Source organism: Myroides sp. TSA_177.3 (assembly GCF_052691955.1).
Window position 1 is genome coordinate 57,672 of the sequence record NZ_JBQZGD010000010.1, and the last position, 57,671, is coordinate 115,342.

43 protein-coding genes (2 of these 43 cut by a window edge) are annotated in these 57,671 nt (G+C 37.2%); 17 read left to right on the forward strand and 26 right to left on the reverse strand.

Features of this window, described 5'->3' with window-relative positions; translation table 11 throughout:
• From ACUTSE_RS11070 to ACUTSE_RS11085, 4 genes are all read right to left on the reverse strand, one after another.
• Nucleotides 1-246: the 5' end (the start) of a succinate dehydrogenase/fumarate reductase iron-sulfur subunit gene (locus ACUTSE_RS11070; protein ID WP_002988095.1), read on the reverse strand. Its footprint begins 495 nt before the window's first position; 246 of the gene's 741 nt are visible here — the first part of the coding sequence; it begins with the start codon at nt 244-246; its stop codon lies beyond the left edge, outside the window.
• Between the two features lie 51 nt (nt 247-297).
• Nucleotides 298-2,298 (reverse strand): fumarate reductase/succinate dehydrogenase flavoprotein subunit, encoded by a 2,001-nt coding sequence (locus ACUTSE_RS11075; protein ID WP_060874277.1) that lies wholly within the window; start codon nt 2,296-2,298, stop codon nt 298-300.
• A gap of 17 nt (nt 2,299-2,315) precedes the next feature.
• Nucleotides 2,316-3,143 (reverse strand): succinate dehydrogenase cytochrome b subunit, encoded by an 828-nt coding sequence (locus ACUTSE_RS11080; RefSeq protein ID WP_060874278.1) that lies wholly within the window; start codon nt 3,141-3,143, stop codon nt 2,316-2,318.
• 182 nt (nt 3,144-3,325) lie between these two features.
• Complete coding sequence (locus ACUTSE_RS11085) at nt 3,326-4,180, reverse strand: ChaN family lipoprotein (protein WP_445640270.1); 855 nt, start codon at nt 4,178-4,180, stop codon at nt 3,326-3,328.
• Nucleotides 4,181-4,336: 156 nt separating this feature from the next.
• On the opposite strand from ACUTSE_RS11085, the gene ACUTSE_RS11090 reads away from it, so the two are divergent.
• Nucleotides 4,337-5,119 carry an alpha/beta fold hydrolase gene (locus ACUTSE_RS11090; RefSeq protein WP_445640271.1) on the forward strand — a complete coding sequence of 261 codons (783 nt, stop codon included), beginning with the start codon at nt 4,337-4,339 and terminating at the stop codon, nt 5,117-5,119.
• 53 nt (nt 5,120-5,172) lie between these two features.
• Here the strand turns inward: ACUTSE_RS11090 and ACUTSE_RS11095 are convergent, their stop codons facing one another.
• The 4 genes from ACUTSE_RS11095 to ACUTSE_RS11110 all read right to left on the reverse strand — a co-directional run bounded on the left by ACUTSE_RS11095 (nt 5,173) and on the right by ACUTSE_RS11110 (nt 13,881).
• Nucleotides 5,173-7,932 (reverse strand): PD-(D/E)XK nuclease family protein, encoded by a 2,760-nt coding sequence (locus ACUTSE_RS11095; RefSeq protein WP_445640272.1) that lies wholly within the window; start codon nt 7,930-7,932, stop codon nt 5,173-5,175.
• Nucleotides 7,933-8,001: 69 nt separating this feature from the next.
• Nucleotides 8,002-9,393, reverse strand: coding sequence for a thrombospondin type 3 repeat-containing protein (locus tag ACUTSE_RS11100; RefSeq protein WP_445640273.1), 1,392 nt, complete (start codon nt 9,391-9,393; stop codon nt 8,002-8,004).
• A 109-nt stretch (nt 9,394-9,502) separates the two neighbouring features.
• A complete protein-coding gene (gene kbl / locus ACUTSE_RS11105; protein WP_002988113.1) occupies nt 9,503-10,696 on the reverse strand; it encodes a glycine C-acetyltransferase in 1,194 nt (397 codons plus the stop codon).
• Between the two features lie 32 nt (nt 10,697-10,728).
• Nucleotides 10,729-13,881 (reverse strand): UvrD-helicase domain-containing protein, encoded by a 3,153-nt coding sequence (locus ACUTSE_RS11110; RefSeq protein WP_445640274.1) that lies wholly within the window; start codon nt 13,879-13,881, stop codon nt 10,729-10,731.
• 103 nt (nt 13,882-13,984) lie between these two features.
• Between ACUTSE_RS11110 and ACUTSE_RS11115 the strand changes: the two genes are divergently transcribed.
• Nucleotides 13,985-14,590 carry a superoxide dismutase gene (locus ACUTSE_RS11115; protein ID WP_002988118.1) on the forward strand — a complete coding sequence of 202 codons (606 nt, stop codon included), beginning with the start codon at nt 13,985-13,987 and terminating at the stop codon, nt 14,588-14,590.
• A 175-nt stretch (nt 14,591-14,765) separates the two neighbouring features.
• Complete coding sequence (locus ACUTSE_RS11120; protein ID WP_445640275.1) at nt 14,766-16,166, forward strand: SLC13 family permease; 1,401 nt, start codon at nt 14,766-14,768, stop codon at nt 16,164-16,166.
• Nucleotides 16,167-16,308: 142 nt separating this feature from the next.
• Here the strand turns inward: ACUTSE_RS11120 and ACUTSE_RS11125 are convergent, their stop codons facing one another.
• The 5 genes from ACUTSE_RS11125 to purN all read right to left on the reverse strand — a co-directional run bounded on the left by ACUTSE_RS11125 (nt 16,309) and on the right by purN (nt 21,734).
• Complete coding sequence (locus tag ACUTSE_RS11125) at nt 16,309-17,058, reverse strand: energy transducer TonB (RefSeq protein ID WP_445640276.1); 750 nt, start codon at nt 17,056-17,058, stop codon at nt 16,309-16,311.
• Between the two features lie 75 nt (nt 17,059-17,133).
• Nucleotides 17,134-19,032: an amidophosphoribosyltransferase gene (locus ACUTSE_RS11130; RefSeq protein WP_002988134.1), complete on the reverse strand. Its 1,899-nt coding sequence runs from the start codon at nt 19,030-19,032 to the stop codon at nt 17,134-17,136.
• Nucleotides 19,033-19,096: 64 nt separating this feature from the next.
• Nucleotides 19,097-20,023 carry a PfkB family carbohydrate kinase gene (locus ACUTSE_RS11135; RefSeq protein WP_002988137.1) on the reverse strand — a complete coding sequence of 309 codons (927 nt, stop codon included), beginning with the start codon at nt 20,021-20,023 and terminating at the stop codon, nt 19,097-19,099.
• Between the two features lie 664 nt (nt 20,024-20,687).
• Nucleotides 20,688-21,164, reverse strand: coding sequence for a ribonuclease HI (gene rnhA, locus ACUTSE_RS11140; protein WP_115091957.1), 477 nt, complete (start codon nt 21,162-21,164; stop codon nt 20,688-20,690).
• A gap of 3 nt (nt 21,165-21,167) precedes the next feature.
• Nucleotides 21,168-21,734, reverse strand: coding sequence for a phosphoribosylglycinamide formyltransferase (gene purN, locus ACUTSE_RS11145; protein ID WP_445640277.1), 567 nt, complete (start codon nt 21,732-21,734; stop codon nt 21,168-21,170).
• Nucleotides 21,735-21,932: 198 nt separating this feature from the next.
• Here purN and ACUTSE_RS11150 point away from each other — a divergent pair, with 198 nt between their 5' ends.
• The 5 genes from ACUTSE_RS11150 to pyk all read left to right on the forward strand — a co-directional run bounded on the left by ACUTSE_RS11150 (nt 21,933) and on the right by pyk (nt 26,400).
• Nucleotides 21,933-22,169 carry an acyl carrier protein gene (locus ACUTSE_RS11150; protein ID WP_002988156.1) on the forward strand — a complete coding sequence of 79 codons (237 nt, stop codon included), beginning with the start codon at nt 21,933-21,935 and terminating at the stop codon, nt 22,167-22,169.
• A 195-nt stretch (nt 22,170-22,364) separates the two neighbouring features.
• Nucleotides 22,365-23,618, forward strand: a complete 1,254-nt coding sequence (gene fabF / locus ACUTSE_RS11155; protein WP_060874291.1) for a beta-ketoacyl-ACP synthase II — start codon at nt 22,365-22,367, stop codon at nt 23,616-23,618.
• 13 nt (nt 23,619-23,631) lie between these two features.
• A complete protein-coding gene (rnc, locus tag ACUTSE_RS11160) occupies nt 23,632-24,378 on the forward strand; it encodes a ribonuclease III (protein WP_002988163.1) in 747 nt (248 codons plus the stop codon).
• Nucleotides 24,379-24,476: 98 nt separating this feature from the next.
• A complete protein-coding gene (locus tag ACUTSE_RS11165; protein WP_002988166.1) occupies nt 24,477-24,965 on the forward strand; it encodes an IPExxxVDY family protein in 489 nt (162 codons plus the stop codon).
• Nucleotides 24,966-24,969: 4 nt separating this feature from the next.
• Nucleotides 24,970-26,400, forward strand: coding sequence for a pyruvate kinase (gene pyk / locus ACUTSE_RS11170; RefSeq protein ID WP_002988169.1), 1,431 nt, complete (start codon nt 24,970-24,972; stop codon nt 26,398-26,400).
• Between the two features lie 141 nt (nt 26,401-26,541).
• Here pyk and ACUTSE_RS11175 read toward each other — a convergent pair whose 3' ends face one another.
• The 9 genes from ACUTSE_RS11175 to dinB all read right to left on the reverse strand — a co-directional run bounded on the left by ACUTSE_RS11175 (nt 26,542) and on the right by dinB (nt 35,803).
• The gene (locus ACUTSE_RS11175; RefSeq protein WP_353103124.1) at nt 26,542-27,192 is read right to left on the reverse strand and encodes an HD domain-containing protein; all 651 of its coding nucleotides are present in this window, start codon (nt 27,190-27,192) and stop codon (nt 26,542-26,544) included.
• 5 nt (nt 27,193-27,197) lie between these two features.
• Nucleotides 27,198-28,196, reverse strand: coding sequence for an acyl-ACP desaturase (locus ACUTSE_RS11180; RefSeq protein ID WP_445640278.1), 999 nt, complete (start codon nt 28,194-28,196; stop codon nt 27,198-27,200).
• 77 nt (nt 28,197-28,273) lie between these two features.
• Nucleotides 28,274-29,005 (reverse strand): lysophospholipid acyltransferase family protein, encoded by a 732-nt coding sequence (locus tag ACUTSE_RS11185; RefSeq protein ID WP_002988176.1) that lies wholly within the window; start codon nt 29,003-29,005, stop codon nt 28,274-28,276.
• 69 nt (nt 29,006-29,074) lie between these two features.
• On the reverse strand, nt 29,075-29,485 hold the full coding sequence (locus ACUTSE_RS11190) for a BrxA/BrxB family bacilliredoxin (RefSeq protein ID WP_002988179.1): 411 nt from the start codon (nt 29,483-29,485) through the stop codon (nt 29,075-29,077).
• Nucleotides 29,486-29,576: 91 nt separating this feature from the next.
• The gene (locus ACUTSE_RS11195) at nt 29,577-30,728 is read right to left on the reverse strand and encodes a PepSY-associated TM helix domain-containing protein (protein WP_445640279.1); all 1,152 of its coding nucleotides are present in this window, start codon (nt 30,726-30,728) and stop codon (nt 29,577-29,579) included.
• Between the two features lie 98 nt (nt 30,729-30,826).
• Nucleotides 30,827-33,265: a TonB-dependent siderophore receptor gene (locus tag ACUTSE_RS11200; protein ID WP_445640280.1), complete on the reverse strand. Its 2,439-nt coding sequence runs from the start codon at nt 33,263-33,265 to the stop codon at nt 30,827-30,829.
• A 175-nt stretch (nt 33,266-33,440) separates the two neighbouring features.
• On the reverse strand, nt 33,441-33,800 hold the full coding sequence (locus ACUTSE_RS11205) for a YraN family protein (RefSeq protein WP_002988187.1): 360 nt from the start codon (nt 33,798-33,800) through the stop codon (nt 33,441-33,443).
• A gap of 9 nt (nt 33,801-33,809) precedes the next feature.
• The gene (locus tag ACUTSE_RS11210) at nt 33,810-34,712 is read right to left on the reverse strand and encodes a S66 peptidase family protein (RefSeq protein ID WP_445640281.1); all 903 of its coding nucleotides are present in this window, start codon (nt 34,710-34,712) and stop codon (nt 33,810-33,812) included.
• A 17-nt stretch (nt 34,713-34,729) separates the two neighbouring features.
• On the reverse strand, nt 34,730-35,803 hold the full coding sequence (dinB, locus tag ACUTSE_RS11215) for a DNA polymerase IV (RefSeq protein ID WP_115091967.1): 1,074 nt from the start codon (nt 35,801-35,803) through the stop codon (nt 34,730-34,732).
• 213 nt (nt 35,804-36,016) lie between these two features.
• Here dinB and ACUTSE_RS11220 point away from each other — a divergent pair, with 213 nt between their 5' ends.
• Nucleotides 36,017-37,882, forward strand: a complete 1,866-nt coding sequence (locus ACUTSE_RS11220; protein WP_259189299.1) for a monovalent cation:proton antiporter-2 (CPA2) family protein — start codon at nt 36,017-36,019, stop codon at nt 37,880-37,882.
• A 53-nt stretch (nt 37,883-37,935) separates the two neighbouring features.
• Here the strand turns inward: ACUTSE_RS11220 and ACUTSE_RS11225 are convergent, their stop codons facing one another.
• Nucleotides 37,936-40,008 carry a site-specific recombinase gene (locus tag ACUTSE_RS11225; protein WP_445640282.1) on the reverse strand — a complete coding sequence of 691 codons (2,073 nt, stop codon included), beginning with the start codon at nt 40,006-40,008 and terminating at the stop codon, nt 37,936-37,938.
• Between the two features lie 80 nt (nt 40,009-40,088).
• Here ACUTSE_RS11225 and ACUTSE_RS11230 point away from each other — a divergent pair, with 80 nt between their 5' ends.
• Complete coding sequence (locus tag ACUTSE_RS11230) at nt 40,089-40,559, forward strand: CYTH domain-containing protein (RefSeq protein ID WP_445640283.1); 471 nt, start codon at nt 40,089-40,091, stop codon at nt 40,557-40,559.
• Between the two features lie 117 nt (nt 40,560-40,676).
• Here ACUTSE_RS11230 and ACUTSE_RS11235 read toward each other — a convergent pair whose 3' ends face one another.
• The 3 genes from ACUTSE_RS11235 to ACUTSE_RS11245 all read right to left on the reverse strand — a co-directional run bounded on the left by ACUTSE_RS11235 (nt 40,677) and on the right by ACUTSE_RS11245 (nt 50,600).
• Nucleotides 40,677-48,857 (reverse strand): fibronectin type III domain-containing protein, encoded by an 8,181-nt coding sequence (locus tag ACUTSE_RS11235; RefSeq protein ID WP_445640284.1) that lies wholly within the window; start codon nt 48,855-48,857, stop codon nt 40,677-40,679.
• A gap of 708 nt (nt 48,858-49,565) precedes the next feature.
• Entirely contained in the window at nt 49,566-50,075 is a 510-nt protein-coding gene (locus tag ACUTSE_RS11240) for a septal ring lytic transglycosylase RlpA family protein (RefSeq protein WP_445640285.1), read from the reverse strand.
• A 99-nt stretch (nt 50,076-50,174) separates the two neighbouring features.
• The gene (locus ACUTSE_RS11245; protein ID WP_002988209.1) at nt 50,175-50,600 is read right to left on the reverse strand and encodes a hypothetical protein; all 426 of its coding nucleotides are present in this window, start codon (nt 50,598-50,600) and stop codon (nt 50,175-50,177) included.
• A gap of 516 nt (nt 50,601-51,116) precedes the next feature.
• Here ACUTSE_RS11245 and ACUTSE_RS11250 point away from each other — a divergent pair.
• The 7 genes from ACUTSE_RS11250 to ACUTSE_RS11280 all read left to right on the forward strand — a co-directional run.
• Nucleotides 51,117-51,707, forward strand: coding sequence for an ATP-binding cassette domain-containing protein (locus tag ACUTSE_RS11250; protein ID WP_445640286.1), 591 nt, complete (start codon nt 51,117-51,119; stop codon nt 51,705-51,707).
• Nucleotides 51,708-51,998: 291 nt separating this feature from the next.
• Nucleotides 51,999-52,748, forward strand: a complete 750-nt coding sequence (locus ACUTSE_RS11255; protein WP_445640287.1) for a hypothetical protein — start codon at nt 51,999-52,001, stop codon at nt 52,746-52,748.
• A 26-nt stretch (nt 52,749-52,774) separates the two neighbouring features.
• The gene (locus ACUTSE_RS11260) at nt 52,775-52,924 is read left to right on the forward strand and encodes a hypothetical protein (protein ID WP_445640288.1); all 150 of its coding nucleotides are present in this window, start codon (nt 52,775-52,777) and stop codon (nt 52,922-52,924) included.
• Between the two features lie 178 nt (nt 52,925-53,102).
• Entirely contained in the window at nt 53,103-53,279 is a 177-nt protein-coding gene (locus ACUTSE_RS11265) for a hypothetical protein (RefSeq protein WP_155522594.1), read from the forward strand.
• A 55-nt stretch (nt 53,280-53,334) separates the two neighbouring features.
• Nucleotides 53,335-54,126 (forward strand): GLPGLI family protein, encoded by a 792-nt coding sequence (locus tag ACUTSE_RS11270; RefSeq protein ID WP_445640289.1) that lies wholly within the window; start codon nt 53,335-53,337, stop codon nt 54,124-54,126.
• A gap of 450 nt (nt 54,127-54,576) precedes the next feature.
• A complete protein-coding gene (locus tag ACUTSE_RS11275) occupies nt 54,577-55,368 on the forward strand; it encodes a GLPGLI family protein (RefSeq protein ID WP_445640290.1) in 792 nt (263 codons plus the stop codon).
• 63 nt (nt 55,369-55,431) lie between these two features.
• Nucleotides 55,432-57,671: the 5' portion of a carboxypeptidase-like regulatory domain-containing protein gene (locus ACUTSE_RS11280; RefSeq protein ID WP_445640291.1), read on the forward strand. The gene runs 442 nt beyond the window's last position; only the first 2,240 of its 2,682 coding nucleotides appear in the window; its start codon is at nt 55,432-55,434; the stop codon falls past the right edge of the window.

Consider the following 57,671-nt stretch of genomic DNA (forward strand, 5'->3'; position numbering starts at 1 on the left):
AGTAACTCCTCTATCTGGTCCGTGTGCTTGTCCATTAATAAATAACGAACACATTCCACAAATACCTTCACGACAGTCGTGGTCAAATGCTACGGGATCATCCCCTTTCTCAATTAGCTCGTTGTTTAAAACATCAAGCATTTCTAAGAAAGACATATCAGGAGAAACATCATTGATTTTATATTCAACTATTTTTCCTTGTTCTTTAGCGTTTTTTTGACGCCATATTTTTAATGTAAGATTCATCTGCATCGAATTTTTACAACAAGATATGATTCAAGAATCAATACCTCAATATTATTTATAACTACGAGTTACCAACTTAATATTTTCATACACCAAGTCTTCTTTGTGTAGAACAGCGTCTCTAGGATTTCCTTTGTACTCCCATGCAGCAGCATAAGCAAAGTTCGCATCATCACGTTGTGCTTCTCCATCTTCTGTTTGGTGTTCTTCGCGGAAGTGACCTCCACAAGATTCTTCACGGTGTAAAGCATCTTTCGCGAATAATTCTCCTAACTCTAAGAAGTCAGCAACTCTAAGCGCTTTTTCTAGTTCTTGGTTAAAGCTATCTGCAGTTCCAGATACTTTCACGTCTTTGTAGAATTCCTCTCTTAACACAGCAATTTCGTCCATTGCTTCATTTAGACCTTGTGCATTACGAGCCATACCTACTTTATCCCACATGATTTTACCTAATTTTTTGTGGAAGTAATCTACTGAATGTGATCCTTTATTGTTCATTAAGTGATCAATCATGTCTTGTACATTTTTCTCCGCAGCATCAAATTCTGGTAAATCTGTTGGAATCGCACCTGTACGAATATCATCAGCTAAGTAATCACCGATTGTATAAGGTAATACGAAATATCCGTCTGCTAATCCTTGCATCAACGCAGAAGCCCCTAAACGGTTCGCTCCGTGATCAGAGAAGTTCGCTTCACCAATTACATAACATCCTTCGATTGTTGACATTAAGTTGTAATCAACCCAAACTCCACCCATTGTATAGTGAACAGCAGGGTAAATCATCATTGGTGTAGTGTATGGATCCTCATCAACGATTTTCTCATACATTTGGAATAAGTTTCCGTATTTATTCTCTACAACGTCTCTACCTAATTTGTAAACCAATTTAGCATCGTTTTCATCTAAGTGGTGAATACGCGCTTGTTCTTTACCGTAACGCTCAATAGCAGAAGCGAAGTCTAAGTAAACTGCCTCACCTGTTGCGTTAACACCATATCCAGCATCACATCTTTCTTTAGCAGCACGAGAAGCAACGTCACGTGGTACTAAGTTTCCGAATGATGGGTATCTTCTTTCTAAGTAGTAATCTCTATCTTCTTCTGCAATTTGTGTTGGTTTTAATTTACCTTCTCTAATTGCAACAGCATCTTCTATTTTCTTTGGAACCCAAATACGTCCGTCATTACGTAAAGACTCAGACATCAAAGTTAATTTTGATTGGTGGTCTCCAGTAACTGGAATACAAGTTGGGTGAATTTGTGTAAAACAAGGGTTAGCGAAGAATGCTCCACGTTTATGTGCTTTCCAAGCAGCAGTAACGTTTGAACCCATTGCATTTGTAGATAAGAAGAATACGTTTCCGTAACCACCTGTAGCAATAACTACTGCGTGTCCAGAATGACGCTCAATCTCACCATTAATCAAGTTACGAGCGATAATACCTCTTGCTTTTCCATCAACTAGTACTAAGTCAAGCATTTCATGACGGTTGTACATTTTGATTTTACCACGACCGATTTGACGGTTCATTGCAGAGTATGCTCCTAACAATAATTGTTGACCTGTTTGTCCTTTTGCGTAGAAAGTACGAGAAACTTGCGTTCCCCCGAAAGAACGGTTATCTAATAAACCACCGTACTCACGTGCTAATGGCACACCTTGAGCCACACATTGGTCAATAATATTCGCTGAAACTTCCGACAAACGGTGAACGTTTGCTTCACGTGCACGGTAATCTCCCCCTTTTACAGTATCATAGAATAATCTGTAGATTGAGTCACCATCCCCTTGGTAGTTTTTAGCAGCGTTAATCCCTCCTTGTGCAGCAATTGAGTGCGCACGACGAGGTGAATCTTGATAACAAAATGCTTTTACATTATAACCAAGCTCTGCTAAAGTTGCAGCAGCTGATCCACCAGCTAATCCTGTTCCTACAACGATAACATCAATGTTACGTTTATTTGCAGGGTTAACTAATTTAATGTGGTTTTTATAATCAGACCATTTCTTATCGATTGGTCCTTGAGGTATCTTTGAATCTAATTTCATAATCAATTTCTTTAGGACTATTTAATAAAGTGAATGTATAATGGAATGATCGCAAATAAAGCTGGTACTAAGTATGCAAATGCATAACCTAAACCTTTAATCAAACAGTTATACTTTGGATTATTTATCCCTAAAGATTGGAATGCACTTGCAAAACCATGAGATAAATGGAATCCAAGAACAATCATTGCGATTACATATAAAATTGTGCTAATCAATCCTGTAGAAGGATCTTTGAAGAACTCAATTGTAATTTTATGTAAATCTTTGTAACCATCTGCAATTTTTAAGTCCATGCCTTTTTGATAAAAAGCAGTTCCTTTAATTTCCAATTGTCCCATTTCAACCGCTCTAACATCGATTGGCTGCTCTTGAACAGTTTTGTAAATTGTAATCGGTTCCTCTTGACCTTCAACTTTAACTTCTATTGTTTGCAAAGGCATAGCCGTAAAGTGCATTTTCGCCCAGAAGTTAACCATGTGCGTCACAATAAAAACTAATAATAAAGTTCCTAAAACCGCCATATTACGAGAAGCCCATTTACTGTTTGCGCCAGCATTGTTCTTCGCGTATCCGATAGGACGAGCTTTTTTGTTTTGAACCGTAAGAACTATACCATCAATCGCGTGGAAAAGGATTGAGATATACGTAACATAAGATAATACTTTTACAGCTGGATTAGTTGTCATGAATAAGGCATACTCATTGAATTTTGACGCATCCCCAAAAATCAACTGAAGATTCCCTATCAAGTGACCAACTAAAAACAAGCATAAAAATAACCCAGTAAGAGACATCCAATATTTCTTTGCAATGGATGACTTTAAAAGTGCAGATTTTGCCATAATGTAATTTTAATTGTTTTTCTTGAAAAAATCTCTCAAAAATACACCTAATTAACGTTATCCACAATGCGTGAGCGTTTATTTATATTGAATATAAACAAAGTTTTTTACCTTATTTTACTTAAAAATAAATTAGAATGAAACTAGATTTAAGACCAAATAGTATATTTTCCTAAAAGATTCTAAAACGACTTTAAAATATTCGCATCTATAACAAGAATAAAGTCGGCTAAACCTAGATTGAGTTTTTCGAAATTCCCTACTTGATCGGCTTCAACCATAGTAATTGTAGCGACTTTCAGCTGTGGGGCATAATTTTTTAAATACCAAAAAATGCCTTCATAGTTGTTACTATGGTATGACCCATTATAGTGTACAAACAACTTGTTTGGCACTATATTAGACTGAATAAAGTGTGCCATTGTTGCGTCTTTAATTGCCTGTGCTTTAGGTAAATTTTCATTCACATGATCCGCATCAAACATGGTCAACATCTCTTTATATCCAGGTAATTCAGGATCATAAGGGAAAGGAAGTGGTGCAATCCATGCTTTTTCTTCTACTTTTAAAGTATCTAAAGCTTCCATTCCACCTTTAAACAACAAACTAGCATAACGACGTGGTACATTGGTCGCGATAAAAGGAGCCTGATGTTGCTTCGCATATTCAACCAACGGTCGATAATCCCCTTTATAGTTATTCCATAAACGCACCTCTTTTGCGAAATCCTCTTCAGTGATCTTTCCTTCCACATAGTTAGACAAGCCTTCTTGATTGTCTGCTTCAAACATCTCAGCCCCTAACACAAGTTCTTGTTTTGCACCTAAACTTTCTGTTACCTTCAATTGTAACCAGTGCCCCAAAGAATTATTGTGATATTCTCCAAATAACACCACATCCGATTTCCCCAATGTTTTGATCATTTGTTTATAGGTCACTTTCTTTCCTTTTGCATTGTAAATTTGGTAGGGTTGCCCTTCACTTGCAAAAACGGTTCCAACTAATAGAGCGAATAATACGCTATAGATATATTTCATGTTTACGCTGTTTTATAAGTCCCAAAGATAATTCTATTTGAATAATTTAGAATAAATAAAAATAAAAATACATGTTAAGAGAAAGCAATTCTAGGGTAGAAAGTTTTTTTTTCGTTTTGCAACCTTTACTTTTGCTTGCTCAACAAAACACATCTAATGATTCCAAAATCGTTACTATATAAGAATATCCAGATCAATTACTACGATAGTGGTAAAGGTAATGCGTTAATTTTCCTTCATGGTTTTTTAGAAAATGCCAAAATGTGGGAAGATTATATGACGTATTTCTCAACTAAACACCGCGTGATTAGCATTGACTTATTGGGTCATGGTGATACGGGTTGCTTAGGTTATATCCACAGCATGGAAGATATGGCCGATGCTGTTCATGCTGTAGTTACCCATTTGAAACTAAAGAGAGTCACTTTAATCGGGCACTCTATGGGCGGTTATGTTTCTTTGGCATTTGCAGAACTCTATCCTGATTATGTCAAAAACATCGTCTTAATTAATTCTACGGCACGTGCAGATAGTCCTGAACGCGTACAAAACAGAGATCGAGCAATTGAACTCATCAAGAAAAATGCTCCCATGTTTATTACGATGGCAATCAACAACTTATTTACTGATGCCGTTAGACCACTACATGAAGCAGAAATCAACTATACTCGAGAAGAAGCACTAAAAACATCTACCCAAGGCGTTATTGCAGCTTTAGAGGGAATGAAAACGCGAATTGACAGAGAAGTACTGCTGCACTTTGCTCCTTACCCCATTGCCTTTATTCTAGGGAAAGACGATCCTGTCATGCCTTATCAAGAGACCTTCGATCAAACCTTGGGAACCAAAGCTACTGTGACAACACTTGAAGGGGGACATATGCTTCCTATTGAACAAAAAGAAACGCTCAAACAACAACTCAATGAGCTAGTAAAATAGTTGATCCACGATACAGCAATAAAAAAGCGAGAATAATTATATTCTCGCTTTTTTTATAGGGTCTCCACAAAAGGAGTTTCTCCATCTAATATAACCAAAATAAGCTTAATCAATTCTTCTTTGAAAGCCGCTAAAACGACAGGAGTAATATCGTGATCCACGGTTCTTCCTTCGCGAACTCCAAAAAACAAGAAGCCTTCTCTGCGATTTTTAAAGGAATAAATCCCTGCTTCTAAAGAAGCTAAACCTCCTTTTTCCGCATACATTAACGCATAACACAACAGCTGAATAATCTTATCGTTCTTCAAGTGTTCGGTCAAGCCTTCCCATTGGGATAATTTGACTTGGTTCGACTCTACTTTTCCTGTCTTATAATCAATAACGCGAATTTTTCCATTTCGGTTTTCAATGCGATCCACAAATCCGAATAGCTTAATGGGATAAGGTAAACGAGGGTCTTCTAGTACATGTTCCAAACGCGTTTCTAACGCCAATAGTTCCACGTCATCCCCTTGTTCTAATCCCTTCAGTTCTTCCCGCAAGAAATGATACACATTTCGCTTAGCGACTTCGAAAGCCAGTAGGTTTTTTCCCATTTTTTCCTTATCGCTATTGTAAATTTCCTCAAACTGCTTCTGAACCTCCTCATCTGCCTTGAGCTGTATCTCTTTAATCATCGAAACGGTTAATACCTTTCCAACATAAGGCTGATAGAGGTTTTCTAACGCATTGTGAATAATAGTACCCAAGGTATTCAAGGCTACACTCTCTTCAACCTCATCCACTTCTCGAATACGCAATACTTGTTGAATATAAAACTGCAAAGGATTGCGCAAATAAGCCGTTAAAGCAGAAGGTGAAAACCCTTTAATTGTCGCGATATCTTTGAGCTTTGCCATCAATTCCGCTGACTTTTCAATGGCAACAGGAGCATAAGCTTTATCAGGCAAATAGGCTGAATAGGTAACATTTGCCAAGTGATGTTTCGGCTGTGTTTCCATCTCCAATTGCGCTAAAAATCGACTCTTCTCACCTGCATCCATGCCCTCCGCTTGGGAGTTATAAATCAAATACACCTGTTTGGCACGCAACAGCAAATGGTAAAAGTGAAAGCTATAAATTGCATCCTTTTCTTTATACGTCGGTAAACCCAATTCTCTTTTTACATCATACGGAATAAAGGAATTCTGACTTTTTCCCGATGGAAACTTTCCTTCATTCACTGAAGTAAGAATCACCGTTTCGAAATCCAATACCCTACTTTCTAAGATTCCCATGATTTGGAGTCCCTCCAACGGATCTCCTTCAAAAGACACCTCACTCATATCCATGATTTGCTTATACAACACCTGAAGCAAGTCAATGGAGTGAATAAACGGGTATTTCTCACAATAGGACAACAAGCGGTTCAACAAGTTATAGGTTGTAAACAAAAAGGTCTTCATCAGGCGATTTTGTTGACTATCCGTCGCTAGTTTATTTTTAACCTGAATAATCAAGGCAATTAAACGCTTTAATATAGCCGCTGGTGTTTGGTCCTTCCATGGAGCAAAAACAAGTCGCTTCGTTTCTTCATCTGAAGCTGTAATCCACGATTCAAAGCGATCAAATGAGAAGAAAGTCAAGTTTTTCTTCTGTATTTCCGACACTACAGCCCCCACTTCAAACAACCCTTCCATCACAGGACTAGTCAATACTTCCAAAACATCGCGGTAATAGAATACATATTGTTTTCCACCACGGCGAACTGCTGCCAAATGCATTTTGAATATCTTATTCAAAAACAGCTGTACGGGGCTACTATTTCCGCTGTACCCCATCGTAATATTTAAACTCCCCACCGTACTAGGCAACCCATATAAGACAGGTTGTAGTAAGTTTTCATCTCCTAAAACAACAGCGATCTCATCCAGCGAGGTACCTTTTGCCAACTCTTTGTCAATAATAGAACCTACAATCTTTGCCTGCCCTACACTTTTAGGTGTTTGGATGATTTCGATATTTTTCTCTTCACTAAAAGAGGTCGTAATCCATTCAAAGGGATGATTTTGATAGTAAGGCCATTTCTGTTTGATTCTTCTCAAGAATAACCCCGCATCGTGATAGGCATCATGAAGGAATACCTCATCAATATCCCAAAAAACACGAGCTCTCCCTTCAATCAAAAAATGCTGAATAATCACCTCTTCTGCCGCATTTAATGCGTTAAATCCTGCAAAATAATACTGCTTATCATTCGCCTTTACAAAATCTTTATGTACGGCAACCGCTTCGCGATAGATCATTCCTTGGTAGCCGATTTTCTTTGCTTGGAGATGCTGATATAAAGCAGCATAATACCCCGGTATTTGCTCCCAAAACTGAAGGTAATTCTTTACGATATCCGTCTGTTGATTGACATCCACAGCCCAGTGATTGATATCTTCGATATCTTTTAAATAACTAAAAACATGTTGAGGATTCAACAAATAACGATCGACTTCATTAAAATCCTGAAGCAACATTCGCGCCCAGTTGACAAAATAGTCAAAATCCTCAGCTTTATCTTGTAATAGTTGTTTATAAACCAGATAAAATTCAAACAAGAGCTCAATCGAGTCAATTCCTCTTAATTGAGCAATATCCTGTACCAATTCTTCAACACTGATAATGGTTGGAGCAAAAACACTGCTATCGTAAAATGATTTCAGCTGTTCCAACAAGAAGACTTTCGCTCGTTTATTAGGTAATACGACCACTAAGTCGTCCATAGACGAAGGGAAATCCTTCTTTATTTCAGCACAGAATTGATTTAAAAAACGTTGTTGACTCATGTGAATAAAGGTAATAAAAAAAGGGCTTCGAATACTCGAAGCCCTTTTCTATCTTAGGATAGATCCTAATTATTTTTGTAATTGAATTTCAACACGTCTGTTCAACTCACGTCCTTTAACAGTTTTGTTAGAAGCGATTGGTTCAGCAGATCCGTAACCTTTAGAAGTTAAACGGCTAGCATCAACACCTTTCTCTACTAAGTAAACTTTTACAGCGTTAGCTCTGTTATCAGATAACGGAACGTTGATTTTGTCAGATCCAGTACTATCAGTATATCCAGCGATGTGGAATTTAGCAGTAGGGTATTCTTTCATGATTTTCACGATGTTATCTAAAACAGCGTAAGAAGCATCTTGGAATGTAAACTTACCTGTATGGAATAAGATTGTTTTTCCATAGTCGTTAAGTTGTTTTACTTGCTCTTCTTTGATTTCTGGACATCCTCTGTTTGAAGCAGGACCAGGAACATCTGGACACTCATCTAAATGATCAGGCACTCCGTCTCCATCTCTATCTGGCCAAGGACAACCTTTGTTTTCTTTTGGACCAGGTACTTCAGGACACTCATCTTTATGATCTGGCACACCGTCACCGTCTGTATCAGGACATCCGTTGAATTCTGGTAAACCAGGAACGTCTGGACACTCATCTAAATGATCTGGAATACCATCACCGTCTGTATCAGGACATCCGTTGAATTCTGGTAAACCTGGAACATCTGGACACTCATCTAAATGATCTGGAATACCATCACCGTCTGTATCAGGACATCCGTTGAATTCTGCTAAACCAGGAACATCTGGACACTCGTCATATTTGTCTAAGATTCCATCTCCATCTGTATCTTTTCCTCCAAATTGGAAACGAATCCCCATGAAGTGTTGCATGTGTGATGCTACATCTACGTCTGGAGTTCTTGTATCGTCAAATGAGTGTTTGTAAGTAGATTGAACTGTTAAAGCGATGTTTTGAGTAAACCAAAAGTTTAACCCTAAACCTCCATTCACAGTACCAGTACTTGCATCACCCATAAAAGTATAACCTCCACCTACTAATAAGAATGGGTCAACTACTTTAGTGTTTAATAATTCTTTGAAGCTATATTTAACTTCTGCGTCAATACCATAGTATGACAAATCACCAGGGTTGTACTTTAAGTATCCTTCAGATTCTTTAGAAATAAATTTTTCAATTTTATTCACAGATCCTACTACTCCTAATGAAAATCCATCACCTAGATATCTAGATACGTTCAAATAAGAGATTGATGGCAAAATATTCCAATCCGAAGTTTGGAAATAACCTCCCATTTTGTGTGAAAACCCTTTAGCCGAACTAACTTTAGTGTTTACAGCATTCGCACCAATAGTTACAGCCCACGGATGGTCGGCATCCTGTGCTTGAGTCGAAAGCCCCGCACATAGTATTGCCGCTGCAATTAATTTGTTGAGATGTTTCATAACTTTATTTTTCTATTTATTGTAATGTTAAAACAAAAATACAATTATATGTGTAGTTAACAAATTTTATTCTTAACAATTATTATGATTTACTAAAAAAACTTAATATTTAGATTACATTTAGTTCTTTTCCTACTTCAATAAAGGCTTGAATAGCTTTATCAAGGTGTTCTTGTGTATGTGCTGCGGATAATTGAACTCTAATTCTCGCTTTTCCTTGTGGCACAACTGGATAGAAGAATCCAATCACATAAACTCCTTTTGTCAATAGACGATCCGCCATCTCTTGCGATAATTTTGCATCGTATAACATCACTGGAACAATAGCAGAATCTCCATCGATAAAATCAAATCCAGCTTTTTTCATTCCCGCTTTGAAGTAATTGGTATTCCACTCTAATTGGTCGCGTAGTTTGGTGTCTTTTTTCAATAGTTCAAACACCTTCAATGATGCTCCTACAATCATTGGCGCCAATGAATTTGAAAATAAATAAGGACGAGAACGTTGTCTCAACAACTCGATAATTTCTTTTTTACCTGTTGTATAACCTCCCATTGCACCACCTAATGCTTTTCCTAAAGTACCCGTAATGATATCTACACGTCCCATTACGTTTTTCGCTTCCATCGTCCCTTTTCCTGTTGCTCCGATAAATCCAGCAGCATGGCACTCATCCACCATAACTAAAGCATCGTATTTATCTGCTAAGTCACAGATCTTATCTAATGGCGCTACTAATCCATCCATAGAGAATACACCATCCGTTACGATAATCTTGAAACGGTGCCCCGCTTCATTTGCTTTAATCAACTGTTGCTCTAAATCAGCCATATCGTTATTTTCATAACGGTAACGCGCTGCTTTACACAAGCGAACTCCATCAATAATAGACGCGTGGTTTAAACTATCTGAGATAATTGCATCTTCTGCTCCTAATAAAGGTTCGAAAACTCCACCATTCGCATCAAAAGCTGCTGCATATAAAATCGTGTCTTCTGTCCCGTAGAAATCAGCAATTGTTGCTTCTAATTGTTTGTGAATATCCTGTGTTCCACAGATGAAACGCACAGATGACATCCCAAAACCATGGGTATCCAAAGCATCTTTCGCTGCTTGTACAACCTCTGGATGTGAGGATAATCCTAAATAGTTATTCGCACAAAAATTCAATACTTTTTCTCCTGTAGAAACTGTAATCTCTGCTCCTTGTGGCGAAGTAATAATTCTTTCTCTTTTAAATAAACCATTGTCTTCAATCGACTTCAACTCTTGTTGTAAATGGTCTTTAATTTTTCCGTACATACTTACTCTTTTTAAGCGTTAACTATACTCTTTTACAAATGTATTATATTTAAATCATCCACTCCCATATATAAAATAACTTTTTTAGCCACTTCATACCCCATCTCTTGGAGTGATTCCTCGTATTTAGCCAATTGTTTGATATACTTTTCCTCTGGTTTTCCAGTTTTATAATCCAACAAATACGCTTTCTTGTCTCGAATTAATACGCGGTCGGGAATTAGATTGTTCTTTTGCTTCCCAATAATCATGCGCTCATTGTACACCATACCTTCCGAGAAGAATACCTGTAAATCAGGATGCGCAATAATTTGCTGAATGGCCTGCGTAAAACTCGCTCGATCACTTGTTACAATTAAGCCTTCTTCCAGTGCACGTTCAATCGCAGGTTCAATATCCTGCTCCGTCTGAATAAACGACATGATTTTATGGGTAATATTTCCGTAGGCAATCGCTTCTCCAACTTGGGTATCCCACATCAATGCTTCGCGTTCAGCAATTTTGATGTCATTAAAATTGAACAGCGACTCCACGCTTTGAATTAATTTGTTTTGATCTAAAGCTGTTTCACTTGCCTTCGACAACCGTTGAGGGTCTCCAAATGCATACTCATTTTCATCCTCTTGATACAGTCCTTGCTGACGTAAATAGTGAATAAAGAAACGCGACATATTGTTTTTGTATTCTCCATCCGTCTTCATATCTCGTGTAGTAATAATGTGCAGTTGTTCTTCTGCTCTAGTCAGCGCCACATACAACACATTAATATTATCTAACAATTCTTCTTGTTCTTTCTCTGCATAGAGCTTTTCAGCATAAGCGCCGTACTCCTTCACCTCTTTTTTTGCATCCACTAAGGCTTTTGGCAATTCAATTCCTTCATCTAGCTCATCAAATTCCACCCAAAGCTTATCTCGATTAGATCGATCATAATCCTCTTCCGCAAACGGAAAAATAACAATCGGAAATTCCAATCCCTTCGATTTGTGAATGGTCATCAGTTGCACAGCATCCTTCCCCTCTGGCGTAGGAATACTAAATTTATGGTTGTTATCCTCCCAATACAAAATGAAATCTCCAATTCCGTATTGGTTCTTGATGGTGCGCTCTAATACGATATCTAAGAAATACAACACATACGAACTCGTTGCTTTGGTTGGGAAAAAAGCACGTACAATAATCTCTACTGCTTCATAGAGCGATTTCTTTCTACATTGATCAAAGGAAATCACCACCTCTTTGCTTAACAACCACGCTTCAAACTCTGCATCAGCAGTAAAGGCCAATCCTTCTTCAATAAAATCGTGAACCGCTTCTTGCTGTCTTTTATTGGCGATATAATACAACATCATGGTTTTAGACTCCTTGTCTTCTTTATTGCGGATATAACGCAACACATCCATAATCAATCGCACTTCTGTCGCATGACTAATCAACAGGGAATCTGAAGATAAAATCGGTATCTCTTGTTCAGTCAAATAATTCGCTAATGCAATACCATGGGCGCGTTTTCGCGTCAAGACCACCATATCACTATATTGAAATCCTTGTTCCTTACAACGGTGAATAGTTGCCAAAGTCGCTTGTAAATACAGCTGTTCTTTGTCAATTTCATTTTCTTTATCCACTAAGCTCTCATCGAGAAATTGCAAGTTGACATAACCTCCAACCTTGCTGTTGATCTCTTGATAACTTTGATGTTCATAAATATGTTTGTAATCCTCTTGCGTAAAAAAGGAAGAAACTCCATTAAAAAAGGTATTATTAAACTGAATAACTTCCGAATAACTGCGGTAATTCTTTCCTAAAACCACAACTTCCTTATCGGGATTCGAAAAGGGATTATCCTCTTTACTCAATGCAATAAACTGCTCTGCTTTTCCTCCGCGCCAACGGTAAATCGATTGTTTGGGGTCTCCTACTAACATTAAGGTTCCCTTTACACCAAAATCTTCTCCCGCCAGAGCGTTGTCAATCAGAGGAACAAGGTTGTCCCATTGCATCACAGAAGTATCTTGGAATTCATCAATAAAGAAATGGCGGTAGCGTTCTCCTAGTCGTTCATAAATAAAAGGAGCCGGTTGGTGCTGAATCTCATTGTGAATAATCGCATTAAACTGGCTAATAGACAGCATATTTTTTTCGTCCTGAATATGTTGCATTTCAATACCTAAAATATTCAAGAGCGATAGAGGCGTAATATTTTTTAAAAACGCTTGGTAAAATAAACGCTTGGCAAATAATTGATAAATCACAGCCAGCTGTCGAAGTACCTCTGGCAAAAGCGCCTCAATCGTATCTCGATCTTTGGCAGCCTTTAATAGTGTCACCTCTTCAAATTCTACATATTTGCGTTGGGTACTTTTGTCTGTATCGTTGATAATGGCCAACAGGTGATTGGGAAACGTTCCTCTAGAAAAGGATTTCATATCTACCCCTTTGTCGATTAGCAAATCCCAAATTGCTTGTCCTTTTTGCTTCGTTTCGTTGGTGATCTCCTCGATTTTTTTGCGCAAATAGTCGCGGGTTACAACGAAATCTTTCAGGGTTTTCTCATCGAATAACGCAATTTCCTCTCGGTTGTTCTCATTCAACAACAGCGCACCCATTTCTTTCAATTCACGGGTAATATCCCAACTCTTATCATTGTCTGCTTTGTCAATGGAGAAATCAATCAATACTTTCGTCAGCTCTTCATCTGTTCCCGCTTTGGCAATTACTGAATCTACCGCTTCTTGTAGTAATTCATCCGAATCCAAGGACACTTCAAAACTCATTGGCAGATTTAAATCAAAGGCAAAGGAGCGAATAACCTTATGGGTGAATTTATCAATCGTCGAAATATCAAAAGAAGCATAGTTGTGAATGATATGCTTCATAATGCGTTCTGACTTTTTCTTGATTTCCTCTTCTTTCAGTCCAGTTTCTTCTACAAGCTGATCGAGCATCGACTGAAATTTGTTTCCCGTTTCCTTTTGTGAGAAAGCATATAGGCAGGATAGAATTCGATTTTTCATCTCCGCTACTGCTTTATTGGTAAAGGTAATGGCCAGAATTTTTCGATACGCATCATCTGATCGATCGACCAAGACAATTTTTAAATATTCTTTTACTAACGTATGTGTTTTTCCTGAACCTGCAGAGGCATTATATACTGAAAATGAGGCTTTTTCCGCTCTAACCATTGAATTATCCCTTAACTTTTATTAACCCTTAAGATTTTTTATATTCCATAGAAAATCCCTAAATTTGAATAAAAATAACACTAATCTTTAAATAATACGAATTATGGCTTTCGAATTACCACAATTACCTTATGCGTATGACGCATTAGAACCACATATTGACGCACGTACAATGGAAATCCACCATACGAAACACCACAATGCTTATACTACTAATTTAAATGCTGCTATTGCTGGTACTGAATTAGAAGGAAAAACAATCGAGGAAATTTTAGAAAACCTTGATATGGCTAATGGTGCAGTTCGCAACAACGGTGGAGGTTTCTACAACCACAACTTATTCTGGACAGTAATGAGTCCGAATGGTGGTGGAGAGCCAACAGGAGAATTAGCAGATGCAATTGCTAAGGATTTCGGTTCATTTGCAAACTTCAAAGAAGCTTTCGCAAAAGCAGGTGCTACTCAATTTGGTTCAGGTTGGGCATGGTTATGCGTTAAAAATGGTAAATTAGAAGTATGTGGTACACCAAACCAAGACAACCCGCTTATGCCAGGTGTTGCTTGTGGTGGAACTCCAATCTTAGGAATGGACGTTTGGGAACATGCGTACTACTTAAACTACCAAAACAGACGCCCTGACTATATTTCTGCTTTCTTCAGCGTAATCAACTGGGCTGAAGTTGCTAAGAGATATGCAGCAGCAAAATAAGACATAAAGAGATTACTCTTTAGATAGCAAAAGGGAAGTATCGGTGATACTTCCCTTTTTTTATTTGAAAAACGTAGGTAATCACTCGTTTTCCTTCTAATCTTCTACGTTTTTTTCCCACTACGCTACGCTAATTTTTTGTACTTTTCCTATCTATCACTTTTACCTCAAGCTTATGCAATTAGATTACGAACCAGAAAGCACCAGACACAAATCCAAACGAAACTACCTCATTATTGGTTTAAACATCCTAATGCTATTTGCATTAATTTATTTTTTACCCTATGAGCCTCAAGTAAATAAAGGACTCGCCTTGCTTGCCTTTGTTGCTGTACTATGGCTGACCGAGGCATTACACGTGACAACGACAGCTGTTTTTGTTCCGGTTCTCGCCATTGGATTAGGACTAACCGATGTTCAACCGGCACTCGTGTCTTTTGCAGATCCCAATATCTTCCTTTTCCTAGGTGGATTTGTATTAGCCGGAGCCTTACACGTACAAAAACTAGACTTGATTATCGCCAGTAAGATCATGTACTTGGCCAAAGGGCGATTATCACACGCCATCTTCTACTTGTTTCTTACCACTGCTATACTCTCGATGTGGATTAGCAATACCGCTACGGTAGCCATGATGCTTCCACTTGTTATGGGAATATTGAGCCAATTGGATAGAACTCAACACCACAATACATACGTGTTTGTACTCTTAGGCATTGCCTATAGTGCGAGTATTGGAGGCATGGGAACTATTGTTGGAAGTCCGCCTAATGCGATTGTTGCTTCTCAATTGAATCTCTCTTTTGCTGCTTGGTTAAAAATGGGACTTCCCATGGTTATTATCTTACTGCCTTTGATGATTGCCATCATCTATTTTGTCTTCAAGCCAAAACTGAACTTACAATTCGAGCATCAAATGGACGTAATTCCGATGAATACAGACCGCTGGATTACACTGGGGATTTTCTTACTAACAGCCATCTGTTGGATCTTTAGTACCCAAATCAATCCGTTATTTGCCGCTTTAGTTGGATTTGAAGGTTCTTTCAAGAACTTTGATACCTTCATTGCTTTGGGGGCATTTATTTTAATCTGCGTCAGTCAAGTATCCCGTTGGAAGGAATTGCAACACAATGTGGATTGGGGGGTTCTATTATTGTTTGGTGGGGGGTTAACCTTAAGTATGGTTCTCAAAGAATCAGGAGCAAGCAAAGTCATGGCTGATTTATTGGTCTCCGTGATTCACGATAGCTCTTTCTTTGTGATCAGCTTAATCGTCGCTTTCTTTATTGTGTTCTTAACGGAATTTACGTCAAATACGGCTAGTGCGGCACTCTTAGTCCCGATCTTCTTTTCAATCTCACAAGAATTGGGTATGCACCCCCTTGGCCTTTCCATGATTATCGGACTTGGTGCGTCTTGTGCATTTATGCTCCCGGTAGCCACGCCACCCAATGCGATTGTATTTGGTACGGGTAATATTCAACAAAAGGAAATGATGAAAGCAGGGTTTATCTTGAATATCTTCTGCGCCATTATTATTGCTACGGTTGCTTACTTTTTTTGGTTGGGGTAATAAAAAAAGCACCAATCTCTCGATCAGTGCTTTTTAATATCATGTATCTGTTCTATTAATACAGTTTTCATCTCTACCTTCATAGTAGTTGATGAAAGCGCGGTTTACTACGCGGTTTACTAAATTAGTAAAGATAACTCAATCACAAAAACAATTGCTTTTCATAATAACTACGCACCACCGTATTATTTACCTTAGCGGGTCTCCATTTACCAAGTCCTTTTACGATACGCTCTACTACATTTCTCACCTCTTCATTCGATGTATTACGCACTTTTACCTGACTCACAGAACCATCCACTTCCACAATAAATTGGATATCAAAATTTTTCATTTCTGCCAAAGCTAATGTGTTTTTCATTCTTTCATAAGCTTGTATAAACTGTTCTTCAAAAACCAACACACCCGCTTCATAATAAGCTTGAGCATAAAAAGCTTTTACTCCCTTATAAGCAAGAGTATCAACGAGAAAATCAGCACTTTCAAGCTTTCTTAACGTCAAAGGCAAAGTAAATGTACTTTCTATTTTCTTGTCATTTTCAATTGCGGGTTTCCATTTTGACATCCTTCCTAAGACACGTACAGCTTCAGTTCCAATCCCAAAACCGGGATCTCTTAAAATTTTAATATCAGTTACTCTCCCCTGATCTTCAACAGTAAACTGTAAAATCAATTGAAAAACGTTTTCTTCAAGTGCCTCCTCTGGGAAAATGAATCTCGATTTGAATTCCTGAATAAAATTGGCCATCCCACCTGGGTATTCAGCGGGCACGGCAAAAATACTACAAGCTATTTCAGATTCAAGCTTCTCTCCTCTATTCTTCTGAGCAACCCCTTGTTGAACACCTAGCAACAGTAAACTAGTTACAATCAAAACAATACTTATTTTCATCTGCTCTACTTTTACTGAAATTTAAACAAAAAAAGCACCGATCTCTCGGTGCTTCTATATAATTTTTAATTCCTATTAATACGGTTTCTCATCTCTACCTTCGTAGTAGTTGATGAAAGCGCGGTTTACTACACGGTTTCCTCCTTTTGTAGGATAGTCTCCGGTGAAGTACCAATCTCCTAAGTTTTTCGGACACGCTTTGTGTAGGTTCTCAATCGATTGGAATACGATTTTGATTTCTGATTTAGTACCTTCTTCTGTTACCATCTCTGCAATCTTAGCTGAAACTTCCTCATCTGTAAATGGCGCGTAAATCTCTTTTACGTAGTTGATTACCTCGTCATCTTTTAAGCCTACTTGTGCTTTTGACTTTTGGTATACTTCTTCTACGATGTGGTACATATTGCGTTCTTTTAGCATTTCAATTACCGCTTGGAACGCGATTAATCCTTCTAATTTCGCCATATCAATTCCGTAGCAATCTGGGTAACGCACTTGTGGTGCTGCAGAAACGACTACAATACGCTTCGGATTCAAACGATCCAACATGCGGATGATACTTTTCTTCAATGTCGTACCACGTACAATACTATCGTCGATAATCACCAAGTTATCCGTTGGTTTAATCACACCATAGGTTACATCGTATACGTGTGCTACTAAATCATCACGACTGCTATCATCTGTAATAAACGTACGCAATTTTGCATCTTTAATCGCAATCTTCTCTGTGCGCAACTTAACAGATAAAATCTCTTGTAGTTTCGCTTCAGATAATGCCTCTTTGTTCTTTAAGATATCCGAAATCTTGCGTTGATTCAAGAAGTCTTGTGCACCTTCAATCATTCCGAAGAACGATGTTTCTGATGTATTTGGAATATAAGAGAATACTGAATTATCCGTATCGTTTTCAATAATATCTAATACTTGAGGGAAGATAAACTTTCCTAAGTCTTTGCGTTCTTGGTAAATATCCGCGTCATTTCCTCTTGAGAAATACACGCGTTCGAATGAACATGCTTTCAATGGAAGTGGCTCTAAGATTTGCTCAAAGTGTACACTTGCATCTTTCTTAACGATAATTGCCTGACCTGGTGTTAATTCTTTGATGTCTTCAAAAGGCACATTCAACGCCGTTTGAATAACAGGACGCTCACTTGCTACGACAACGATTTCATCATTTTCATAGTAGAATGCAGGGCGAATACCTGCTGGATCTCTGAATACAAAAGCATCTCCATGACCTAACATTCCAGCCATTGTAAATCCACCGTCCCAATTTTTAGAAGCTCTTCTCAAGATACGAGCAATATCCAAACGCTCACCAATAATTGGCGAAGCTGTTTTTTTCGAGAATCCTTCTTGTTTTATTTTGTAGTATAAATCATCGATTTCATCATCTAAGAAATGGCCGATTTTCTCCATTACAGTAATGGTATCTGACATTTCTTTTGGATGTTGACCTAAGCGCACTAAATCGTCAAACAACTCTCTAACATTGGTTAGATTGAAGTTTCCGGCAACGATTAAGTTTCTGTGCATCCAATTGTTTTGACGTAAAAAAGGATGAACGCTTTCGATGCTATTTTTTCCAAAAGTTCCATAACGCACGTGACCTAAGAACACTTCTCCTAAGTAAGGGATATGTTTTTTTTGCAATTCAGCACTATCCGCATATTCTGGGTGTTCTTCCATTTCTGCATTAATGCGTCCATTGATTTGGGCAAAAATATCTTGAATGGGCTGTGCTTTGTTTGAACGCACACGACTAATATAGCGTTCTCCTGGTTCCATATCGAGTTTAATACTCGCTAAACCAGCTCCATCTTGTCCTCTATTATGTTGTTTTTCTAATAACAAGTACATTTTTTGAATCGGATAAAATGCACTCCCATATTTTTCTTTATAATAGGATAGAGGCTTTTTTAATCGTAAAAAAGCAATTCCACATTCGTGTTGTAGTGCGTCGCTCATAGTTAGTTGTGTTGTGTGTTATCATTAAAAAAAGCCCCACGACGAGGCTTAGTATGTTGCATGTTTATTTGAGTTCAATGTCGAACTGTGTTAACATTTTAAATTGCATTAATCTTTTTTTCATTTCGGCTTCTTCTAACTGCTCCATGCGTTGTGTTCCGAATTCTTCTACACAGAAGGAGGCTAAATTAGATCCAAAAATAATTGCGTTCTTCATACATTGAAAGGATATGCTTCCTCTTTCTGTTAAGTACCCTGCAAATCCACCGGCGAAAGTATCCCCTGCTCCCGTTGGATCGAATACTTCTTTTAGCGGTAATGCTGGAGCAAAGAAAACATCTTTCCCTGAAAACAACAAGGCGCCATGTTCTCCTTTTTTAATTACGACATATTGAGGTCCCATTTCATGAATCACTTCAGCCGCCTTTACCAAAGAATATTCTCCAGAAAGTTGACGTGCCTCTTCATCGTTAATTGTGATTACGTCGACGTGTTTCAAAACGGATTTGAGTTCGTCTAACGCACAATTCATCCAAAAATTCATGGTATCTAACACCACTAGTTTCGGTTTTTGTTCCAATTGATCCAATACAGATTGCTGAATAGCGGGATGTAAATTCCCCAACATCACAACATCAGCATTTTTAAAATCAGCGGGAACGACAGGATTGAAATTCTCCAACACATTAAGCTGTGTGTCTAATGTATCCCTTGCGTTCAAATCGTTGTGGTATCTACCACTCCAAAAGAAGGTTTTACCGCCTGGAACTACTTCAATACCTGTTGTATTGATATTCTTACTTTCTAGTAATGCTATGTATTCTTTAGGAAAGTCATCCCCTACAACAGAAACGATAGCTGTTTCAACATCAAAATGCGAAGCAGATAGTCCTATATATGTAGCTGCACCTCCTAATACTTTGTCCGTTTTCCCGAATGGTGTTTCTATACTGTCAAACGCCACCGTTCCGACGATCAATAACTTGTTCATATTTTTGGAAAAGAAATAAGATGCAAATATATATCTTTCCTGATTTTAGACCAAAAATTAATCCCCTTTATTCTAAAATTAACTTATAGTCAATGCATTACAATTCACTCCTAGCTTATTTTCCTTCCGTACAAGAAGCAGAAACTGCCTTATTTTTCTAATAGTGAAGCACATATCCTTACTTTCTAGACGAGGATAAGCAATCGACCTAACAACAAATCGCCGTCAATTACCTCAAGTATTTCAACCCTTTTAAACCGCTTTCACTCAATTTTCACCCCATCTTAACCCCAACCTATTCCCAACCTATTCCTAGCATCCCCTAACATACTCCTAAGTATAGTATAAGAATTCGGGTAGCTACCTTTGACATTCCTTCGAGTTTCCTTCGACATTCCTTCGACAAAACCCCCTTTTTACGAGGCAAACTCGAAGGAAACACGAAGGAAACACGAAGGAAACTTGGAGGAATGTCGAAGAAAATAAAACGCAAACTATACCAAAAAGGGACTACTATTTCATTCAGAACACCTGTTTCGCTTATCTCTAACTACGGATAACATCCTTACTAAAGTTCATTTCAAGGAAAAAACTCATCCCTTATCCCCATAAAAAAAGGTTCAGCTGTCCTGCTAAACCTTTTTCTATCTTTATATCGTATATTCTACTCTCTATTTTGCTCATAATATTCATCGACGAGCAAATCTTTTTGTTTTCCTGCTTGCACGGCTAAAAAGTCGCAACGCTCATTCATGGGGTGGTTATTGTGTCCTTTGACCCATTGAAAAGAAACTTGATGACGTCTATAAATACGCAAGAAACGCATCCATAGGTCTGGGTTTTTCTTGTCTTTGAAATTTTTCTTCTCCCAACCAAATACCCATCCTTTGGTAACGGCATCCACTACATATTTAGAATCTGACACCACCAACACGCGTGTTTGTGGGTTTTTCAGCTTTTCTAACCCTACAATTACCGCGAGTAATTCCATGCGGTTATTTGTGGTGAGTCGATACCCTTGTGCAAATTCCTTAAATATTTGATGTCCGGCCCATTCCAACACCAAACCATACCCACCTGGTCCGGGATTTCCTTGTGCAGATCCATCGGTATATAAAATAACTTGAAAAGACTGACTCATTTATTATTGTTTAGCTAACAACTGTTCAATGACAATTGGAAAGTGTTTGTATTCTAAGGCTTGTACTGCTTTTGCAATATCTTCTGCTGTATAATGTGCTTCTACAGGAGTTGTTTCTTGTAAAATGATTGCTCCTTCGTCGTAATTTTCATTGACAAAGTGAATCGTAATTCCCGTTTCCGGTTCTTTATTTGCTAAAACAGCTTCGTGAACAAAGTGTCCATACATCCCTTTGCCGCCATATTTAGGTAATAAGGCTGGATGAATGTTAATAACTTGATTGTGATATTTTTTTACTAAATCCTCAGGGAACTTCCACAAGAAGCCCGCCAAAACGATTAAATCTGGCTCGAAAGTTGCCAGTTTTTCTGCTAACTCGCCGTTATTCAGCTTATTTTTATCAAAAATATAAACCGGAACATTTCTTTTTTCAGCTTTTTCTATTACTTTAGCATGAGGGTTATTGACCAAAACGAGGTATTGGTTGACAATTGAATTATTCTCAAAGTAATTGATAATATTCTCCACGTTAGTCCCTGAACCAGAAGCGAATAGCGCTATTTTTTTCATGTTATAAGCAGTATTTAAGTTTTTAAAACACTTTATTTAAGTACAAAAAAAAGAATAATTACTGACAATAAACAGAAAAATAGTATTAAGTATTAATTATTTTTATAATTTCGCACTGACAATTAACATGTATAATCAGGATATAAAATAAAGTTTTTTATTTTTGCCCTAGGAAATTAAATTTTAAAATTAAAGATTATGTCAGACATTGCATCAAGAGTAAAAGCGATTATCGTTGACAAATTAGGAGTTGACGAGAACGAAGTTGTAGCAGAAGCAAGCTTCACTAATGATTTAGGAGCTGATTCACTAGACACTGTTGAGCTTATCATGGAGTTCGAAAAAGAATTCGATATTCAAATTCCAGATGATCAAGCTGAAAACATCGCTACAGTTGGTCAAGCTATCTCTTACATCGAAGAAGCTAAGAAGTAATAACTAATAACCCACGTGTTGTTAACAACACGTGGGCGTTATTATTTTCGGACATACCTGCTTATTTTAGAATAGAAAAAAGGACAGATTTACTAGTAAGTAATCTGATAAACAAATATAAAGCTACCCAATGTTTCCTTTTACAAAAGTGAAAAATTGGGTTTTTTTAACTTATTAAACCATAATATTTACTTTATGAAATTAAGGCGAGTTGTTGTAACAGGTTTAGGTGCTCTTACCCCAATCGGGAATAATATCCAAGAGTATTGGAACAGTCTTATTAATGGCGTAAGTGGAGCCGCTCCGATTACACATTTTGATGCTACCAATTTCAAAACCCAATTTGCGTGCGAAGTAAAGAATTTCAATGTAGAAGATTTTATTGATCGTAAAGAGGCACGTAAAATGGATCGATACGCTCAATTAGCCATGGTTAGTGCTGATGAAGCAGTTGTAGATTCTAAATTAGACTTAGAGAATATAGATAAAGATAGAGCTGGAGTTATTTGGGGTTCTGGAATCGGTGGATTAGAAACCTTCCAAAACGAGGTGACTGACTTCGTAAACGGAAATGGAACACCGAGATTCAATCCTTTCTTTATTCCAAAAATGATTGCAGATATTGCAGGAGGACATATTTCAATTAAATATGGCTTACGCGGACCAAACTTTACTACAGTATCGGCTTGTGCTTCGTCTACCAATGCAATTATTGATGCATTCAACTACATTCGTTTAGGTATGGCAGACATCATGGTAACAGGAGGTTCTGAAGCAGCTGTAACGATTGCAGGAGTGGGTGGATTCAACGCAATGCACGCTTTATCTACAAGAAATGACAGTCCAGAAACAGCTTCTAGACCGATGGACAAAGACCGTGATGGTTTTGTATTGGGAGAAGGTGCTGGAGCATTAGTATTAGAAGAATACGAACACGCGGTTGCGCGTGGAGCGAAAATATACTGTGAAATCGGCGGTGGCGGAATGTCAGCAGATGCACATCACTTAACTGCACCACATCCAGAAGGATTAGGAGCAACAAACGTGATGAAAAACTGTTTGAGAGACGCAGGCCTTGAGCCAAAAGATGTTGATGTAGTAAACTTACACGGAACGTCTACTCCATTAGGAGATATCGCTGAATCAAAAGCTATTTTAAACGTTTTTGGTGATCACGCTTATTCAATGAACCTAAACTCTACCAAATCTATGACAGGTCACCTTTTGGGAGCTGCAGGAGTGATAGAGGCAATCTCAGTAATCTTATCCATCGAGCATGGAATTGTACCTCCAACCATCAATCACTTTACAGATGATGATCAAGTGGATGCTAAATTAAACTTTACCTTCAACAAAGCGCAGAAAAGAGACGTGAAAGTAGGTATGAGTAATACATTTGGTTTCGGAGGACACAACGCTTGTGTACTAGTAAAAAAATTAGATATTTAAGCACGACAACGTAATGTTGAGTAACGTACTAAATAAGATATTTAAAAATTCCCGTTCAAGTCAAAAGGACGGGAATTTTTGTCGTAAGATATCTCAAATCACAATGACCAAGCCTTTGGATGTCGCTTACTATAAATTAGCGTTCACCCATCGTTCAATGAACATCGTTGATACTCAAGGAAATCCAATTAATTACGAACGATTAGAGTTTTTGGGTGACGCCATGCTCAACGCTGTAATTGCCTCGCATTTATATTTAGAGGTTCCCAGTGGAGATGAGGGGTATTTAACGAAAATGCGCTCTAAAATTGTAAGTAGAGAAAACTTAAACACGATTGGCAAGAGCTTGGGATTAATTGATATTGTTGAAAGCAAAATGGGCAATCAACAGTTCGGAGAAAACATCCATGGTAATATTTTAGAGGCCTTAATTGGGGCGATATACTTGGATCAAGGTTATCCTGCATGTGAGAAATTTATTCATCAGCGCTTAATTTCTACCATCACAGATATCCATGTCTTAGAAACAAAGATTACCAGCTATAAAAGTTTACTCATCGAATGGTGTCAAAAGACGAAACATACGTTCAAATTTGACGCTTATGAGGAAACAACGAATGAAGACGTCAAATATTTTGGAGTTAAATTATTCATTGATAATAAGTTAATATCAAAAGGACGAGCTACATCAAAGAAGAAAGCAGAAGAAAAAGCTTCGCAACGTGCGTATTTTGCGTTGCAAGAAAAAATAAACCATTAAATTGGGTAATCAATTAACATTTACTTAATCTTTCTTCTAAATATCTACATATTGTTTGCATTATAAAAGTTGTATCTTTGTAACTAACGAATAAACAAATGGGACCAGTAGTTCTAAGATTAGAAGATTTTGAAGCTGAAAACTATAGTCTGATAGCGATTCACTCTTCGCGCAAAGAAGATTTTAAAGTTACCTATCTTATTAACACTATTCTAGGCCTTTATTTAGAACGCACATCGTATGATGTTGAAGTTGAAACGGATCAAGGCTTAGCTTCCTTCTCTTTATTTGAATACGACGATCCAGATTACCATGTATTGTGGAAATTGGTATCAAATAAAGCTTTTATACTTCCAGAGTCACAGATGGCTTCTCCCCTCTTTCAATATGTTGTTTCAACCATTAGTAAGCAAGGTTATCTCTTACCAGAACACAAAACGGTGGATTACTTTCTAAAAGTTGAAAATACAGATGAGCAATTTGAGATTGGCACAGTCATTGAAAAATTAAAATCAATAAAAGTAATTTCTACAGCATACGAAATCCGAGTAGAAGCGATCAAATCGAAAAACAACCTAATTTTCTAAAAATATGGTAGCAAAAAAAAGAACAAAAATTGTAGCAACGTTAGGTCCTGCATCAGGAACAAAAGAAGTGTTGCACAACATGATTAAAGCAGGTGTAAATGTATTTAGAATTAATTTCTCCCATGCAGATTACGCCGATGTACAAGAGAAAATCGACATCATTCGAGAATTAAATAAAGAATACGGTTACACAACGTCAATTTTAGGAGACTTACAAGGTCCTAAATTGCGTGTGGGAATTATGGCAGAAGATGTAGTAGTTCACCCTGGTGATATGATTACATTTTCAACAAAAGAAGAGTTCAAAGGGGACGCAAAACGCGTTTACATGAACTACAAACAGTTTCCTAATGATGTAAACAAAGGAGAGACTATTTTATTAGACGATGGTAAATTGATCTTTGAAGTAGTATCGACAAACAATACAGATGAAGTTGTTGCAAAAGTAATCCAAGGAGGCCCTTTGAAATCGAAAAAAGGAGTAAACCTTCCGATGACCAAGGTTTCATTACCTGCCTTGACGGAAAAAGACATCAATGACGCTATTTTTGCAATTAAAGCACAAGTGGATTGGTTGGCGTTATCTTTCGTTAGAACACCAGAGGATTTATTGGATTTACAAGAAATTGTAAAACAACATTCTGAGCACAAAATTCCAATCGTTGCGAAAATTGAAAAACCAGAAGCGGTTAAAAATATCAATAAATTAGTTGCTTACTGTGATGGATTGATGGTAGCTCGTGGAGATTTAGGAGTTGAAATTCCAGCTCAAGAGGTTCCACTTATCCAAAAGCAATTAGTACAAATCGCTAAAAATGCTAGAATTCCAGTAATCATCGCAACACAGATGATGGAAACGATGATTTCTAGTTTAACACCGACAAGAGCGGAAGTAAACGACGTTGCAAACTCGGTAATGGATGGTGCAGATGCTGTAATGTTATCAGGAGAAACGTCTGTAGGTAGTTACCCGGTTCAAGTAATTGAGAAAATGACACAAATTATTCAAAGTGTTGAAAATTCTCCATTAATCAATGTACCGCAAAGTCCACCGACAATTAAGACAAATCGTTATATCACGAAAAACATTTGTTATCACGCTGCCTTAATGGCAAATGATATTGAAGCAAAAGCCATTTGTACGTTGACAAACAGTGGATACACTGCATTCCAGATTTCTGCTTGGAGACCAAACAGTGACATTCTTGTTTTTACGTCAAATAAGCGCATTTTAACGCAGTTAAACCTATTATGGGGAGTACAGGCTTACTACTACGATAAATACGTAAGTACAGACGAAACCATTGAAGATATCAACAATATGGTAGTGGAAAAGAAACACGCTGTAAAAGGAGATATGGTGATTAACTTAGCGGCAATGCCAATCATCGATAAAGGGATGGTAAATACGTTGAGAATATCTGAGATTAAGTAGTGTGCTAGTTAACTGTTTACGGTTAACTGTTCTCCAACTCATTAAAAATAAATAAAAAAGCGGAATCCAAAAGGATTCCGCTTTTTTATTTATTTTTTATAAGCTTGAGATTGGTTACTAGTTCACCGTAAACCATCTGCCCTACTTCTCCCCTTGCCACTCTGCATAAAAACGCGCCAAGAAGTCTTCCATATAACGGTGTCTATCTTCGGCCATTTTCTTTCCTGCATCGGTGTGCATTAGATCTTTCAATAACAGCAATTTCTCATAGAAATGATTAATTGACGTTCCTTTATGTGCCTTATATTCTTCTTTGGTCATACCAAATCGAGGCGCTTGCTCTGGGTCGTGAATGGGATTATTTTGGAATCCTCCGTAATTAAAGACTCGCGTTATTCCAATCGCACCAATGGCATCTAATCGATCCGCATCTTGTACAATTTGCAATTCCTTCGAAGTGAACTTTTGGTCGAAATTCCCGCCTTTAAACGAGATATTTTCAATTCCCTTGACTACATGATCGACCACTTCGGGTTCATAGTCTAAAGATTCCAGCCATTCTTTCGCTTTACGAGGCCCTATTGTTTCATCCCCCTTGTGGAACTTACTATCCGCAATATCGTGAAGCAAAGCAATTAACTCCACTACTTCAGCCTGAGCTTCTGGTTCGAATTTTAAAATATTGATCGCATTATTGTATACGCGTTCGATATGGAACCAATCATGTCCGCCTTCGGCATGTTTCAATTCCTCTTTAACATAGGCAATAGTTGCTTCAATCTTCTTACTCATTCGATTTATTTAATTATAGCGGGTTGCACCCATTTAAAGATATGTGGATCTTTTCCAATACTCATTCGTTCTGCCACACGTAACATACGAGCAGGTAATTTCATCAAGTATTCTCTTGATTTTTCTGCTTCATCCGTTAACCCTGTTAAGTTTGCAATTTGCCAACGGTCGATTAATTTCTGCATGATATCCACATAATCAACAGCTGTATAGACTCCTATACGTTGCGCTGAATCCGAGAATAATTCAAATGCATCTCCCATTTTTCCTCCTGATTCTCTAATTAGGTTTGCAGGCATAGTGATTTTTCGTTTCATCATGTCTACGAAAGCCAATAGCATTTCACTTGGATCTACTTTAAAAATTCGATCTACGAATTCAGAATAAGCATGATGGTGACGCATCTCATCTCCCGCAATTAAACGACAGATCTTCGACAACTTATGATCTCCGTATTGCTTCGCTAATTTCGCCACGCGATTGTGTGAGATATAAGTAGCTAATTCTTGGAAACTTGTAAATACGAAGTTTTTATATGGGTCTCTATCTGTTCCTGGGTCAAACCCATCATTTAATAAATATTGTGTTGTGATTTCAACTTCACGCATATTCACACGTCCCGATAGATAAAGGTATTTATTTAATAAATCTCCATGTCTATTCTCTTCTCCAGTCCAGTGGCGAATCCATTTTGCCCATCCATTTCCATTTTCACCTTCTTTTTGGTTTACTCCTTCTACATCCATTAACCAAGATTCATACGTAGGTAAAGCTTCTTCTGTAATGGTATCACCAACTAAAACTACCCAAAAATCGTAAGGCAATTCTTTGGCGTATTCTCTCAATTCTTTGACATCTTCTAAAAATGTTTCACTTTCCGAATTCGGCAGTAAATCAGAAGGTTGCCAAATTTTCTCCACAGGTATTAGATAATCATCAACGAAGCTATCTATATTTTTTTCCAAGAAGTGCATCACTTCTAAACGAACATTGTGTGTTGACATTTCAATTAGTTTTTACTTCGCAACTAGCTCTTCGGTTTGGTTTAGTTTGTTTGGGAGTAACTGCGAGAATTAGTATTTTATTCTATTTTAGACTTTACGGCTGCCTCCGTTTTAGCGAAGAGTTCTTCAAAAGAATAATCGCTAATTTTCATTGGTTTATGTGCATAAAGACTAATTTTGGCTCCTAATCCTAAAGGAAATTTTCCAAATCGAAACAATTTCCATGAATTATTAATAGTCAAGGGGACAAGATAAGCATCTGGTGAAAACTTACATAACATTTTAACCCCATTTTCTGAAAAACGTTTGGGGTGTCCGTCACGGCTTCTTGTTCCTTCAGGAAAGATCACAGCAGCCCTATTGTATTTTGAGATATATTGACCCAATCCGCGAATAACGGTTAAGGCTTGTTTTGCATCTTTACGATCAATTAATACAGATCCTCCGTGTTTTAAGTTATACGATACACTCGGGATTCCTTTTCCCAATTCTTTTTTACTGACGAATTTGGGGTGGTTTTTTTTAAAAAACCAGATAATCATCGGTATATCAAACATACTCTGATGATTAGAAACGAAGACGATTGGTTTATCCGTAGGGAGTTCCTCTTCTTTTGAAACGCGATACGTAGTACCTAAGATACCTGTACACAGCATAATCCACCATACCATAGCATCTACCACTTTCTTGTGGGCATTATAACCAAAAAGATTAAGTGCCAACCACTGTAGTCCATGAAAAAAAAGGAGTACAAGTAGTAAACAGATAACGAATAGTACAGATAACGGATATGAAATTATTTTTTGCATTAGCTCAATGTATATCTTGAGCAAATATACACTTTAAAAAAAAACCACCTTATAGAAGGTGGTGTCTTTTTAGCAATATTCTTTGTATGCGTCGATCAAATTTTCAGCAATCAACTCTGCAGGATTACCTTCAATATGATGTCTCTCTAACATGTGAACTAATTCTCCGTCTTTAAACAAAGCCATAGAAGGTGAAGATGGAGGGAAAGGGAACATGTGTTGACGTGCTGCATCAACAGCATCTTTATCAACTCCAGCAAATACAGTTACGATTTGCGCTGGTTTCTTTTCTCCATTTAAGCTCATGATTGCTCCTGGACGTGCATTACGTGCCGCACAACCACAAACTGAGTTTACTACTACTAATGTAGTTCCTTCTTTACTTAAAGCAGCTTCTACTTCATCTGCTGTATATAATGCTGAAAATCCTGCATCAACTAACTCTTGACGCATTGGTTTTACTATTTCTTCTGGATACATACTATTACCTTTAATTAAAAATTGTAATAACAAAGTTACACTTTTTCTCTTATTTTGTCCAATTTCAATGCTAAAGTATTCCCAACATGCACTAGGCTGCTTTTTTGGGTTTCTTTTTCATTTTATTCAACCAAATAAAAATTCCTGTAATCGGCAATGAAGTTGCTATTAAACAGGTTATGAAGTAGATGACCTTAGAGAACAATCCATAGATATCACCAAAGTGTAGTGCTCGAATTGAACCTGCTAATTTCTCTCCAATTGTTTTATCTGCAAAGATTTCTTTTTTGATTACCGCTCCAGAATACTGATCGATAAACACGCGGTCATTCACCGTTTCATTCCATCTTGCCAATTCATTTTTATTTACCTCATACGCGCCAACTTCATCTTTTGGCAAGCTTATCGCAAGGGTACGGTAGTCATACTCCATTTCTTTATTTGCAATGGCTAATGCCTCTTCTAAACTAATCGTTTGCTTGTCTTGTACTACCGATTCTGGTTTTACTTCATCGCGTCCACCAAAAACCTTAGTCCCCAATACAGCACTCAACCCATCTCTGTACCATTCAAATGACCAACACAAGCCCGTTAACGACATAATCAAAACGATTAATAACGTATAAAATCCAAGGGTGTTATGTAAATCGTGGTTGATACGCTTCCAATTGGCGTTGAATTTAATTTTGAATCCCGGTTTAATACTTTTCCATCCTTTAATTTTCTTTGGAAACCACAAGATTAATCCTGAGATTGAAAGAAAACAAAAGATAATGGTTGCGATTCCAACGATAGGTCTTCCAATTGACGAATCAAGTAGTAACCAACGGTGCAATTTGAAAACAGTCATAAAAAACTCATCTCCAGGTCCTTTTCCTTTCCCCAAGACTTCGCCTGTATAGGGGTTTACATGAACTGCATCTGGGCGTTTTCCCTCTTCTCCGCTGCTTACAGAAAACACATAAGGTTTGCTTTCATTACTCACCATCGTTACGCGTTGTACTTTCCCTTGGGTAGCAGTTTCCACTAGCTGCACTAATTCTGCCACGGGTTTACTTTGTCCAGTTCCTTTATCTGTAACTTGATAACGTGTAGGCTCCATCCAATCCTGGATTTCAGTCTTGAACGTATAAATAGTTCCGGTTAAACAAACTACAAACAATACAAGCGAACTTGCGATACCCAACCACAAGTGTAGGTCATTCATCAATTTGCGAAAAGGAGAGGTCTTCTTTGTTTTCATATGGACATTCAAAAACGAACAAACACGATTTTATATTATAAAACCGTGTTTGTACTTATTATTATTTCAATTATAATGACACTAATTAAAGGGATATTCTAGAATCTATACGTCAATTGTGCTGCAAAATTTCGAGGTGAAATTTCGTTGATGTATCCTCCTCTGAAATAAGACGTGTATCCTCTTTCGTTGAAAAGGTTATTCATAAACACACTTAACGTCGCGTTTTTGTAAGTATAAGCTGCTTGTGCATTCACTGTTGTGTAGCTAGGCATATCGAATGGTCTTACGTTTACGTTTGTATTGTGGCTATTATCTAATGTTCTGCTGTATTCATTAACTGGGCGTTTTCCAACAAAGTAAACTCCAGCACTCAATGATAATCCATTTAATGTACCTTGATCAAATTTATAGCTTACCCATCCGTTTGCTGTATGCTCTGGTGCGTTCATTGGCGCAGAACCATCAACATATTGTGGGCTATCTTGGTATCTTGCGTATAAGTTAGCATATCCTAACATTACCTCTAAGTTGTTGGTAATTTTACCGTTGATTTCCAACTCAAATCCATTGCGTTTTAAATCTCCAGCTAAGATACTTTCTGTTTTAGATTGCTCATTTGTTACTGGATCAATATAAGGCGCAACTAAATTACTTTGGTTGATGAAGAAGTACGTAAAGTTCACTCCTAAGTGGTCATTATACCAGTTTGATTTGAAACCAAATTCAAATTGTTTGATATCTGATGCTCCTGCATATCCACCACCGTGTAATAATTTATTTGATTGTCTTAAACTACTTGTTGTTGTATAAGAAGCAAATGTGCTAATATTTTCTTGTGGTTTGAAGATTAACCCCAACATTGGGTTCCAACGGTCTACGGTAGCATTTTCAGTTGTATTACCATTCAAACGGCTGTAACGCAATCCTAACATTGCACTTAATTTATCACCAATAGCGATATAATCTTGTGCCATGAATCCGATTGTTGGTGACATTGTTCTTGTTGTAGCAATGTCTCCGTAGATGATGTTATCTGGTAATGTATTGTCAATTGGACCTAATACATTGATATCACTTCTGAAATCAACTAAAGCGTCGTTTCCTTGTTTGTCTTTCCCCCAAACTTTACCTGTTGCAGAACCCGCGATTGTTTTCGTTTGTCTGTAGTCAAATCCAATTTGGAATGTATGTTTTAAAATACCTGTGAAGATATCTTTTCCAATTAAATCAGCTTGGAATACTGAGTTATAATCGTCAGATTGTCCTTGAGAAACTGTGCGTTTGATATCGCCATATTTGCTCCAATCGTCTCCAATTTCTTTTTTCGGTAAAACAGTTGTTACGTTTGTTGAACGACCATTTTCATTGTAAATAGAAGCCGTATAAGATGTTCTGAAGCTCAATTTCTCTGTTAATTGTCTTTCGAAACGAGCAACATAGTTTTGCATTGTAATTTTCTTAGAGTCTCCTTTGAAACCTAAGAATTTATTATGTGGCATTTTATATAACTCATTCGCATAATCTGGACCTAAGTTTACAGTTCCTTTGTCTGTAACATAATCTCCATTTAAGTAATCCATTTCAACCGTTAACTTTGTTTTGCTATCGATTTTCCATGTTAAGGATGGGTTGATGTAAAAGTGTTCGTTATTTACAAACGTTCTCCATCCATCATTTCTTTCGTATGCTCCGTTGAAGCGGAAAGAAACTGTTTCTTTTTTATCTAATACTTGTTCAAAGTCAACTGTTGGTCTCACTTGTCCGTAGCTTCCAACTCTGAAACCTACTTCTCTGTGGTTCTTGAAGTTTGGCGTTTTAGTTACCATATTAATCACTCCACCTGCAGCACCTAAACCGTTTCCGATTCCTTGTAATACAGCAGCCGAACCTTTAATTACCTCAACACTTTCAATTCCTTGCATATCTGCAATCGCTGAAGCTGTTCTAAAGTCAGAATCCATTCCAACACCATTTCTCAATACAGGTGTTCCTCTGAATCCGCGGATTGACATACTTTCTGCAGGTCCTCCGTACGTAGAAAACTGAGTTACCCCTGCTACGTTACGTGCTGCATCTGTAATAGTCAAAGCTCCTTGCTCTTTAATTACGTGCTCAGAAACAATGCTGATTGATTGTACTTGATCCTGTAATCCAAGTGGCAAACGCGTGATATACTGAAGATTTTTTACGTTTTTGTTGCTTCTACCGTACACTGTGATATTCTCTAATTGGCTATCAGCCACTAAAAGGAAATTCACAATTTCTTCGTTTTTAGCTAGGGTAATTTCTCTTTGAGAAGTTGAATATCCCACAAAAGAAGCTCGCATTGTGTGCTTTCCTTTTTGAATATTATTCAATTTGAACTCCCCGTTCTCATTGGTTTGAACAGCTGTTTGCCCTTCTCCCAATACAACTGTTGCGAAAGGTAATGGTTTATTAACCTCATCTACAACTCTTCCTTTGATTGTGATGTTTTGAGCGAAACTTACCATTACTCCACAAATGGTAACTAACAATGTAGTATACGTCTTCATTCTGAATCTGTGTTATTTAGACTTATTAAAAACGCCACAAATGTAAAGTGATTCTAAATAATCCACAAATTTTATTTAGACTTTTTTCACATAATAATTTTAAGGAAAATTCATCAAATAGACTTCCCTTTTCAATAATCGATAAAATATCAAATAAAATCTGGTCTTTTTCTACTCAAAACCAATAAAAAGCTTGCTCAATATGCTCTATTTCAGGAATAGACTTTTTTATACTAATAGCTACTATATCGAAGCGAACCTCTTCTTTTCGCTTAAATTGTGTGGTAAAAGCGTCAGCTGCAGTAATTAATCGTCTGATTTGTGGGTTCTTTAAAAACTCTTGAGGGAGACCAAAATCGGTTGAGCTTCTGGTTTTAACTTCGACAAAAACCAAAAAAGAATCTACCTCCGCAATGATATCTACTTCTGCTTTTCTATACTTCCAATTTCTAGCGATGATTTGATACCCTTTATCTTGTAAAAAATCAACCGCTAAATCCTCTCCTAACCTACCTAATTCATTTGTTTTGCTCATATTTTGTGTTTAACTAAAAGCGACAGTCACCTGATTGTCTTGTGCTTCTAGTTCAACAATAGTGCCTAATTTTAACGCCCAATTGGAAGCGCCATGTCCAGCTGGAAAATTAAATACGACCGGATAGTTGTAGTCTTTCACTGCATCCAGAATGATTTCTTGTGCATTATAACCAAACGGAATTGAATTGTCGTGCATATCAGTCATTCCCCCTACAACAAGACCCGCCAACTCTTGCAGCATTCCATTTCGCTTGAGGTTATGCATCATGCGATCTACATGGTATAAATACTCATCCAAGTCTTCGATAAATAGAATTTTTCCCTTGGTTTCAATACTAGAAACAGAACCCAATAAACTATAGAGAATAGAGAGATTTCCTCCTACGATTTCCGCCTTAGCTTTTCCGTTTCTATTACCTGGAGCCGCAGAAATGGCATAGGATAAAGGCAAACCAAATAGCGCCTTATACAAGGAAGCTTTAGATTCTTCTTTTGCTAAGGGAACACTGAATGCCATAATCCCGTGAATGGTAGCTATTCCCAAGTTATGCACATGGCTGTGTAGTGTCGTTACGTCGCTGAATCCAACTATCCACTTTGGCTGTTGAGCCAACGATGAAAAATCAATTGCATCGATGATGCGCACCGTTCCATAGCCTCCTCTAGCACACCAAATCGCTTTGATTTCGGGGTCTTTTAGTTGCATATTGAAATCTGCAATTCGCTCAGCATCTGTACCACCTAACTGAAAATTATCTAACCCAATCGTTTGTCCTAAAACCACTTGCAATCCCCACGACTCTAAAAGAGCCACGGCAGGTTTCGCTTCTTCAATTGAAAATTTTCTAGCGGTGCAAACGATTGCTACTTTATCGCCTTTTTGTAAATAGGGAGGGATTGTATAACTCATGGTGATTATATTCAGATTTAAAAATCAAAGCGCAGCTGTACGGCTACGGGTTTCTTCGCTACTTTTATATTGTTTAAATTACTCAAAGATACGCCAATCAGACGCACTGAGTTTTGCAATTTTTCTTGGTAGAGCAATTCTTTTGCACAATCTAGGATAATTCCTGCATCGGCAATAAAATAGGGAAACGTTGTACTTCGCGTTTGCTGTACAAAGTCGGCATACTTTATTTTCAAGGTAACTGTTTTACCTGCTAGCCCTTGTTTTCGCAAACGCAGACTCAACTCTTCTACAATATGCTCCAGTTTATTTTCCAGGTACACCTCGGAACTCAAATTTTCATCAAAGGTGCGTTCGGTTCCCACAGATTTGGTCAATCGATCTGGGCTAACGGGAGAATTGTGAATCCCACGGACAATATAATAGTACGCCTTTCCAGCTTTACCGAAATGTTCTTCTAGAAAATCGATGGATTTCGCCTTGAGATCACGTCCTGTAAAAATACCGAAATGATACATGCGATCTGCAGTCTTCTTACCAATCCCAAAAAACTTTTTTATTTCTAGAGCCTCTAGGAATGCTTCTACTTCTTCGGGATTAATAGTTTTTTGTCCATTCGGCTTATTGTAATCGCTGGCCACTTTCGCCAAGAACTTATTGATTGAAATTCCTGCAGAGGCAGTTAATTGGGTACGTTCAAAAATCTTTTGTCTGATTTCCTGTGCAATTAATGTAGCACTAGGGCAGCCTATTTTATTTTCGGTTACATCTAAAAAAGCTTCATCCAATGCAAGAGGCTCAACCAGATCCGTATATTCATGGAACACCAAGCGGATTTGCCTCGAGATCTCCTTATAGCGATCAAAACGAGGAGGTACAAAGATCAGGTGGGGGCATTTCTTTTTCGCCAATATTCCACTCATTGCACTTCTTACGCCATACTGACGCGCTTCATAACTCGCTGCGGCCACTACTCCTCTTTCGCTACTTCCACCCACAACAATAGCCTTCCCTCTTAATTCGGGATTATCTAATTGTTCTACCGAGGCGTAAAACGCATCCATATCAATATGTATGATCTTTCGATTCATTTCAAGGCTAATTGGGTCAAAATTAATTGAAAAAATTCAGTTTCTATTCCTAAAAAAATTATCGTTTTTTTTTAACTTTTCCATGTAAATCAAAGCGGTATTACGTAAATTTGTAAGTATCTCAAATACTTTTTGAGTAAGTATGCGTTATTTCTAACAAACAAACGTTATAGTTACCATACTGTTATTTAATTAAAAAAATACAATCATAAAATGAATGATTTTTTAGCACAGGCCTTTATTTTTTTATTTGCTGCAGTAATTTGTGTTCTCATTTCTAAGAAACTAGGAATGGGTTCCGTCTTAGGCTATTTATTTGCTGGAGTTTTAATTGGTCCTTTTGTTTTAGGGTTTGTTGGGAAAGATGGAGCAGATATTATGCATGCAACTGAATTTGGGGTTGTCATGATGTTATTTCTTGTTGGACTTGAACTCGATCCCAAAGAGTTTTGGAAAATTCGGAAAGAAATTATCGGACTGGGAACTGCCCAGGCATTAGGTACCACCCTTATAACCACTGCCGTTTGTTACTTCGCCCTTAATCTAGGGATGGGAACTTCGATTACTATTGGATTTGTGGTAACCATGTCGTCTACGGCTATTATTTTACAGACCATTTCAGAAAAGGGGCTTAATAAATCGAATGTAGGAAAATCAAGTTTTGCTGTATTGCTCTTCCAAGATATTATGGTGATTCCTGTTATGGCGTTGATTCCACTATTGGCTGTTTCTAAAAAAATACCGATTTCAACCACACATAGCAGTATGCTTGATGGGCAACCCGTGCTCATGAAAACCATGGCTATTTTAGGGGCTATCACTGTTATTTTCTTGGTTGGAAACTATATTGTTAATCCACTTTTTAAATCTGTAGGACGTTTACAAATACGCGAAATTTATACTGCTTCTGCTTTACTACTCGTCATTGGTGTATCCTTATTGATGCAACAAGTAGGGCTGAGTCCTGCATTAGGAGCGTTTATTGCAGGTGTAGTTTTAGCGAACAACCCTTATAAACATCAATTAGAAAGTGATATTGAACCGTTCAAGGCTCTCTTGCTCGGTATCTTCTTTATTGCAGTAGGATCTACCATTAACTTTGGTATTATCGCTGCTGAGCCACTTATCATTCTTTCGTTGTTAGTAGGTTCTATGGCAATCAAAGCGATTGTTTTATTTGCTATCGGTAAGTGGAAAAAATTTCCAAAAGATCAATCGTTCCTCTTCGCTATTTTACTTTCTCAAATTGGAGAATTTGCCTTTGTAATTTTAGCCTTAGGAAAAACCATTAATATCATTGACCAAACGTGGTATGATTACCTCTTGGCAACAACCGCATTATCTATGGTGGTAACGCCTATTTTAATGTTGTTAAACGAAAAGTGGATTAGCCCTTATTTAGGATTAACTCCTTCGGCAAAGAATGATCAGCCGTATGATGATTTATCTCACATCAGTGCGGATAAAAAGATCATCATCGCTGGATTTGGAGACTTTGGAAATACAATTGGGCGTTTATTACAAGCAAATGACATTCCTACTTTAGTATTGGACAACGATGCGGAGCGCGTTGATCACTTGCGTAAATTAGGCTTTAATGTGTACTATGGAGATGCTACGTCCATCAATATTTTAAAATCTATTGGTGTAGAAAAGGCCGATTATGTTATTGCGGCTATGGATCCGCCAGATGTAAACCAACATTTAGTTGAAATACTACACAAAAACTTCCCTGATGTTGAAGTCATCATCCGCGCTAAAAACAGAAAGAATGCGTACGAGTATTTACAAGATGGCTTTACGGAAGTCTATCGAGAAAACTTCTTCACGGCTGTTTATGTTGGATCGGTGATGCTCGAAAAATTGGGATTAAGCCATGAAGATGCGAGAACACAAAGTGAGCTATTCATCCGAAGTGACCGTGCTTCCTTGAGAAAACTGGCTAAAAACATTCACAATTTAGAAGATTACATCACAGTATCTCGACTGGAGTTTGAGCAGCAATCTAACTTATTAAAAGAAAGTTTGCGTCAGAAAAGAGAAACAAAAGACACAGACACTACAGATACTACCGAATAAATACAAAAAGGGAGAGGCCAATGACCTCTCCCTTTTTTATTTCACAGATGTGATTACTTTTTATCTGGTGCTTTTTCCGTTGCTACTTCAGCTGTATTTCCTGTTGGAATAAAGAATTCCATTGGGAAACTTTTAAAGTATTTCAATACAGCCACAGCCAGTTCTCTCGTCTCCTTAAATGGAATATTTCTAGAGCGGAAAGCTAATAGAATAGATAGACCGAAACTCACAATAAAGTTCATAAATCCAATCAACCACATTCCGATAAATGCCCATACTAGAAGTGACGTTGGTGCTTCAAATCCTGATCCATAGAATCCGATGGCGATATTTCCACTGACAAATGTAATGTGTCGAATATCAATATCTAAACCGATGAAGGTTCCAATAGCCCCACAAGTACCCATAAATAGACCGAAACAAATATTCGAAGCTATACCTGGCCATTTGGTATCTACCCAGTTGGCGATTTTTGTTGAACGTTGAATTCCAAAATTATATTTCAACCAAGGGTGTTCTTGAATGCGGTAAAAAACGCGGTTGTGTTTATTTCTGTTGGATACATTACCAGAGATAATACCTGAAAGGAATAAGAAAATACCAGCAATACCAGCGTGAAACAATGCTTTTGATTCGATTGGATCAGCGTCAACAAGCATACCTCTCCATTCTTTTTGAGCAAGGTTTACATCAAAAACAGAATCAAATCCCCACATCAGTAATAATGCAATTGGAAAAGCTAAAATTACGTTTCCAATAAAGGCGATAAACTGAGAGCGCACTAATCGCGCAAACAATTTAGCAAATCCAATGTGTTTATTTGCACTGTCTACGTGTTGTTTTTGTCCGTCTTCAATTGCTTTAATAATCGCAGCAGCTGTCATCGCAGGTTGCTTCGTTGCTAATGTAAAGCCTAATAAATAGATTAAACAGAATCCTAAAGCATAATTCAAACTATACAACATAGCATGACCAAAAATACTGGCATCTAGCTTATGTGCCAATAGCTTGAGAATACACATAAAACCAACCACAATACCAGCCCCCATGGATCCTCTAAACATATGCCAGTACTCCCCTGCGGTTTTGGTTATGTAGTGTTCTCCTGTTTTGGCTGTGTGCTGTGTAATTTCATAAGAGATCAATTGCGTACTTTCCTTAATTAATCCCGATACGTTGTATTTATAACAGTTGTATCCGATTAATTTACGCGCCAATTGAATGGTATTTTGTTTCTGTTCTAAGGCAGTATCTTCTCCTTCAATAATGATGAGGGAAAGCAAAACGTCAACGCGTTGCAATTGCTGTCTTAAACGCAATAAACTTTGGTTGACCTTAATCGAAATTCCATATTTGGAGCTGTTCTTGAAGGCCTGGTTGACAAAATCCAAACACTGTTTATGAAAGATTTTAATTTGCTTGCAGTTGATATCACTAGGTGTCAAACAGTTGATATTTCCTTTTAGGATACTGGAAGCCACTTCCATAAACTCTTTCTCTAAAGCCAAGAATGGGCTTTCAAAATGAGAATATTCTGGCACCATGCTAATAATCGAACTCTCCATTGCTCTACCACTCATGCGTTGTGTGATTAGACCAATAGAGTTCAACAACTCGCCCATGACAGACTCGTCAGAAATATTAGTAAAGATGTCCATGAAGTTCAACTGATCGAATAGTTCTAACAGCTGCTCTTCTGGTATCAAATCAACCCATGCGGCATCTGTATGCTTGTGAAACACTTGGTTTAACACATACTCATAGGTATCTTTTTCGGGTTGATAAGGTAAAACTTTAGCCCATAAACGCTTTTTAACTTCGTAGAAGAAGTCAGAATCTTGTAAAATTCCCGCATCTGAAATCATACGGCTGAAACGTCTATTTGAAAGGATTTCTTTCAAATATTCAATCAAGGCTAATCGTTCGACTTCGTGGGTTTTTAAATAAGATGTAAAAGAATCTATGGAAACTCGATTTGTTTTTTTTATATTTCGCGGTCGAAAAATATGTACAAGATCGACTAAAAATGAAATATCTTCACTTGTATATATTTTACCATCAACTACATATTTATTAAAAAGCTCCTCAATTCCTTGAGGTGATTGCAATATGTATCTTAATTTCATTTAAAAATATATTTTTTTCTTAACAGTTGAATAGAAATGACTAAAACTTGGCATAAATTTACGCCTTTATTTTATATCCTATGATTGAAATCGAAAGAAAATTTCTTACCAAACGTACAAATTTTGAAACTTTGGCGCATTCGAAAAACACGATTGCACAAGGATACCTCAATAGTGATGCGGAACGCACAGTTCGCATTCGCTTAAAGAATGACAAGGGTTATATTACCATCAAGGGAAAAAGTAACGCTGCGGGAACCTCTCGTTTTGAATGGGAAAAAGAAATCGACTTCAAAGAAGCAGAAGCTTTATTAACTTTATGTGAAGACCATGTTATTTCGAAAACGCGCTACCTTATTCCTGTCGGGCGTCACACCTTTGAGGTGGATGTCTTTCACGGTAAAAATGAAGGGCTTATTGTAGCTGAAGTGGAACTTCAGGATGAAAATGAAAGTTTTGAAAAACCAGATTGGCTAGGCGAAGAGGTTACAGGGCAATTGGAATATTACAATTCCTATTTATCCAATCATCCTTTTACTACTTGGAAATAAAAGACGAGGTACCTTCGTTTTGCCTATAAAAAGTAAGCCCCTATTGATGCTCAATCAATAGGGGCTTCTTCACTAAGAAATCAACAATTTAAAAGAAACAACACGAAGTCATCTAGTTTATCTATTTATTTGAATCCATCCTGTACGCATTTTAGCATTGGTTACTACCACATAGTAATATGTACCTGAAGGCAAATTATTTCCTCTTTTGTCTTTACCTGAAAACTCATCGGTATAATATCCATTGAAGTTAAATACTTCAATTCCGTTTCTATTGTAAATTTTCAGATTCGTTACTCCATAGTTTGACAGATCTAAACGATCATTAATCCCATCCCCATTCGGTGAAAATCCTTTCGGCAATGGACATTCTTCATACGTGACACGGAAACTAGATTGGTCTGTACAATCTACCTTACCTTTACTCGATTTCGAATAGATATAGATCACCTGATCTACTAAGATCTGTTCTCCAGGTTGTAATTCACGTCCTTGCCCATCTGGTTCTGTAAAGTACTTGTTTCCTCTTGGCAATAGCGGCAAGCTATAAAGTTCACAGTACATCACTTGATCTTCTATTTCAAAGGCAGGAATAAACTCCAGAATTTCGATCGTCAATTTACTTTGATACGCGCATCCCTCTTTCACCCCATAGACATACAATTGATGCTTGCCTACGTTCTCAAATACATCACCGCCTTCCCAACGCTCTCCTTTTCCATAAGGCTCTGTATAATATGCTTCTCCTTCTGCTAATTCAGGCAATACGTAACTTTGACAAGCGAGAATAGGCTGAACGGTTGTTGCAGTCAATATTGTATTGACGATTAAAGAAAAACTACTGTAGGTGAAACAATGGGTGTGTTTGTCCCCTAGTTTCACGTATATTTCCGTCGGTTCTACCGCCGTTGTTGTATACGTTGTTGGCAGACTATTGATATTGGCTAATAAATCTTCCTCCGAAGCAAAATAGGTAACCAATAAATCTTTCGCTTGTAAAGACCCTATGACCTGTTTATCATTTTGAGCCAAATCATACGTATAAGCAAATCCAGGTTCTCTATGACAAGTATATAAATTCATCGGTTTTGTTATCTGAGGTTTCTCTTTAATAAAGCGGAATTCTTTATCAATAATTTGCTCATTCCCATTACAATGTAGGTACGTAATACGCCCTGTATAGGTTACTGATTGATCAATATTTACATTAATATCTTGCTGTTCCGTCAAGAATTCTCCATCTTTTAACCAGCTAAATGTAGCGATTGATTCTCCACTTGGTACAAAACGCCAAGCCTCATTCGCTGCTGTCCATGTTCCCACATTTCGATTTGGAGGAACGACAGCTGCAGTTCCAGTTGCATTTTGAATTCCAACTACACCTAATCCGCCGTTGAAATTTGAACAACTCGGTCTATTTTTAATATACACTTCAATAATATTTGTGCCTTCGTAAAGTACAATTTGAGACGTTTGCGTTGTTCCATCCACATCATTAGCATCATATGGACATCTAGCAGCATCAAATAATCCTAAATGATAAATATTAAAGACCAAAGCACGACAAGGGAAAGTTCCTAATACTTGGTAATTAATAGAATAATCAGCTGGCGAATTACGAGGGTACAAATCTTGCATCACACCAAAAATCGTATTGACATAAGGTATAGTACTTGCATTTGAACTATTCGTCGGTAATTGTATCGTTGGATTCATCGAATATCCCGAAGAAGAATTCGGGCTATACAGTCCATTTTCGGTATGTCCTTTTACACTAAATGTAATCATCCCATTAGTTCCAATCAACACTTTATCATAAGACTTGCCATAAAAACAGAAATCGAAACCTAAATCAATCACATTAGACCAATAATCATCTTCCGTTAACGGAATCAAATCTCCTCCAACAAATGGGAAAGGAGGTTTGTATTCAATGGCTTCTACAGTATAATCAGAAGTATCTTTGATATCAAAGTAGCTTGCCTTTAAATCAAGGTTTACGCTTTCATCGTCACAAATAACATAACTTCCGTCTTCTGTTTGTGGCAAATCAATAGGTTCTACTTCAATATTAGCACATCCCGGTGGGTTAAAAATATTAAATAATACGGCAGGGCTCCAAGTTCCTTGTTCACTATCCGAACAAATCGCGCGTACATAAACATGGTAGAAAGCGCCTTCAACGGCATCCCTGAATACATATCTCGGTGTATTCTCTACTCTAATCCCCGCATTTAATGGCGTTGGATCAGGTTGATTTGATTCTACAATATAAACCTCCCATTGTTGTTCTTGACCAAGAGGTGTCCACGTAATTTCAATATTGGATGAATTTGAAATTCTGACCGCTTGGACGTCAATCACATCCTTACAAGTAAAAGGTTTAATCCATAAATTATCAATAGCAGCAGGTGGTTGTTCTCCACTGCGATTATCTTGTTTCCATTCGAAGACAATGCGAACATCTTGTCCTGCGAAGGCACCAATATCCATTCGGGTTTGGAATCGCTGAAATTCTCGACTATTAAAGAAGCCTCGTTCATCGATAGCCACTGCTTGATTTGAACTAGCAACACTTACCCCCGCTTCTGGGATATATGATAATGGAACAATCCAAGCCTTTACAAAATCTACTCCCACATTTTCTCTTGCCCTACTATCATATTGCTGTTCTCCTTGCGAACGCCAATCAAAACTAATTTCCAATTGCTCTAGGTTGGCAGGAATATGAATGTTTTTATACGCATGTACAATTTGATTTTTATTGAAGGTGTATTTGTTACTCACTCCATTGTCATTTGAAATATACAAGGCTTTATTTCCGCCATTATTCACTGCATTTCCAACAACCCATTGATTCGGTAATGCATGTGTAACACCAATTTTCAATGTGTCTTCAAAATCTTCATAATACGGTAGAGGATTCACTGAAACCAAAGGCGTTGTAGCAATAAAAGGTCCCGTCCATAAACTTGATTCCCCTTGGCTACAAGCCGATCGTATCCAGACATAATACATCGTCCCTTCCTCTAAATTCGCAAATGTATAATTCGTTTCGGTCGTTGTATGAGTTGGAACTGTTGTTTCGTTCGCTCTTATATTCTGATCCGTGGTCAAGAATAAATCATACCCATTTTGTCCACTTTGTCCCGTCCAACTCACATCAAATCCTTGGTCTCTTATTCCTCCAATCGTCACTGCTGTTGGCGGTAAACAACTCTTGATAAAGAATTCAATATTGTCAATCGCAGCAGCTGGATTTTCACCAGTACTTGTGTCTTGCGTCCATTCAAAAATAATACGCATGGTACGGCCTAAGTATTCTTGAGCCGGAATTGTAATATGTTCGGTGGCAAAGGTTCTACTTCCAGCGTAGTATTCTTGCCCTAATCGCACAGCACGACGGTTATCACTTTGTACAAGAACACCCGCACGTGGAGTATAATCCGCAGGAACAAACCAAACGCGGAAATTATCATAGCTTCCTTCTCCTAGATTACGCCAATCAAAATTCAATAACAATTCGATTCCCGTAGCTGGGATAGCAAAATCCTTGTATACATGAGAGGTTTGTCCTCTTCCTGGCACTGTTTGTAAGTAATTATTACTTAATCCATTGTCATTCGAAATATACAAAGCCTTTGTTCCGCCATTATTCACTGCATTCCCAATAATCCACTTATTATGGGTGTCATTTTGGTATGCAAAACTTGGGTTTTGTTCAAAATCTTCTGTATAAGGCAACACCGCAGGAGTCAATGTTGTTTGTACAACAAGAGGGCCTACCCAAAAACTTTTATCGCGTCCACAAACGGCGCGAACCCAAAGGGTATAATAAGTTCCTTCCGCTAAATCTGGAAACACAAAGTTGGTATTCATCGAACGATAGTTTCCTGGTGTCTCTGCTGTTGGAATGTCATTCGTTGTAGTTAAATACAAATCGTAAGAACGCGCTCCATCTCCTTCCCATGTTGTAGCAATTGTACGGCTTGTTACCGCACCTGCAGCAAAATTTCTTGGCGGACTACAAGTCACGACTTCTATATTCAGATTATCAATAGCAGCAGCAGGTTGATATCCGCCACTATTATCTTGTTGCCATTGAAAAACAAGACGATACACTTGTCCTTGAATGCCACCTACCTCAACGACAAAGTTTTCTCTCTTAAATTCTGTTTGTTGACCAAACATTTCATGTCCTACAGGTATAGCTCCAGCTACACTTGTTGAGATCAATGTACCTCCAACTGGTGTATAAGAGGCTGGTACCAACCAAACGCGGAAGAAATCATAGTCTATTTCTCCTAAACAACGCCAATCAAATCCAATAGACAATTCGGCAGCATCTGTAGGAATTCTAAAATCTTTATAGGCATGTACCACTTGATCATACGCTGTATAATACGTATTATTTGCACCTTGATCTTCACTGATGTATAATCCTTTTGTTCCTGATGCCTGTGCAGCAGTACCAATATACCAACGATTATTTCTATTTGTCGTAAAGTCAAAAGTAGGATTCGATTCAAAATCTTCTACATAAGGTAAATCAACCGGTGTATTTGCTAAGGTTACCTCTTGTGGTCCAACCCAATCACTTTGATCCGTATTAGAGCAAGCAGATCTCACCCATACCCAATAGGATTGTCCCGCTGTTAATCCTGCAAAAGCATGAGAAGCAGTTGATGTACGGTGCGTAGGTACCGTTGTACTTGTTGGTATAGGTGTAGCCGTTTGACTTAAAAACAGCTCGTATTCTTGTGCCCCTGTTACGGCTTCCCATTGTGTCTGGAATCCCTGATCTGATACATTTTGTACTGTAATTGCAGTAGGAGCTCCGCAGAATGTCGTCGATAATGCTAAATTATCAATAGCTGCTGGTGGATTGTTTCCACTATATAAATCTTGTGTCCACTCAAAAACCAAACGCATGGTTTGTCCTGCATAGGTTTGTGCATCGATATTAATCGTCTCTGTGGCAAAAGCAGTTGCATTACTATAGGTCGTTCTACCTAGGCCTATTCCTCCACTAGAATTTGCTGTTATTGGCACGCCTGCTTGTGGAGTAAATGTCACAGGGACCCACCATACTTTAAGCACGTCATATCGGTCTTCCCCTTTGCACATCCAATCAAACTGTAGACTTAAATCAACCGCTCCTGTTGGAATAGCAAAATCCTTAAACACATGAGACGTTACAGGATGTGGAACGTTTCCTGTATAAGCATGGGTTTGTCCCCCATCATTAGAAACATACAAGGCCTTTGTTCCACCGTGATTCACGGCTTGTCCAATAAACCATTGATTGATGGTATCATTGATTATTCCGTACTCTTGTGCTGCTTCAAAATCATCTGAAAAAGGCAAGTTTGCAGGAACTAAAGTCGTTTGTACCACTAGAGGCCCGATCCATCTTGAAGCCTCTGTTCCACAAGTTGAACGAACCCAAATGTAATAATTGGTCGCTTGATTTAAATTTTCAAATGTAAAAGTGGATGTATTTGATGTAAAAGAAGCAACAGTTGATGCAGTAGGCGCTTCATTCGCTGTAGCCAAATACAATTCATACGCTTGTACATTGGTTCTCGATTGCCAAGAAGTAGTAATTGTATGTGCTGTAAAAGCATCCACTTGTAACTCCGTAGGCTCGCTACAGTGAACAGGACTAATGACTACATTGTCAATAGCTGCAGGATTTTGACGTCCATCTCGCTCATCTTGTTGCCATTCAAAAACAACACGTACTGTTTGTCCTTGAAACTGACTCACATCGACATTCTTCGCAAAGGAAGTAAAAGTATTGGTTAAATATAATTCTTCCGCATTGATTGCCAACGCCTGCGTCTGGGTTCTAATGGCTTCCCCTGCCTGTGGTAAATAAGAATTGGGTACTAGCCAAACACTTAAATAATCCGTAGGCTTATAATTGCCAATATTCCAATCATACCCTTTTTCACCTTGGGCACGCCAATCGAAACTTAGCGCTAACATATCTACGTCTTGTGGAATATCTATATTTTTATACGCGTGAATGATTTGACTTCCCTCGTAATTATACGTATTGCTCACACCGCCATCCTTCGTAATATAGAGCGATTTTTCTCCTCCGTGATTCACTGCATTTCCAACAAACCATTGATTGGGTTGAGCGTGTGTAAATCCCCAACTTGGACTCGCTTCGAAATCTTCTGTATAAGGCAAGCTAATACTAGAAATTAAGGGTGTTTCCATGAAGTAAGGTCCCACCCAAGTGCTATTTTCTCCAGGTTGACAACTCGAACGAATCCACGCATGGTATTTCGTCGCTTCATTTAAATTCGAAAAGGAATAAGTAATCTCACTTGTGGAAGCCAACGGAGTTGTTGTATCTGTTGGAATTAAGTTTAAATCTGTTGTAATAAAAACGTCATACGCTGTGGTGTTATTTGAAGCTGCCCAAGTAAGATCAAAGGCACCCGCTCTTAAATTGCTTGTACGCACCCCTGTTGGTGCTACACAATTGATCGCCGTAACGTTTAAATTGTCAATTGCTGCTGCAGGATTATTTCCTTGACTTTCATCCTGAGACCATTCGATTAGCAAACGCATCGTTTGCCCTGCAAAAGAAGCCGCGTCTAAAAGTACTTGTTCTCGTTGAAAATTTGCAGCGTTAGAATAGGCATTTTGCCCCACGCGAATCATAGCGCGATCTCTTTCATTTATCTTCGTCCCTGCCTGAGGTACGAAGGTGATCGGTACCAACCAAACTTTAAAATTGTCATAGGAACCTTCGCCCACACATCGCCAATCAAAAGCTATGGCTAATTTTAAAGCATCCGAAGGAACTATAAAGTCTTGGTATAGGTGAGAAACTTCTCTCCTACCTGTATTAGGATTATATTCATTCGATTGTCCTCCATCTTTGGAAATATACAACGATTTACTTCCTCCATGATTTACAGCAGTTCCTACCACCCATTTGTTAACCGCATCATTGACGAAAACAAAGGAAGGCGCTCCTTCAAAATCTTCGTTATAGGGCAGGGTCTTCGCAATTAGTTGCGTTTCTACTTCTAGAGGACCAATCCAAATACTGGTTTCATCCTCACAGATAGAACGTGCCCAAATAAAATAAGTTGTTGCTGGTTGTAATTGATCAATGATCAAATTATTCGTTGTCGCAGTATAGGTTCTCGCATTAGCACTAGAAAGAGAAGCCTCTGTACTCAGGCGAACTTCATATCGTTGATTGCTACTAGCAATCCATTCTAATTTCATTGATTCAGCTCCAATCGTGTTTAACTTAAAATCCATGGGAGGAGCACAAGACACTTGTTCCAATTTCAAATTGTCAATAGCTGCGGCTGGTTGAGCACCGCCACCACTTTCTTGTTTCCATTGAAAAACGAGGCGATATACTTGTCCACCCTGTCCTTGTACAGGAACGATAATAGTCTCATTCTTAAACACCGCATTTTCATGATAATATCGCAGACCAATTGGTCTAACCCCGGCTCTATTTGGGTCAATTGACGTACGAGCTGCTGGTATATAGTCCTGAGGAACCAACCAAACACTCAAATAATCTTCCTCATGCTCCCCAACTGAACGCCAATCGAAAGAAATGGCAATATTTTCAGCATCTTGTGGAAATATAAAATCTTTATAAACATGGGAAACTTGATTTGAATACAACGCATATTCATTGGTTCTACCCTCATCTTTGCTGATGTATAACGCGTGATCTGCATTACTTTTTGCTCCACTTCCAATATACCATTGATTGGTTATATCATTGCTAAATCCGACTAAGGGAGCCTGCTGAAAGTCTTCAAAATAAGGTAAAGAAACGGGAGTCATAGGCAAGTGAATAGCGAATGGTCCTGCCCAATTGCTTTGCTCATTAAAGCTATTTTCACAAGTAACTCTTATCCAAACATACACGTTGACCTGATTGGTAGGTAAATCCAGCGTTAGCGTAGTCTCTATGGTGGTATGCGTTGGATTCATAAGTCCTGCTCCAGGTACACTCGTTGGACTCACAAAGAGGTCATAGGAAATAGCATTTGACATCGCTTCCCATCCTAAGGTATAGGAATCTGCAGAAACATTCAGCAGTTGAATAAGCTCTGGCGGTTTACAAAAAGCAAATGTCGGAGCTTCTGTGTGTTCCTTTGGTTTGGATAGTACTTCGACATCCGCTGTCTGAAGCGTTACTTTATCCTTACTTACTTCTATATTGGCCCGTAGGACATAGCCCCACAAAACAAAAAAAAGTAACGTGACTAAAAAGGTATTTCTTACCTTTACCTTGTTCATACTTTCAGTGTTTTAATTTAGACCAAATATAAATAGCAATTAAAACATTACAAATTGAGAAGTAGCGATCTCTTTTAGCAGAGTAGTGTAAGATTTAAACTAAAAAAATTAAAAGCACAAAAAAACGGAGTATTTCCCCTTTACTTTTTAACTTAAAACTCCATTTATACGTATAAAAAGCAAAGTTGTTAACGTTTTACTTTTATCTATAAAGCAAGTAAATTCAATAGATTACTCGTAAAAAAACAGTTTTTATCTTAAAACAACCTTCAAATAAGCAAAAAATAAAATCTCCCACTACAAGATTATACGCCTTTATCGTGATAAACTCGCGTTGATTCATGCTTAGAAATAGCCTTAAGCCAGCCATTGATGCAACAAACGCACCAATTTGCGACACTTTATGAGCAGGTTATTTATAATCCTTTTTGCTCGTATTTTTCTTTTTTTTAAAACAGTAGTTATATTTTTTAAAAAAATTTCTTCCCTAAGATTTGGGATTGGCACAAAAAAAAAGATGTGCGGTGCACATCCTCGACTTGTGGAATTTTTCCACATTTTCATTACCCACTTTTTAGTTATTGAACCACAATACCTTAGCTTGTCTTCGATGTAAAAAGTGAATCTGTATATTAATTTTATCTTTTTATTCCTTCCAATACTGGAGCGAAATAGAGATACTAAATTCCTTTTTAGGTATGGAAATGTTTACTGAATATCTTCAATCATACGTTCTACCTTAACGTCTAAAACTCCACGTCCCAGGTTATCTGTTAAATCCATAAATGCACGTTTTGAAATATCAACCGATCTTCCTTTTGTAAAAGGTCCACGATCAGTTACCGTCAATACAACTGAACGTTTATTTCTCAAGTTAGTCACTTTGATTTTCGTTCCAAAAGGCAGTGTTTTATGGGCTGCCGTGTATTTTGAGTTGTCAAAAACTTCACCGCTTGCTGTTTTTTTACCAGAGAATTTATCGTGGTAATATGAAGCTTTTGTTTCATCGCTAACCACTTCAAAAGAGTCTTCCTCTACTTCTGCCATCACGATAGAATCTTCTTCTATCATTGGTAAATCTAACGTTGCAACAGTATCTAACACCTGCTCCATGCTAACAGCAGCAGGCTTGATTTTTTCTTTTAATTTGCCCGCCTCTTCAAAACTTGATAAAGTGAAGATTATTAGAGTAAAAATTATATATTGAACATATTTCATATTTCTTGTTTCAAAAAATGGATACTATTTCAAAACAAGAAGTGTACCAAAATAAAAAAAGAGAGCTTGAAGCTCTCTTTTTTTATCTTTTATATGCCATTATGCAAACCAAGCGGTCCAAGGAATTCTAGATAAGATTAAAACTAATCCAATCGTATAGAAAATAGCGAACATTTTAAATTTCTTGTTGCTATCTGTGGTCTTTTTGTGTTTAGACCATCCAATTGTAATCAACGCAATTGCAATGATGTTAATTAGTGGGTGCTCTAAAGCATACAATCTTAAAGTAGAGTCTTTCATCGCCACACCGAAACCTTGTACTAAAGGTGAAACGAAATACAAGATAATCCCTAACAATAATTGAATGTGACAGAAGATTAACCCTATCAAACCTAATTTGCGATCTTTCTCTGTAAACTCTTTTTTAGAGCTTAATCCTACAAAAGCATTAATTACTACGATTACCAAAAAAATCAATGCTAAATATGCAACGCCTGAATGCGCTGGCTGTAACATTTTATCCATATTGTTGTTATTAGTTTACTGACAAATATAAATAAAACAATTGAAACTAAACGCTTTGCTTCTTGATTTACATTCTACCATTTCGATTGCTTTATTCCGTACGAATACCTCAATATAATCCGTTAATCTCAAGAAAAATATGCAAAAATAAAGGTTCCCTCGTTTTGATTCCCCTAATCAAAGTTTTAACCAAATCAAGTCAATATATCCGTAAAAACAAATATCTTAGGTCTTTGTAATTTGTTTTCACATGATCAAAACACTGCGTATTCTTTATCCTTACTATCTCCTTTCTTGCGGGATAACGGTACTTCTTGGACTGACAACCGCGCTTTGGTGGTGCATCCCTCCGCTCCTTGCTACTTTACTTTCGATGGTTTATTTTTGGACTTTTCGCTCCTACGAACTTTATTTTTTCAAGAACAAAGGATGGCAACCCCTTCACCTCGTATTCACTTTATTTGGTAGTATGATGGTTCTTTCACTTATGCTCTCCAAGTTTAAAACAACCTAATTATGTCTACCTTATACTTAGATAGTCTTGTGTATCAAGTGCAGCACAAAAACATACTCAACAATATCTATTTTCAACTGCAAACGGGTGAGCTTATCGAACTCATTGGATCAAATGGAGCAGGAAAATCTACCTTTCTTGAGGTACTATTTGGCACAAAAAAAGCGCAGCATTTACACCTTCGAGTTGATCAAAAATTAATCCGAAGAACCCGTGATTTGCAACGTTATTTTGCGTTGAAACCTCAGTTTTCATTTTTTCCAAAACAACTTCGGCTCCAAGAGGTATTACCCAAGAGATATTGGCATTGGTCTGAATTTGAACAGCAGCTTCATTCCCCTATTTCTAGCTTTTCAACGGGAATACAGCAATTGATTCAAACCTTGTTTGTACTCGATTTACCTCAACCGTTTATTCTTTTAGATGAGCCCTTTGCTGGTCTTTCTCCAATTCTACAGGAACAACTTCTTGTTATTCTTCAAGAAAAAAAACAAACTAAGGGAATACTCATCGTCAACCATATTCCAGGTTTATTATCCTCCATTCGCACCAAACAATTGCGACTACATAACGGTAGCATCCAATCTACTTAACAAGGCTTTCAACGTATATTGAAAGCCTTTTTTTATATCAAATAAAACCATTCAAACACCTATTACCGAATACATTAAACATTCAAATACACCTTATGATTTCTCCTTTTTGGGTTTTATATTCACGCTATAATCAAACAAAAACCGGGAACAGGGAGAGCAATACAGAATGAAATAGAACTAAATTAGGTACTAAACACTTGTATCTAATATTCTAAAATTTCTTGCATTAAACCAATTCCTAACTTAACACTAAGTGATTACAAGTCAAAATTTTACAAACACTCCAGTATGATTAAAAAAATATGTTTATTATTATTTTCTCTTTTACTAATAGCTTGCAAAAAAGAATCATCAGAAGAAATTTATATTAAAACTTATCTGCCCAAGATTTTAAACTTAATGCCCCCAGACATTGACCGTTTCAAGAAGAGTATGGTTATTAATCAAGAGGGTAATCTAACCTCTTGGGATGGAGAAATATTGGAAAAAGCATATCATACAGACGATGATTATATGTTTGCAGTCTTAGGGATCTATAACAAACTAGACCTACATCCTGCGCAAATAACTATTGTGAATAAAGATAATAGCGAAAGAATTCTATATCCTGGTTTTTTGGATATCAATAACACCAAAGTACCTTTATCTGAAATTCAAGATTGGGATGCGCTATTCTATATCACTTCAACCAATTGCGGAACATGTATGCAAGACTATCAAAGAATGAATCAACTAACCACTAAATACGCGGATAAAAAGATAAAGTTTGTGACTCTTTTTGACAAAGTCAAAAACATAGAAAATTATAAAAAGGGTGAAATCTACAAGACTGATGGTTTTCTCAATGAAAATTGGATTATTTTACAAAAAAATAACCTCTTACCTTTCCTAACAGAGAAATATCATGATAGTTTAGGCGTGCCCTTTATCTTTTTCAGAAAAGACGATGTAGATTTAAAAAAATATTTCACCTCCTCTCGTAACGGTGACATTGAGGGATATATATCCAATAACTTTGAGAGCAAAACTGAAGAATAATCTCTTTCCTAAAAATACCTAAACTTTTGATTCCTTTGTCTGGAATGATTACCCAACATATACCATTAATCAAACCAACCAAGGGGATACTCATCGTCAATCCTATTCCAGGTCTGTTATCGTCCATTCGCACCAAACAATTGCAACTACATAATGGTAGCATCCAATCTACTTAACAAGGCTTTCAACGTATATTGAAAGCCTTTTTTATATCAAATAAAACCAATCAAATACCTATTACCGAATGCATTAAACATTCAAACACACCTTATGATTTCTCCTTTTCGGGTTTTATATTCACGCTATAATCAAACAAAAACCGGGGACAGGGAGAAAGTACTGAACATCTAGAAAATGAAAAAGATAGCATTAACTCTTTCGCTTTTTGCGTTATCTACAGTAAGTTTTGCAGGCTGTTTTACCATTGATTACTCCTGTGGTGGAGGCACCTATTACTGCTCTCAGGAGAACGATACTATGGATCAAATTCACCAAGATATCCAAGATATTGACAAGTTTATTTGTGGATAAAAAGACACAGCGTGTTTGTATAACACGCTGTTTTCAAATACCTAATAATTTTATTATGAAAAAAATATACTATACATTCCTACTTTTAATGCTAACCCTACCAATACACGCCCAAGAACAAACAGTTATGCGCTATACTTACTTGGGCAAAATCACATTAGATAAAACACAACCTAATAAAATAGACGAAAGTGTATTTATATTAGATATTGATTCTACACAATCCTCGCGTTTTCTTGAATTACCACTATTAGAAAGAATGCGAGGTGCAGCTACTGTAAAAAACCAAGAGGAGCTCATGCAAATTATCTATACTTATCGCCCTAAGACAAATTTTATAGTACTAGCTACAACTACTATGCTGACAACCAAAACTAGTCTGGGTAAAACAACCTATACGTATGACCAACCCAAAAACACTTTAGTTTGGCAAATAGAACCTCATCATGAACAATGGCAGAACTATACCGTTCAGAAAGCTAAGACCTTTTTTGAAGGACGCTATTGGAATGTCCTCTTTACTAGTGCTATTCCCTTAATTGAAGGGCCTTATAAATTTAAAAACTTACCTGGTTTTGTTGTTAAAGCTTGGGACGATGAACATCACTATGAATTTGAATTTCTAAACAGCGAAAAAGTAACCATCGATAATTGGGACTTGAGTAACCCTAAAGACATCATAACTCCCATTACGGTGACACAATATGAAAAAGCATTAAAAATTTACTTAAATAAAACATATAAAGACAGTTTTATTGAGATGAATCCAAAAAATGCAGCAAATGTTCCTGATGAATTTGCAGTAAAAATAGGACTTCGTTCGAATCCGATTTTTAAAGTTCAATAAAAAACAACAATACTTCTTCTTCCAAAAACCTAATTTATTTTAATTCAAAATTTAATTGTTTAGGCGAAGATAATCGGCTATTTATAGGTAAACAAAACAAATATTTAATAATGTTATTAATTTTTATTATAAATTTTAAATAAAAAAACCTATATTGTGTAAATATTAACAATAATACCGTGGACAGGGGGTGTAATACTGAACAAAATTTATTATGAAAAAATTGATATTAACCTTTTCGTTTTTAGCCTTATCATCAATAGGTTTTGCAAATTGTTTTAGCTTTAAGTATTCATGCGGTGGAGGGACGACATATTGTGCGGAGAAAAATTCATCAATGCAACAGATAATGAAAGACTTAGTTGAAATGGACAATTTTGTATGTAACTAAAAAACTCAGCGTGTTTTTTAGACACGCTGTTTTTTTCTCTTAAGATAAACCTATTAAGTATGAAAAAATTACTAGTTTTGATTTTAATGTTAGGCTGTTTCATTACCTCTCTTGCTCAGTCACAAACGATTATGCGATACAACTACATTGGAAAACTTGTTGTCGACAAAACTCAACCTGAAGAAATAACTGAAAGCATATTCATTTTAGATGTCAATGCGGCTAATTCCTCTCGATTTCTAGAAAAAGATTTACTGGAGCGAAAAAATGCCCTTTCGAAAGTTATTTCAAAAGAAGAAGCTATGCAAATTATCTCAACCTATCGGCCACAAACCGATTTCGCTGTTTTCCATACTAATGGAACATTAACAACCAATACGATGATTCATAAAACAACGTATAGCTATAATGACGACAAAAAAACGTTCGTTTGGCAGATTGAACCTGGACATGAACAATGGCATACGTATACCGTACAAAAAGCCACAACTTTCTTTGAAGGTCGTCAATGGCATGTGCTCTTCACTTCGGAAATTCCTATAATCGAAGGGCCTTATAAATTTAAAAACTTACCTGGTTTTGTGGTCAAAGCATGGGATGATGAAAAACAATATGAATTTGAATTTCTAAACAGTGAAAAAGTAACTATCGACAATTGGGACTTGAGTAATCCGAAAGAGATAGTAACTTCCATTACTCCCGCACAATATGAAAAAGCATTAAAAATATATCATGGAAAAACCTATAGAGATCTCTTAATTGAAATGAATCCTGAAAATGCATCCATAGTTTCCCCCGAATTTGCAGAAAAAATAGGACTGCGTTCAAATCCAATTTATAAAGTTCAATAAACTTAAAAACAAAAGGTTGTTTTTCATTTCATTCTAAACACTTCTTTTTATCCACTAGCTATTATGCGACATTTTCTCCGCAACACCTTTGTCTTATGCTCTTGCCTTCTAGTAAGTTTATTTACTGTTGGGCAAGAACGCATACAAGGAAAAGTGGTAGATCAAGCAAACATTCCTATTGAAGGAGCCTTAATTGCCCTCATACAAGCAGAGCAAAAAGAGGTTATTCAATATACCCAATCCAATGCAGAAGGTGCATTTGAACTGATTGTCAGCGCACCTCTTTCCAATCTACAATTACGCATACAACATCTTGATTATGCTATTTACCATCATACCTTGGTTGCTCCTGTTACTTATTTAAATCTCACCTTAACAGAACAGCGAACGGAGTTGGAAGAGATTATTATTAAACCGACTCCTATTACACAGCACAGTGATACAATAAGTTATCGCGTAGAATCTTTTGCCACCAAAACGGACCGTGTCTTAGAAGATGTGCTTAAACGTTTGCCCGGGATAGAAATTACTACCGCTGGTCAAATCAAGTATCAAGGGGAAAACATCAATCGATTTTATGTAGAAGGATTAGATTTAATGCAAGGGCGTTATACAGCCATTACGAAAGCTATTTCCCCTGACGACATTAGTCGGGTAGATGTATATGAAGATCATCAACCCATCAAAATGTTGGACGGCAAGGTTGCAACAGGTAAACCTGCTTTAAATATTCGTTTAAAAAACAAAGTAAGTCGTGCAGGTACCGCCAAAATAGGTGGAGGATTTAGTCCTTTTATTTGGGATGTTGCTCTTTCTCCTATGCTCTTTAGTCGCAATTTCCAAACCTTAGGAAATTATGAAACCAACAACACAGGATCTACTTTAGTAACTAAAATGAACAATCTTTACTCTTTTGAAGAATATGATACTTTTTTATATTCCCCTACCAACACACCTTTTCTACAAATTGCCACTAATGCTGATCCTTCCATCAAGCAAAACCGCTATTGGTTTAATAAAAGTCATTTAGGGAATCTAAATGTACTGCAAAAATTCAAAAACAACTGGGAACTTACAGGAACTCTATACTATTTAAATGAAAATAATGATGCCAACGACAGAGTACAAACCACTACGATACACTATCTAAATCCAACACTTGGTACCTCTGAGCCCATAACATATGAAAGGACAACCTCTAGTCGTGCCGCAAAAGAAATCTTCAATGCTGAATTTACCTTAACGCAAAATCAAAAACAAAACTATACCAAAAACAAAACGACAATCCGCGTATCAAAAGATAAAACAAGGGGAGATTTGATGGTCAATACGCCAGAAAATTTGATTCAGCAAAAAGTAAATGCTCCTATTTTTCAGTTGCAAAATACGTTGAGTACGCTTATTCCTTTAACAGAAAAGCATTGGATTAATTTTCGTTCGCTCCTAGATTTTTCAAACAGCAAAGAAGAGTACGCTGCTTCTCCAACTGCACTTTTTAATTTAGACAATCCAGATTTAGTCTCTTACCAATCCTTATCCCAACACTATGATAATCAATCATTCTATACAAAAAATGCTGTAGCCTATGTATGGAGGCAGCATGCTTGGACTTTTTCTGAAGAATATAATTTCACCTTTCAACAAACGCATTTCAATACGGATTTGTATGGAAGTGAAACTGGTTTTTGGAGTCCTATCCCTGGAGATTATCACAATCAACTGCGTTATCAAACGAGCAGTAATGCCTTACATTCTAAAATCAGTTTCAAGGACAAGCGTTGGTCCTTTAACCTTAATCTTCCCTTAAATTGGACCACAGCTTCACTGATAGACAAAGAAAACAACAAACGTGACAGCAATCGAAAATTATTTCTTTCTCCCACTTTTTATGCACAATATGTTGCATCTTTATACTGGACATTTAAAGGAAATATAGCCTACAAGAGTGTTTTCACACCACTAAATCAACTGTATTCTTCTACTGTACTCAATGAATTAAATTTTAGCGCTTACACCAATCGTATTTTATCTAATCATCGGTTTACGAGTAAAATTGAAACCAACTATAAAGACCCTTTTACTGGGTGGTTTGCGTATTTTAATCTGGAATATGTTGAACGACAAAATCCTATTTTATTTTCTCAGGAAATTGGCGAAAATGGGCAACAAGTTATTCAAGCTATTGAACAAAACAATACCCAAACAACACAACGCTTAGAACTAAATATCAACAAGTTGATTGAACCAATTAGCACCACCTTAAAAGGAAATTTCTCACATAGTAGGAATAAAAATCCGATGCT

What these genes read in the sequence shown, in the direction of transcription:
- ACUTSE_RS11075 (WP_060874277.1), bottom strand. Translation starts at nt 2,298, where the DNA reads ATGAAATTAGATTCAAAGATACCTCAAGGACCAATCGATAAGAAATGG.
- ACUTSE_RS11080 (WP_060874278.1), bottom strand. Translation starts at nt 3,143, where the DNA reads ATGGCAAAATCTGCACTTTTAAAGTCATCCATTGCAAAGAAATATTGG.
- ACUTSE_RS11085 (WP_445640270.1), bottom strand. Translation starts at nt 4,180, where the DNA reads ATGAAATATATCTATAGCGTATTATTCGCTCTATTAGTTGGAACCGTT.
- ACUTSE_RS11090 (WP_445640271.1), top strand. Translation starts at nt 4,337, where the DNA reads ATGATTCCAAAATCGTTACTATATAAGAATATCCAGATCAATTACTAC.
- ACUTSE_RS11095 (WP_445640272.1), bottom strand. Translation starts at nt 7,932, where the DNA reads ATGAGTCAACAACGTTTTTTAAATCAATTCTGTGCTGAAATAAAGAAG.
- ACUTSE_RS11100 (WP_445640273.1), bottom strand. Translation starts at nt 9,393, where the DNA reads ATGAAACATCTCAACAAATTAATTGCAGCGGCAATACTATGTGCGGGG.
- kbl (WP_002988113.1), bottom strand. Translation starts at nt 10,696, where the DNA reads ATGTACGGAAAAATTAAAGACCATTTACAACAAGAGTTGAAGTCGATT.
- ACUTSE_RS11110 (WP_445640274.1), bottom strand. Translation starts at nt 13,881, where the DNA reads ATGGTTAGAGCGGAAAAAGCCTCATTTTCAGTATATAATGCCTCTGCA.
- ACUTSE_RS11115 (WP_002988118.1), top strand. Translation starts at nt 13,985, where the DNA reads ATGGCTTTCGAATTACCACAATTACCTTATGCGTATGACGCATTAGAA.
- ACUTSE_RS11120 (WP_445640275.1), top strand. Translation starts at nt 14,766, where the DNA reads ATGCAATTAGATTACGAACCAGAAAGCACCAGACACAAATCCAAACGA.
- ACUTSE_RS11125 (WP_445640276.1), bottom strand. Translation starts at nt 17,058, where the DNA reads ATGAAAATAAGTATTGTTTTGATTGTAACTAGTTTACTGTTGCTAGGT.
- ACUTSE_RS11130 (WP_002988134.1), bottom strand. Translation starts at nt 19,032, where the DNA reads ATGAGCGACGCACTACAACACGAATGTGGAATTGCTTTTTTACGATTA.
- ACUTSE_RS11135 (WP_002988137.1), bottom strand. Translation starts at nt 20,023, where the DNA reads ATGAACAAGTTATTGATCGTCGGAACGGTGGCGTTTGACAGTATAGAA.
- rnhA (WP_115091957.1), bottom strand. Translation starts at nt 21,164, where the DNA reads ATGAGTCAGTCTTTTCAAGTTATTTTATATACCGATGGATCTGCACAA.
- purN (WP_445640277.1), bottom strand. Translation starts at nt 21,734, where the DNA reads ATGAAAAAAATAGCGCTATTCGCTTCTGGTTCAGGGACTAACGTGGAG.
- ACUTSE_RS11150 (WP_002988156.1), top strand. Translation starts at nt 21,933, where the DNA reads ATGTCAGACATTGCATCAAGAGTAAAAGCGATTATCGTTGACAAATTA.
- fabF (WP_060874291.1), top strand. Translation starts at nt 22,365, where the DNA reads ATGAAATTAAGGCGAGTTGTTGTAACAGGTTTAGGTGCTCTTACCCCA.
- rnc (WP_002988163.1), top strand. Translation starts at nt 23,632, where the DNA reads ATGTTGAGTAACGTACTAAATAAGATATTTAAAAATTCCCGTTCAAGT.
- ACUTSE_RS11165 (WP_002988166.1), top strand. Translation starts at nt 24,477, where the DNA reads ATGGGACCAGTAGTTCTAAGATTAGAAGATTTTGAAGCTGAAAACTAT.
- pyk (WP_002988169.1), top strand. Translation starts at nt 24,970, where the DNA reads ATGGTAGCAAAAAAAAGAACAAAAATTGTAGCAACGTTAGGTCCTGCA.
- ACUTSE_RS11175 (WP_353103124.1), bottom strand. Translation starts at nt 27,192, where the DNA reads ATGAGTAAGAAGATTGAAGCAACTATTGCCTATGTTAAAGAGGAATTG.
- ACUTSE_RS11180 (WP_445640278.1), bottom strand. Translation starts at nt 28,196, where the DNA reads ATGTCAACACACAATGTTCGTTTAGAAGTGATGCACTTCTTGGAAAAA.
- ACUTSE_RS11185 (WP_002988176.1), bottom strand. Translation starts at nt 29,005, where the DNA reads ATGCAAAAAATAATTTCATATCCGTTATCTGTACTATTCGTTATCTGT.
- ACUTSE_RS11190 (WP_002988179.1), bottom strand. Translation starts at nt 29,485, where the DNA reads ATGTATCCAGAAGAAATAGTAAAACCAATGCGTCAAGAGTTAGTTGAT.
- ACUTSE_RS11195 (WP_445640279.1), bottom strand. Translation starts at nt 30,728, where the DNA reads ATGAAAACAAAGAAGACCTCTCCTTTTCGCAAATTGATGAATGACCTA.
- ACUTSE_RS11200 (WP_445640280.1), bottom strand. Translation starts at nt 33,265, where the DNA reads ATGAAGACGTATACTACATTGTTAGTTACCATTTGTGGAGTAATGGTA.
- ACUTSE_RS11205 (WP_002988187.1), bottom strand. Translation starts at nt 33,800, where the DNA reads ATGAGCAAAACAAATGAATTAGGTAGGTTAGGAGAGGATTTAGCGGTT.
- ACUTSE_RS11210 (WP_445640281.1), bottom strand. Translation starts at nt 34,712, where the DNA reads ATGAGTTATACAATCCCTCCCTATTTACAAAAAGGCGATAAAGTAGCA.
- dinB (WP_115091967.1), bottom strand. Translation starts at nt 35,803, where the DNA reads ATGAATCGAAAGATCATACATATTGATATGGATGCGTTTTACGCCTCG.
- ACUTSE_RS11220 (WP_259189299.1), top strand. Translation starts at nt 36,017, where the DNA reads ATGAATGATTTTTTAGCACAGGCCTTTATTTTTTTATTTGCTGCAGTA.
- ACUTSE_RS11225 (WP_445640282.1), bottom strand. Translation starts at nt 40,008, where the DNA reads ATGAAATTAAGATACATATTGCAATCACCTCAAGGAATTGAGGAGCTT.
- ACUTSE_RS11230 (WP_445640283.1), top strand. Translation starts at nt 40,089, where the DNA reads ATGATTGAAATCGAAAGAAAATTTCTTACCAAACGTACAAATTTTGAA.
- ACUTSE_RS11235 (WP_445640284.1), bottom strand. Translation starts at nt 48,857, where the DNA reads ATGAACAAGGTAAAGGTAAGAAATACCTTTTTAGTCACGTTACTTTTT.
- ACUTSE_RS11240 (WP_445640285.1), bottom strand. Translation starts at nt 50,075, where the DNA reads ATGAAATATGTTCAATATATAATTTTTACTCTAATAATCTTCACTTTA.
- ACUTSE_RS11245 (WP_002988209.1), bottom strand. Translation starts at nt 50,600, where the DNA reads ATGGATAAAATGTTACAGCCAGCGCATTCAGGCGTTGCATATTTAGCA.
- ACUTSE_RS11250 (WP_445640286.1), top strand. Translation starts at nt 51,117, where the DNA reads ATGTCTACCTTATACTTAGATAGTCTTGTGTATCAAGTGCAGCACAAA.
- ACUTSE_RS11255 (WP_445640287.1), top strand. Translation starts at nt 51,999, where the DNA reads ATGATTAAAAAAATATGTTTATTATTATTTTCTCTTTTACTAATAGCT.
- ACUTSE_RS11265 (WP_155522594.1), top strand. Translation starts at nt 53,103, where the DNA reads ATGAAAAAGATAGCATTAACTCTTTCGCTTTTTGCGTTATCTACAGTA.
- ACUTSE_RS11270 (WP_445640289.1), top strand. Translation starts at nt 53,335, where the DNA reads ATGAAAAAAATATACTATACATTCCTACTTTTAATGCTAACCCTACCA.
- ACUTSE_RS11275 (WP_445640290.1), top strand. Translation starts at nt 54,577, where the DNA reads ATGAAAAAATTACTAGTTTTGATTTTAATGTTAGGCTGTTTCATTACC.